The 53290-nt window shown below is 70.7% G+C and carries 45 protein-coding genes; 15 read left to right on the top strand and 30 right to left on the bottom strand.

Going from position 1 to position 53290, the window contains the following annotated elements:
• Positions 1 to 45: 45 nt before the first annotated feature.
• The 6 genes from hflX to miaA form a co-directional block, all read right to left on the bottom strand.
• Positions 46 to 1566 carry a GTPase HflX gene (gene hflX / locus GA0115234_RS03535; RefSeq protein WP_093539352.1) on the bottom strand — a complete coding sequence of 507 codons (1521 nt, stop codon included), beginning with the start codon at positions 1564 to 1566 and terminating at the stop codon, positions 46 to 48.
• Between the two features lie 143 nt (positions 1567 to 1709).
• Positions 1710 to 3164 carry a M1 family metallopeptidase gene (locus GA0115234_RS03540; RefSeq protein WP_093539353.1) on the bottom strand — a complete coding sequence of 485 codons (1455 nt, stop codon included), beginning with the start codon at positions 3162 to 3164 and terminating at the stop codon, positions 1710 to 1712.
• 129 nt (positions 3165 to 3293) lie between these two features.
• Entirely contained in the window at positions 3294 to 5474 is a 2181-nt protein-coding gene (locus GA0115234_RS03545) for a RelA/SpoT family protein (protein ID WP_093539354.1), read from the bottom strand.
• 175 nt (positions 5475 to 5649) lie between these two features.
• Positions 5650 to 6522: a diaminopimelate epimerase gene (gene dapF / locus GA0115234_RS03550; RefSeq protein ID WP_093539355.1), complete on the bottom strand. Its 873-nt coding sequence runs from the start codon at positions 6520 to 6522 to the stop codon at positions 5650 to 5652.
• Positions 6523 to 6658: 136 nt separating this feature from the next.
• Positions 6659 to 7096 (bottom strand): hypothetical protein, encoded by a 438-nt coding sequence (locus GA0115234_RS03555; protein WP_093539356.1) that lies wholly within the window; start codon positions 7094 to 7096, stop codon positions 6659 to 6661.
• Between the two features lie 107 nt (positions 7097 to 7203).
• Positions 7204 to 8142, bottom strand: a complete 939-nt coding sequence (gene miaA, locus GA0115234_RS03560; protein ID WP_093539389.1) for a tRNA (adenosine(37)-N6)-dimethylallyltransferase MiaA — start codon at positions 8140 to 8142, stop codon at positions 7204 to 7206.
• A gap of 212 nt (positions 8143 to 8354) precedes the next feature.
• Here miaA and GA0115234_RS03565 point away from each other — a divergent pair, with 212 nt between their 5' ends.
• Positions 8355 to 8612: an antitoxin gene (locus GA0115234_RS03565; protein ID WP_093539357.1), complete on the top strand. Its 258-nt coding sequence runs from the start codon at positions 8355 to 8357 to the stop codon at positions 8610 to 8612.
• 89 nt (positions 8613 to 8701) lie between these two features.
• Here GA0115234_RS03565 and GA0115234_RS03570 read toward each other — a convergent pair whose 3' ends face one another.
• Entirely contained in the window at positions 8702 to 9415 is a 714-nt protein-coding gene (locus tag GA0115234_RS03570; RefSeq protein ID WP_093539358.1) for a class III extradiol dioxygenase subunit B-like domain-containing protein, read from the bottom strand.
• 119 nt (positions 9416 to 9534) lie between these two features.
• Positions 9535 to 11028, bottom strand: a complete 1494-nt coding sequence (gene miaB, locus GA0115234_RS03575; protein ID WP_093539359.1) for a tRNA (N6-isopentenyl adenosine(37)-C2)-methylthiotransferase MiaB — start codon at positions 11026 to 11028, stop codon at positions 9535 to 9537.
• A gap of 130 nt (positions 11029 to 11158) precedes the next feature.
• Here miaB and GA0115234_RS03580 point away from each other — a divergent pair, with 130 nt between their 5' ends.
• On the top strand, positions 11159 to 12157 hold the full coding sequence (locus GA0115234_RS03580) for a TAXI family TRAP transporter solute-binding subunit (protein WP_093539360.1): 999 nt from the start codon (positions 11159 to 11161) through the stop codon (positions 12155 to 12157).
• 28 nt (positions 12158 to 12185) lie between these two features.
• Here the strand turns inward: GA0115234_RS03580 and GA0115234_RS03585 are convergent, their stop codons facing one another.
• Positions 12186 to 13580, bottom strand: coding sequence for a sensor histidine kinase (locus GA0115234_RS03585; RefSeq protein ID WP_093539361.1), 1395 nt, complete (start codon positions 13578 to 13580; stop codon positions 12186 to 12188).
• 15 nt (positions 13581 to 13595) lie between these two features.
• A complete protein-coding gene (locus GA0115234_RS03590; RefSeq protein ID WP_093539362.1) occupies positions 13596 to 14288 on the bottom strand; it encodes a response regulator transcription factor in 693 nt (230 codons plus the stop codon).
• A 354-nt stretch (positions 14289 to 14642) separates the two neighbouring features.
• Between GA0115234_RS03590 and GA0115234_RS03595 the strand changes: the two genes are divergently transcribed.
• The 8 genes from GA0115234_RS03595 (at position 14643) to GA0115234_RS03625 (ending at position 21007) form a co-directional block, all read left to right on the top strand.
• Complete coding sequence (locus GA0115234_RS03595) at positions 14643 to 15428, top strand: amino acid ABC transporter ATP-binding protein (RefSeq protein ID WP_093539390.1); 786 nt, start codon at positions 14643 to 14645, stop codon at positions 15426 to 15428.
• Positions 15429 to 15497: 69 nt separating this feature from the next.
• Positions 15498 to 16343, top strand: a complete 846-nt coding sequence (locus GA0115234_RS03600; RefSeq protein WP_093539363.1) for a glutamate ABC transporter substrate-binding protein — start codon at positions 15498 to 15500, stop codon at positions 16341 to 16343.
• Positions 16344 to 16418: 75 nt separating this feature from the next.
• Positions 16419 to 17084: an amino acid ABC transporter permease gene (locus GA0115234_RS03605; protein WP_093539364.1), complete on the top strand. Its 666-nt coding sequence runs from the start codon at positions 16419 to 16421 to the stop codon at positions 17082 to 17084.
• The gene (locus GA0115234_RS03610; protein WP_093539365.1) at positions 17081 to 17980 is read left to right on the top strand and encodes an amino acid ABC transporter permease; all 900 of its coding nucleotides are present in this window, start codon (positions 17081 to 17083) and stop codon (positions 17978 to 17980) included. The genes GA0115234_RS03605 and GA0115234_RS03610 overlap by 4 nt, the downstream gene beginning before the upstream one ends.
• 226 nt (positions 17981 to 18206) lie before the next feature.
• Positions 18207 to 19820 carry an FAD-dependent monooxygenase gene (locus GA0115234_RS03615; protein WP_093539366.1) on the top strand — a complete coding sequence of 538 codons (1614 nt, stop codon included), beginning with the start codon at positions 18207 to 18209 and terminating at the stop codon, positions 19818 to 19820.
• 47 nt (positions 19821 to 19867) lie between these two features.
• The gene (locus GA0115234_RS44260; RefSeq protein WP_309544753.1) at positions 19868 to 19939 is read left to right on the top strand and encodes a putative leader peptide; all 72 of its coding nucleotides are present in this window, start codon (positions 19868 to 19870) and stop codon (positions 19937 to 19939) included.
• A gap of 73 nt (positions 19940 to 20012) precedes the next feature.
• On the top strand, positions 20013 to 20582 hold the full coding sequence (locus GA0115234_RS03620) for a cysteine dioxygenase (protein ID WP_093539367.1): 570 nt from the start codon (positions 20013 to 20015) through the stop codon (positions 20580 to 20582).
• Entirely contained in the window at positions 20579 to 21007 is a 429-nt protein-coding gene (locus GA0115234_RS03625; RefSeq protein ID WP_093539368.1) for a rhodanese-like domain-containing protein, read from the top strand. Before GA0115234_RS03620 ends, GA0115234_RS03625 begins: the two co-directional genes overlap by 4 nt.
• Before the next feature lie 166 nt (positions 21008 to 21173).
• Here the strand turns inward: GA0115234_RS03625 and GA0115234_RS03630 are convergent, their stop codons facing one another.
• Positions 21174 to 23855 carry an FtsX-like permease family protein gene (locus GA0115234_RS03630; RefSeq protein WP_237541064.1) on the bottom strand — a complete coding sequence of 894 codons (2682 nt, stop codon included), beginning with the start codon at positions 23853 to 23855 and terminating at the stop codon, positions 21174 to 21176.
• Positions 23856 to 24158: 303 nt separating this feature from the next.
• Here GA0115234_RS03630 and GA0115234_RS03635 point away from each other — a divergent pair, with 303 nt between their 5' ends.
• Positions 24159 to 24854, top strand: coding sequence for a DUF6197 family protein (locus GA0115234_RS03635; protein ID WP_093539369.1), 696 nt, complete (start codon positions 24159 to 24161; stop codon positions 24852 to 24854).
• 293 nt (positions 24855 to 25147) lie between these two features.
• Here GA0115234_RS03635 and recX read toward each other — a convergent pair whose 3' ends face one another.
• The 6 genes from recX to GA0115234_RS03665 all read right to left on the bottom strand — a co-directional run bounded on the left by recX (position 25148) and on the right by GA0115234_RS03665 (position 30295).
• Entirely contained in the window at positions 25148 to 25879 is a 732-nt protein-coding gene (gene recX / locus GA0115234_RS03640) for a recombination regulator RecX (RefSeq protein WP_370803766.1), read from the bottom strand.
• Positions 25880 to 25882: 3 nt separating this feature from the next.
• The gene (gene recA, locus GA0115234_RS03645; RefSeq protein ID WP_093539371.1) at positions 25883 to 27010 is read right to left on the bottom strand and encodes a recombinase RecA; all 1128 of its coding nucleotides are present in this window, start codon (positions 27008 to 27010) and stop codon (positions 25883 to 25885) included.
• A 46-nt stretch (positions 27011 to 27056) separates the two neighbouring features.
• Positions 27057 to 27698: an Imm21 family immunity protein gene (locus tag GA0115234_RS43190; protein ID WP_237541065.1), complete on the bottom strand. Its 642-nt coding sequence runs from the start codon at positions 27696 to 27698 to the stop codon at positions 27057 to 27059.
• Positions 27699 to 27836: 138 nt separating this feature from the next.
• A complete protein-coding gene (locus GA0115234_RS03655; protein ID WP_093539372.1) occupies positions 27837 to 28616 on the bottom strand; it encodes a hypothetical protein in 780 nt (259 codons plus the stop codon).
• 91 nt (positions 28617 to 28707) lie between these two features.
• On the bottom strand, positions 28708 to 29838 hold the full coding sequence (locus GA0115234_RS03660; protein WP_093539373.1) for an AI-2E family transporter: 1131 nt from the start codon (positions 29836 to 29838) through the stop codon (positions 28708 to 28710).
• Positions 29839 to 30100: 262 nt separating this feature from the next.
• Positions 30101 to 30295, bottom strand: a complete 195-nt coding sequence (locus tag GA0115234_RS03665) for a DUF3046 domain-containing protein (protein ID WP_093539374.1) — start codon at positions 30293 to 30295, stop codon at positions 30101 to 30103.
• A 79-nt stretch (positions 30296 to 30374) separates the two neighbouring features.
• Between GA0115234_RS03665 and GA0115234_RS03670 the strand changes: the two genes are divergently transcribed.
• Positions 30375 to 31289, top strand: a complete 915-nt coding sequence (locus GA0115234_RS03670) for a hypothetical protein (protein ID WP_093539375.1) — start codon at positions 30375 to 30377, stop codon at positions 31287 to 31289.
• Between the two features lie 122 nt (positions 31290 to 31411).
• On the opposite strand, the gene GA0115234_RS03675 is transcribed toward GA0115234_RS03670, so the two are convergent.
• The 3 genes from GA0115234_RS03675 to GA0115234_RS03685 are packed head-to-tail and all read right to left on the bottom strand — an operon-like array spanning position 31412 to position 33526.
• Positions 31412 to 31717 (bottom strand): AzlD domain-containing protein, encoded by a 306-nt coding sequence (locus tag GA0115234_RS03675; RefSeq protein ID WP_093539376.1) that lies wholly within the window; start codon positions 31715 to 31717, stop codon positions 31412 to 31414.
• Positions 31714 to 32646, bottom strand: coding sequence for an AzlC family ABC transporter permease (locus tag GA0115234_RS03680; protein ID WP_370803767.1), 933 nt, complete (start codon positions 32644 to 32646; stop codon positions 31714 to 31716). Before GA0115234_RS03680 ends, GA0115234_RS03675 begins: the two co-directional genes overlap by 4 nt.
• 10 nt (positions 32647 to 32656) lie before the next feature.
• Positions 32657 to 33526 carry an AraC family transcriptional regulator gene (locus GA0115234_RS03685; protein ID WP_093539377.1) on the bottom strand — a complete coding sequence of 290 codons (870 nt, stop codon included), beginning with the start codon at positions 33524 to 33526 and terminating at the stop codon, positions 32657 to 32659.
• An 81-nt stretch (positions 33527 to 33607) separates the two neighbouring features.
• On the opposite strand from GA0115234_RS03685, the gene GA0115234_RS03690 reads away from it, so the two are divergent.
• The 3 genes from GA0115234_RS03690 to GA0115234_RS03700 all read left to right on the top strand — a co-directional run bounded on the left by GA0115234_RS03690 (position 33608) and on the right by GA0115234_RS03700 (position 40068).
• Complete coding sequence (locus tag GA0115234_RS03690) at positions 33608 to 38275, top strand: Lhr family ATP-dependent helicase (protein WP_093539378.1); 4668 nt, start codon at positions 33608 to 33610, stop codon at positions 38273 to 38275.
• 171 nt (positions 38276 to 38446) lie between these two features.
• Positions 38447 to 39247 (top strand): DNA-formamidopyrimidine glycosylase family protein, encoded by an 801-nt coding sequence (locus tag GA0115234_RS03695; RefSeq protein WP_093539379.1) that lies wholly within the window; start codon positions 38447 to 38449, stop codon positions 39245 to 39247.
• 56 nt (positions 39248 to 39303) lie between these two features.
• Positions 39304 to 40068 (top strand): SDR family NAD(P)-dependent oxidoreductase, encoded by a 765-nt coding sequence (locus tag GA0115234_RS03700; protein ID WP_093539380.1) that lies wholly within the window; start codon positions 39304 to 39306, stop codon positions 40066 to 40068.
• On the opposite strand, the gene GA0115234_RS43195 is transcribed toward GA0115234_RS03700, so the two are convergent.
• The 10 genes from GA0115234_RS43195 to GA0115234_RS03750 form a co-directional block, all read right to left on the bottom strand.
• Positions 40016 to 40357, bottom strand: a complete 342-nt coding sequence (locus GA0115234_RS43195) for a hypothetical protein (protein WP_093539381.1) — start codon at positions 40355 to 40357, stop codon at positions 40016 to 40018. The genes GA0115234_RS03700 and GA0115234_RS43195 overlap by 53 nt on opposite strands.
• Positions 40358 to 40676: 319 nt before the next feature.
• Positions 40677 to 40868: a CsbD family protein gene (locus GA0115234_RS03710; RefSeq protein WP_093539382.1), complete on the bottom strand. Its 192-nt coding sequence runs from the start codon at positions 40866 to 40868 to the stop codon at positions 40677 to 40679.
• Between the two features lie 291 nt (positions 40869 to 41159).
• The gene (locus tag GA0115234_RS03715; protein ID WP_093539383.1) at positions 41160 to 41543 is read right to left on the bottom strand and encodes a helix-turn-helix domain-containing protein; all 384 of its coding nucleotides are present in this window, start codon (positions 41541 to 41543) and stop codon (positions 41160 to 41162) included.
• A gap of 109 nt (positions 41544 to 41652) precedes the next feature.
• Positions 41653 to 42162, bottom strand: a complete 510-nt coding sequence (locus tag GA0115234_RS03720; protein WP_093539384.1) for a CinA family protein — start codon at positions 42160 to 42162, stop codon at positions 41653 to 41655.
• The gene (gene pgsA, locus GA0115234_RS03725) at positions 42159 to 42860 is read right to left on the bottom strand and encodes a CDP-diacylglycerol--glycerol-3-phosphate 3-phosphatidyltransferase (protein WP_093539385.1); all 702 of its coding nucleotides are present in this window, start codon (positions 42858 to 42860) and stop codon (positions 42159 to 42161) included. Before pgsA ends, GA0115234_RS03720 begins: the two co-directional genes overlap by 4 nt.
• On the bottom strand, positions 42857 to 44326 hold the full coding sequence (gene rimO / locus GA0115234_RS03730; RefSeq protein WP_093539386.1) for a 30S ribosomal protein S12 methylthiotransferase RimO: 1470 nt from the start codon (positions 44324 to 44326) through the stop codon (positions 42857 to 42859). The genes pgsA and rimO overlap by 4 nt, the downstream gene beginning before the upstream one ends.
• Positions 44327 to 44473: 147 nt before the next feature.
• Positions 44474 to 45274 (bottom strand): helix-turn-helix domain-containing protein, encoded by an 801-nt coding sequence (locus GA0115234_RS03735; protein WP_093539387.1) that lies wholly within the window; start codon positions 45272 to 45274, stop codon positions 44474 to 44476.
• 204 nt (positions 45275 to 45478) lie between these two features.
• Positions 45479 to 48229: a DNA translocase FtsK gene (locus GA0115234_RS03740; protein ID WP_202553322.1), complete on the bottom strand. Its 2751-nt coding sequence runs from the start codon at positions 48227 to 48229 to the stop codon at positions 45479 to 45481.
• 240 nt (positions 48230 to 48469) lie between these two features.
• Entirely contained in the window at positions 48470 to 49144 is a 675-nt protein-coding gene (locus tag GA0115234_RS03745; protein WP_093539388.1) for a response regulator, read from the bottom strand.
• A gap of 245 nt (positions 49145 to 49389) precedes the next feature.
• A partial coding sequence (locus tag GA0115234_RS03750; protein ID WP_093539393.1) for a HAMP domain-containing protein occupies positions 49390 to 53290 on the bottom strand: 3901 nt, incomplete at its 5' end.

Raw genomic sequence — 53290 nt, forward strand, 5'->3', positions numbered from 1 at the left:
CAGGGGGCGGGCCTTCGGGCCTCGCTGAGCGGTGTCGTACCGCGGTCAGTGCGCCACGGGGACGAACGAGGAGAGCTCGGCGGCCAATTCCTCGTGCACCCGCGCCTTGAGCAGGGTGCCCTCCGACGTGTGCTCCTCGGAGATCACCTCGCCCTCGGCGTGCACCCGGGAGACGACTCCGCCCTGGATGTACGGCACGAGTGCCTCGATCTCGACCGACGGCCTCGGCAGTTCGGTGTCGATGAGCGCGAGCAGTTCCTCGATACCGGCACCGGTGCGCGCCGAGACGGCGATCGCGTGCTTCTCGATGCGCAGCAGCCGCTGGAGCACCAGCGGATCGGCCGCGTCCGCCTTGTTGATCACCACGATCTCGGGCACGTCCACCGCACCCACGTCGCGGATCACCTCGCGCACCGCGGCGAGCTGCTCCTCCGGCACCGGGTGGGAGCCGTCCACCACATGCAGGATCAGATCGGAATCGCCGACCTCCTCCATGGTGGAGCGGAACGCCTCGACGAGGTGGTGCGGCAGATGCCGTACGAACCCGACGGTGTCGGCCAGGGTGTAGAGTCGGCCGCTCGGCGTCTCGGCCCGGCGCACGGTCGGGTCCAGGGTGGCGAACAGGGCGTTCTCCACCAGGACGCCCGCACCGGTGAGCCGGTTGAGCAGCGAGGACTTGCCCGCGTTGGTGTAACCGGCGATGGCGACCGACGGCACCTTGTTGCGCTTGCGCTCCTGGCGCTTGATCTCGCGGCCCGTCTTCATCTCCGCGATCTCCCGGCGCATCTTCGCCATCTTCTCGCGGATCCGACGCCGGTCCGTCTCGATCTTGGTCTCACCGGGACCACGGGTGGCCATGCCGCCGCCACTGCTGGATCCGCCGCCGCCCATCTGACGGGAGAGCGACTGACCCCAGCCGCGCAGCCGGGGCAGCATGTACTGCATCTGGGCCAGCGAGACCTGCGCCTTGCCCTCTCGGGACTTGGCGTGCTGGGCGAAGATGTCGAGGATCAGGGCGGTCCGGTCGACCACCTTGACCTTGACGACGTCTTCCAGATGGATCAGCTGGCCGGGGCTGAGCTCACCGTCGCAGACGACGGTGTCGGCCCCTGATTCGAGGACGATGTCGCGCAGCTCCAGCGCCTTGCCCGAACCGATGTACGTGGCCGCGTCCGGCTTGTCGCGCCGCTGGAAGACGGCATCGAGGACCTGGGCACCCGCCGTCTCCGCCAGGGCCGCCAGCTCCGCGAGGGAATTCTCCGCGTCACGCACGGTCCCCGACGTCCAGACACCGACCAGCACCACGCGTTCCAGGCGGAGCTGTCGGTACTCGACCTCGGTGACGTCTTCTAGCTCGGTGGAGAGCCCGGCCACACGCCGCAGCGCGGCGCGCTCGGAGCGGTCGAGCTGGTCGCCGTCCCGCTCTCCGTCGATCTTGTGGCTCCAGGCGACGTCCTCTTCCATCAGGGCGTCGGCCCGAAGGCTCTCGGTGAGGCTTTCGGTCACGTTGTCCGTAGCACTCTGCGCATTCTGCGCGTCCTGGGGAAGGGAAGAAGAGGAGGTCATTGGATCCTTACGTCGATGGAAGTCCGTTACGTCAGTCACAACGCGTGACCCCTTCCGATGATTCCCTCGGTCGGGAATTTCCGGTCCGGCCCGCTGCGGCGACTCGTCGATAGTGGCATGGTCCGCCTCACCGGTCACCCGCTTTATCGCTGTCCGGCGGGCGCGGCGGCGTGCCAGTCCGGGTGCCCCGGCATCGGCGGGGTCTTCTTCCCGTACAGCCAGCCGTCGAGGAAGGAGGTCAGGTCGCGGCCCGCGGTCCGGGACGCCAGCCGGACGAAGTCCCCGGTGGTGGCGTTGGAGTCGCGGTGCGCCCGCACCCAGCTCCGCTCCAGCCGGTCGAACGCGCTCTCGCCGATCTCCTGGCGCAGCGCGTAGAGGACCAGTGCGCTGCCGTCGTACACCACCGGCCGGAACAGGCTGACCTTCTGTCCGGGTTCCGGGGCGTCGGGCCGGGCCGGCGGGCCGCCCTCGGCGCGCCAGCCGTCGGACATGGCGTAGGCCTCGCGCATCCGGAGTCCAAGCTTCTTGCCGCCGTGCTCCTCGGCGTAGCGGGCCTCGTACCAGGTGGCGTGTCCTTCGTTGAGCCACAGGTCGGACCAGTCCTGCGGGGAGACGCTGTCGCCGAACCACTGGTGGGCGAGCTCGTGCACCATGATCGAGTCGAGGTACCACTCGGGGTAGCCGGACTCGGTGAACAGGGACCGCTCGAAGAGCGAGAGCGTCTGGGTCTCCAGCTCGAAACCGGTCTCGGTGGCGGCGACGAGCAGTCCGTACGTCTCGAAGGGGTAGCGGCCGACCTGCTTCTCCATCCACTCCATCTGGGCGGGGGTCCTGCCGAGCCGGGGTTCGAGGCGCTCGCGGTCCGCCGCGGGCACCACGTCGCGTACCGGCAGTCCGTGCGGGCCGGTCCGGTGCAGGACGGCGGAGCGCCCGATCGAGACCTGGGCCAGTTCGGTGGCCATGGGGTGTTCGGTCCGGTAGGTCCAGGTGGTGTCGGCGCCGTGCCGGGCCGTACCGGCGGGCAGCCCGTTGGCGACCGCGGTGAGGTCCTTGGGCGCGGTGATCCGGAAGGTGAAGTACGCCTTGTCGGCGGGGTGGTCGTTGCTCGGGAAGACCCGGTGCGCGGCGTCGGCCTGATTGGCCATCGCCAGCCCGTCGGTGGTGCGCAGCCAGCCGCCGCTGTCCCGGTCGCCGGTGGGGTCGCTGGTGTGCCGGACGGTGATGTGCAGCGGTACCCCGGCGGGAAGCCGGCCCAGTGGCTGGATGACGAGGTCCTCGTCCGCGACGGCGAAGTCGGCGCGCAGACCGTTGACTTCGACCGAGTGGACGGTGCCCCGGGTGAAGTCGAGGTTGATCCGGTCGAGCGGTTCGGTGGTCCGCGCGTCGATCCTGGTGACGGCTTCCAGCGGCTTGCTGTTGTCGCCGTGGTAGGTCAGTCCGATGTCGTAGGCGCGGACGTCGTAGCCGGGGTTGCCGAGATGAGGGAAGAGCGGATCGCCGATGCCGAGCGGCACGGGTGAGGGGGAGGCGGCTGCGACGAGGGTGGCTGATGCGGTGGCCAGCAGAGCGGCCCGCAGACGGCGGGAGATGAACGGCATGGACTACCGCTACCAGCGACGTCCCGCTCGGCAGGCGCGGCGCGCGCCGTGCCACTCGAATGAGATCGCTGTGGCGGATGGACCCCGGAGGCCGGCCCGTGGTCCCCGACGGGCGTGCGACGACGACTCTCAGGCAACGGTCACGGGGCGCCGGGCGCGGCTCACGTCGTAGACCCCGGGCACATCGCGCATGGCGCGCATCAGGGCCGGGAGGGCGGCCGGGTCGGGGAGTTGCAGGGTGTAGGTGTGCCGGACGCGCTGCTCGCTGGGCGGTTCGACGGTGGCGGAGATGATCGCCACGTCGGCCGTGGCGATCGCCTCGGTGAGATCGGCGAGCAGGCGGGGGCGTCCGAAGGACTCGGCGACCAGTGTGACCCGGCACTCGATGTCGTCCCCCCAGCTCACCCCCACCGGCATCCGGCCGACGGACCGCATCCGGGTGACGGCGGCGCATTCCAGCCGGTGCACGGTGACGGCGCCGCCGCGCACGACGAATCCGGTGACGGCGTCGGGTGGTGCGGGGGTGCAGCAGCCCGCGAGCCGTACGGTGGCGTCCGGCCGGTCCACCACGGCGTTCGCGGCACCGTCCGGGGTCGCGGCGGGCCCGGCGAGGGGCTCCGGCGGCCGTGGTCCGGGCCTGCTGTGACCCTGCGGCGGCTGCTCGGGCCCGGCCTGCGCGGGGCGGCCGCCGTGCGGGCTCCGGGCGTCCTCGGGGTGGGTGTCCAGCCAGCCGGTGATGGCGATGCGGGCGGCGGGCGTCCGGGCGTGGTCGAGCCAGTCGGGCGAGGGGCCCGAGGCGGCGTCCTCGGCGAGCAGCAGCTGTACGGTGTCGCCGTCGCTGAGCACGGTGCCGAGGGTGGCCAGCCGGCCGTTGACCCGGGCGCCGATACAGGTGTGCGCCTCGACCCCGTACTGCGCGTAGGCGGCGTCGACGCAGCTGGCTCCGGCGGGCAGCCCGAGCGTGCCGCCGTCGGTCCGGAAGACCGTGACCTCCCGGTCCTGGGCCAGGTCGGCGCGGAGCGTGGTCCAGAAGGTGTCGGGGTCCGGGGCGGACTGCTGCCAGGCGAGGAGCCGGGAGAGCCAGCCGGGCCGGGTGGGGTCGGCGCGCTCCCCGTCCGCGGGTTCGGCGGTCTGGGGTCCGGCGCCGCCGTCCGCGGCGTACGGATTGCCGAGGGCGATGACCCCGGCCTCGGCGACCTTGTGCATCCGGTGGGTCCGGATGAGGACTTCGGCGACCGCCCCGTCCTCGCCCACGACGGCGGTGTGCAGCGACTGGTACAGGTTGAACTTGGGGGCGGCGATGAAGTCCTTGAACTCGGAGATCACCGGGGTGAAGCAGGTGTGCAGTTCACCGAGCACGGCGTAGCAGTCGGCGTCCTCGCCGACGAGCACCAGCAGCCTGCCGAAGTCGGTGCCGCGCAGTTCGCCGCGTTTGACGCCGACCCGGTGCACGGAGACGAAGTGGCGTGGCCTGATGAGGACTTCGGCGGGGATGCCTGCCTCTCGCAGCACCGTCGTGACGTTCTCCGCGATGACGGCGAGCGGGTCCTGGGGGGTGGCGCCGGAGCCGTCCGTCCGCGCCGTCGCGGCGGCGATCAGCGCGCGGGTGCGGTCGTACTCCTCGGGGTGGAGGATCGCGAAGACGAGGTCCTCCAGCTCGGTCTTGAGGGCCTGCACGCCGAGCCGTTCGGCCAGCGGGATCAGTACGTCGCGGGTGACCTTGGCGATCCTGGCCTGTTTCTCGGGCCGCATCACACCGAGGGTGCGCATGTTGTGCAGCCGGTCGGCGAGCTTGATCGACATGACCCGGACGTCGTCCCCGGTGGCGACCAGCATCTTGCGGAAGGTCTCCGGCTCGGCGGCCGCTCCGTAGTCGACCTTTTCGAGTTTGGTGACGCCGTCGACGAGATAGCAGACCTCTTTGCCGAACTGCTCCCGCACCTGATCGAGGGTCACATCGGTGTCCTCGACGGTGTCGTGGAGCAGGGACGCGGTGAGCGTCGTCGTCTCGGCGCCGAGCTGGGCGAGGATCAGCGTGACCGCGAGCGGATGCGTGATGTACGGCTCGCCGCTCTTGCGCATCTGGCCGCGGTGCGAGGACTCCGCGAGTACGTAGGCCCGGTGCAGGATCGAGAGGTCGGCATCCGGATGGTGGGCCCGGTGGGCCTCGGCGACATGACCGATGGCGTCGGGCAGTCGGTCGCGGGAGACGGGGCCGAGCAGCGCGACGCGGCCGAGCCTGCGCAGATCGATCCGGGGACGGCCCCGCCTGCGGATGGGGGCACCTGGGCTGGTGGCCTCTGCACTCATGGGCACCTCCGGCGACGTCGACCGGCGGTGGGAGGGCGCGGTCGCGCCTCCGGGCCGGTGCTTGATGCTACCGAGCCCACCACGTGGCGGTGTCCAGCTCTCGCCCAGCGTGAAAGGGATCACCCATTCGAGCGAAGCTTCAGGGGATGTTCCGCCGCCCCCGGCGGGGCATTCCTCAGCCCAGCACCGTGTCGAGCCAGGCGGCGTCGAGCAGGCCTTCGGCGACGATCACCGCAGGTCCGGTCATCTCGATCTCGCCGTCCGGCCGCTCGGTGATCACGAGGGTGCCGCCGGGCAGATCGACCGTGTACGTGACGGGGGTGCCGGTCCGTGCGGGGTCCGCTCCGTCGCGGCGGGCCGCGGCCACGGCCACGGCGCAGGCGCCCGTGCCGCAGGAGCGGGTCTCGCCGGAACCGCGCTCATGGACCCGCATGGCCACATGGCGCGGTCCGCGGTCCACGACGAACTCGATGTTGACGCCGTCGGGGTAGACGGCCGCGGGGCTGTAGGGCGGCACGGAGAGCAGATCGCCGACGTGTGCCAGGTCGTCGACGAAGGCGACCGCGTGGGGGTTGCCCATGTTCACGTTGCGGGCGGCCCAGCTCCGGCCGCCGAGGCTGACCGTGACGCCGTCCCCGGGCAGGAGCGCGCGGCCCATGGAGACCGTGATGGAGCCGTCCTTGGCGATGTGGACCTTCTTCACGCCGCCCCGGGTCGCGACGGCGAGGTCACCTTCCTCGACGTGTCCGGCGCGCTGGAGGTACCCGGCGAAGACCCGTACCCCGTTGCCGCACATCTCGGCGATCGAACCGTCCGCGTTGCGGTAGTCCATGAACCACTCGGCCTCGCCCGCCATGGCCTGCGCCTCGGGGTGCGCGGCGGACCGTACGACGTGCAGCAGCCCGTCGCCGCCGATACCCGCGCGGCGGTCGCAGAGCCGGGCCACGGCGGACGCGGGCAGGTCGATGGCGTTGTCCGGGTCGGGAACGATCACGAAGTCGTTCTCGGTGCCGTGACCCTTGAGGAAGGCGATCTGCGAGGTGCTCACGGAGCAACTGTACGAAACGGCGCCGACAACCGGCGGCCCCGGGCCGCCGCACGGGCTCCGGTGTGACGACGGGACCAGCGGGAAGGGCCCGCTCCGGCGCGACGGCGGAACCTGCGCGAAGGGCCCGCTCCGGCGCTCAGCGGAGCCGTGCCACGCGCCAGACGGCCAGGGCGACCAGGGTGCCGCAGACGGCGACGTACAGGGCGATCACCCGCCAGTCGGACCGCTCGCCCGAGCCCCGCTGCGGCAGTCCGGGCCAGGTGTACCCCACCCGGCGGGCGGCCATCATGCCCCAGCCCGCGGCGCAGCAGCTGATCAGCAGGCCGAGCATGGCCACGACCGCGCCGCCGTCGCCGAACTCGAAGGCCAGCGGGAAGGCGAACATCAGCGATCCCACCGCGGCGAGCATGACGATCGGTGCCAGCTGCCAGATACGCAGCTTGCGCGCGGGCCGCAGCTCGACCTCGACCTCGGGGGTCGCTTCGAGCTCGTCCGGCCCGTCGGGGCTCAGACCGGCTGCTCCGTGCAGCGCGTCCGGTGCGTCTTGTTCAGTGTCGCGAGGGCCGGCCTCCATCGCCACGCGCCCTCCCAACTCGGACTCCACTGGTCGATCGATGCTCGATGATGGCACGCTCCAGGTCGCCGAAATGACGGGCAGGGCTTCCCGATGCCATCACGTGATCAGGCTGTAACCGCCCGTTCGACCAACGCCAGCGCCTGGCCCGGGAGTTCCCCGCGGTGCTCCGCTCCACCGCTCAGCCAGTGGACGCGCGGGTCGCGGCGGAACCACGAGTCCTGACGGCGGGCGAATCGCTTGGTGGCGCGAACGGTCTCGGCCCGCGCCTCGTCCTCGGTGCACTCCTGGGCCAGCGCGGCGAGCACCTGCTGGTAGCCGAGCGCCCGGGACGCGGTCCGTCCCTCGCGCAGGCCCTGTGCCTCCAGGGCGCGCACCTCGTCCACGAGCCCGGCCGCCCACATCCGGTCGACCCTCAGGGTGATGCGTTCGTCGAGTTCGGGACGGGCCACGTCGACGCCGATCTGGACGGTGTCGTACACCGCATCGTTACCCGGGAGGTTGGCGGTGAAGGGCTTGCCGGTGATCTCGATGACTTCGAGGGCCCTGACGATCCGGCGGCCGTTGCCGGGCAGGATGGCCCGGCCCGCCTCGGGGTCGGCGGCGGCCAGCCGGGCGTGCAGCGCGCCGGAGCCGTGCTCGGCCAGTTCCGCCTCCAGCGCGGCCCGTACGTCGGGGTCCGTGCCGGGAAACTCCAGGGCGTCGATGGCGCCCTTCACATAGAGCCCGGAGCCGCCGACCAGGACGGGGGTGCGGCCGGCGGCGAGCAAGCGGTCGATCTCGGCGCGGGCCAGCCGCTGGTACTCGGCGACGCTGGCGGTCTCCGTGACGTCCCAGATGTCCAGCAGGTGGTGCGGGACGGATCCGCGTTCGGCGAGCGTCAGCTTCGCGGTGCCGATGTCCATGCCCCGGTAGAGCTGCATGGAGTCGGCATTGACCACCTCGCCGTCGAGCTGCTGAGCAAGGAATACCCCCAGATCGGACTTTCCGGCCGCAGTGGGGCCGACGACGGTGATGACCCGCGGTGCGGGAGCAGAGCTTCTCACCGCCACAGTCTCGCAAACCTCCGCACCACTTCCCGAACGAATGAGCCTGCCCCGTCCGATCAGGGGCAAACCGAGGGCCGTGCCACACCGTCCACGACCGCCCGGACGGCGCGCATCGTCTCGTACGCCAGTAGAATTCCCATTGAATATGGGCGTTTTTTCATGGTTTGAAGAAGCGCCCGACCGCAGTCCCCCAGCAGGGAAGGTGCCCGATGGGCTTCCTGGACAATTTGAAGGCCAAGCTGAGCCCCGCCAAGGAAAAGGTCGGCGAACTCGCGCATCAGCACGGGGACAAGATCGACCAGGGGCTCGACAAGGCCGCACGGACGGTCGACCAAAAGACCAAGGGCAAGTACAGCGACAAGATCGAGTCCGGCGCGAGGAAGGCCAAGGACGCGGTCGAGCGCCTGTCCCACAAGGACGAGGGCGGTACGCCCAGGAACGAGGGTGGTACGCCACCCGCTTCCTGAAAAAAACATGAACTGATCAAGCCCGACGGACGGCCGTGGAGCGACGACGCCGCACGGCCGTCGTCGGCATGCCCTGGGCCGCAGCGGGCTCAGGCCCAGGCGGCGACCAGGTAGCCCACGCCGTACGGAGCGCCCTCGTACAGCAGCCGCCCGGCCAGGCCCGCCCCTTGCGCGGCGCCCGCGAGCACCTGCCAGGGCGCCCGGCCCGCCGCCTTCAGTTCGTACGCCAGCGGCGCGTCCAGCGCGATCAGCGCGTCCGGGTCCGCCGTGCCGAGCGCACGGGCGGCCGCCGCGTCGAACGCCTCGGCGCGCTCGTCCAGATAGCCCGGGGCCTTGAGCGTGCGGCAGGCGCTGCCGTCGCCCATCACGAGCAGCGCGACGCGGTCCGCCCCGGCGACCAGGTCGCGTCCGGCGCCGGTGCAGCGGCCGGTTTCGAGCGGCTCGCCCACGCCCAGCCCCTCGACCGGCGCACCGGCCCATTCCGCACGGGCCAGCAGCCAGGCGCCGACGGAGAGGGACGGCGGAAGCGAGTCCTCCGCCACCGGTCCGCGGTCACGCCCCAGCCGTACGCCGAGGTCGACGCCGAAGCCCTTGAAGGTGCCGGTGGCCCCTTCGGGATGCGGGCCACGCCCCGGCCGGTCCGCGGGACCGACCACGATCAGCCGATCGGGGCGCGCGGCCGCGAGCACACCGAGGGCCTCGGCGCAGGCGTCCCGTACGGCGTCGAGCTCGGGCGCGGCACCGGCGGCGAGCTCGGGTACCAGCAGCGGTGGGCAGGGACAGACGGCGGCGGCGACAAGCATGGTGGGCAGCGTACTGCGTGGCCCCGGCCCGCCCGTCGCCCGCTGCCGGACCCCCGCCGCCGGGCGACCCGCTCTCGGACTCCTCGCCGCCGGACTTCCCGCCGCCCGGCTTCCCCGCGTCAGTCGCAGCCACAGCCGGGGGCCGCTGCGGCAGGCAGCGGCGCGGGGGCACCGATGCCCGGCAGCCCCAGCATCACACCGGCCGGCTGGGCGGCCTCGGCGGCATTGCGCTTCTCCCAGGCGTCACCGGCCCGGGTCCGCCGCACGGCCGCCGGTGCGCCCTCGGCAAGCAGGTGGTGCGGGGCCGCGTAGGTGATCTCGACGGTCACCACGTCGCCCGGCCGTACGTCCTCGTCCGGCTTGGTGAAGTGGACCAGGCGGTTGTCGGGGGCGCGGCCGGAGAGGCGGTGGGTGGCGCCGTCCTTGCGGCCCTCACCCTCCGCGACCATGATCTCCAGCGTCCGGCCGACCTGCTTCTTGTTCTCCTCCCAGGAGATCTCCTCCTGGAGGGCCGACAGACGCATGTACCTCTCCTGGACGACCTCCTTGGGGATCTGCCCCTCCATCTCGGCGGCGGGGGTCCCGGGGCGCTTGGAGTACTGGAAGGTGAAGGCGTTGGCGAAGCGCGCCTCACGGACCGCGTGCATGGTCTGCTCGAAGTCCTCCTCGGTCTCGCCGGGGAAGCCCACGATGATGTCGGTGGAGATGGCGGCGTCCGGCATCGCGGCGCGCACCTTCTCGATGATGCCGAGGAAGCGTTCCTGTCGGTACGAGCGCCGCATCGCCTTGAGGATCGTGTCGGATCCGGACTGCATCGGCATGTGGAGCTGGGGCATCACGTTGGGCGTCTCGGCCATCGCCGCGATCACGTCGTCCGTGAAGTCGCGGGGGTGCGGGGAGGTGAAGCGGACCCGCTCCAGCCCCTCGATCCGCCCGCAGGCGCGCAGCAGCTTGGAGAAGGCCTCGCGGTCGCCGATGTCGGAGCCGTAGGCGTTCACGTTCTGGCCGAGCAGGGTGATCTCCGAGACGCCCTCGGCGACCAGGGCCTCGATCTCGGCGAGGATGTCGCCGGTGCGGCGGTCCTTCTCCTTGCCGCGCAGGGCCGGGACGATGCAGAAGGTGCAGGTGTTGTTGCAGCCGACGGAGATGGAGACCCAGGCGGCGTAGGCGGACTCGCGCCGGGTGGGGAGCGTGGAGGGGAAGGCTTCCAGGGATTCGGCGATCTCGATCTGCGCCTCCTCCTGGATGCGGGCGCGCTCCAGCAGCACGGGCAGCTTGCCGATGTTGTGCGTACCGAAGACGACGTCGACCCAGGGGGCCCGCTGGACGATGGTGTCGCGGTCCTTCTGGGCGAGGCAGCCGCCGACGGCGATCTGCATCCCGGGGCGCTTGGTCTTCATCGGGGCGAGCCGGCCGAGGTTGCCGTAGAGCTTGTTGTCGGCGTTCTCCCGCACCGCGCAGGTGTTGAAGACGACGACATCGGCGTCGCCGTCGGAGCCCTCGGCGGCACGTACGTAACCCGCGCCCTCCAGCAGTCCCGACAGCCGCTCGGAGTCGTGGACGTTCATCTGGCACCCGTAGGTGCGCACCTCGTACGTTTTCAAACCGTCCACTACTCCACCAGCCACGTCGTTGCCGCTCACCCGTCCAGGGTAAGGGCTCCGGCCGGGCCCCGATGATGAACGGCCGCCCGTCGGGGAGCGGCCCTGGTCATCGCCGGGGCGGGCTGGCAGGATCGCCGCCATGCTCCAGGCACTCTCCCGTATCGGCGGGCGGCGCGTTCTCCAGGCGTGCGCCGCCGTCGCCGTCGTGCTCGGGCTGCTGCTGTGGTGGCTGCTGCCGCTCGGGCAGCCGGCCCCGACCGGCACACTGACCTTCAGCACCGGCGTGCGCAGCGGGGTCTACCAGCGCTACGGCGAGCGCCTCAAGGGGGATCTGGCCAGAGATCTGCCCAAGGTGTCGATACGGCTGCGGACCAGCGAGGGTTCGCAGCAGAACATCGAGCGGGTGGCGACCGGCAAGGCGGACTTCACCATCGCCACCGCCGATGCCCTCGCCACCTATCTGAACGACGGCAAGCCCGGCGCCGACCGGCTGCGGGGCTGTGTGCGGCTCTACGACGACTACATCCAGCTGGTCGTGGCACGCGGCTCGGACGTGCGGAAGGTCTCGGACCTGCGCGGCAAGCGGGTCGGCGTGGGGCAGCGCGGTTCGGGGGTGCGGCTGGTCGCCGACCGGCTGATGGCGGCCGCGGGTCTCGATCCCGCGCACGACGTGACACCGGTGTCGGCCGGTATCGACACCATGCCGGAGCAGTTGGAGAACGACCGGCTCGATGCCTTCTTCTGGTCCGGCGGACTGCCCACGTCCGCCGTGCAGGAGCTGTCGGACCGGTTCGCGATCCGGCTGGTGCCGCTGGAGGCCCCGCTGATCAAGCAGCTCCAGGCGGCGGGCGGGTCCGCCCGCTACTACCGTTCGGCGACCATGCCCGCCGACGCCTACCGCAACGCGCAGCAGGACCAGGCGGTGCCGACGGTCGCGGTCGCCAATGTGCTGGTGACCACGGAGCGTTCGGACGCGGCGATGACGGAGGCCTTCACCCGGACCGTGATCGACAGCCGGGACCGGATCGGGCGCGAGGTGCACGCGGCCCAGCTGGTGGATCTGCGTACGGCGATCTACACCGATCCGCTGCCGCTGCACGAGGGGGCCAGCCGCTACTACCGCTCGGTCAAGCCCTGACCCGCTCCACCCTGTGGGCCGTTGCGCGTCAGCCCTGCGGACCGTTGCGCGGCACCGAGACCGTCACCCGCAGCCCGTGCGGCTCATGGGCCGCGAAGCTCAGGGAGCCGCCGCCGGCCGCCAGGAGCGCCTGCGAGATGGAGAGCCCGAGGCCGGAGCCCCGGATGTTCTGGTGCTGGGTGCTGCGCCAGAAGCGGTCGCCGATGCGTTCCCGCTCCGCCGCCGTGAGGCCCGGTCCGCGGTCGGCGACGACGACCGTGACGTGGTCGCGGCCTGAGGCGACCGTGACGACGACCTCTTCCCCGGCGGGGGTGAATTTCAGGGCGTTGTCGATGATCGCGTCCAGGGCGCTCGACAGCGCGATGGGGTCCGCCCAGGCGGTCACCGCAAAGGCGCCGTCCGCCCGGAGCCGTACCCCCTTCTCCTCGGCGACCGGCCGCCAGGACGCGACCCGCTCCGCGGTGAGCGCGCCGATGTCCTTGAGCTGGAGATCGGCCGCGGCGTGTTCGGCCAGCGCCAGGTCGAGCAGGTCGTCGAGGACCTGTGCGAGGCGCTTGCCCTCCGTGCGCACGGAGGCGATCTCCTCGTTGCCCTCGGGGAGTTCGAGCGCGAGGAGCTCGATCCTCAGCAGCAGCGCGGCAAGGGGGTTGCGCAGCTGGTGCGAGGCGTCGGCGACGAAGGCGCGCTGCTGCTCCAGCACGTCCTCGACGTTGTCGGCCATCTCGTTGAACGACCGGGCCAGGCGCCTGAGTTCCGGCGGTCCGCCGGAAGCCGCGACCCGCGACCTCATCCGCCCGCTGGCGATGTCGTGGGTGGCCGCGTCCAGGGTCCGTACGGGCAGCAGCACCCAGCCGGTGAGGCGGATCGCGGCGCCGACCGCCACCAGCATCGCGACCGCCTCGCCGGCCGCGATCAGCAGCCAGCCGCGCAGTGTGCGCGAGCGCATCTCCTCGGTGGGCGAGTCGAGGACCACCACGGCGACGACATCGCCGTCCCGCACGACGGGCGAGGCGACGACGACCCTGCCGTTCTGCCACGGCCAGACCTGCGGCGGATCGTGGCTGCGCCGTCCCAGCAGGGCCTCCTTGAACGCCCGGCGTCCCTCCCCCTCGATCGGGAGCTGCCACACGGCGGGGGCCTTCGCCATGGCGCTGTCGTCGCGGTAGAAGACACCGGCGCGGATGCCGTACACCGATGCGTAGGTGCCGAGTTCGCTTCGCAGCGTGCGCCGGCGCTCGTCGTAACCGTCGCCGCGCTCGGTGATGAACTGCGCCAGTGCGGCGAAGCGCGTCGTGTCGTCGATGCGGTCGATGACGACGCGTTGCTGCTGGGCCGCCGCCACGCTGACGGCCAGCGGGAAGCCGAGGGCGAGCAGCACACCGGCCATGAGCACGATGAGCAGGGGAAGCAGCCGGGTACGCACCTGGGACGTGCGCCTCTACGCGGGCGGGGCGACGAGGCGGTAGCCGACCCCGCGCACCGTCTCGATCAGTGCGGGCAGCCGCAGCTTGGAACGCAGGGACGCGACATGCACTTCGAGTGTGCGCCCCGTGCCCTCCCAGCTCGTGCGCCACACCTCGCTGATGATCTGCTCCCGGCGGAACACCACTCCGGGGCGCTGGGCGAGCAGCGCGAGCAGGTCGAACTCCTTGCGGGTGAGCTGGACTTCCGCCCCGTCGACGCTGACCCGGCGGGTCGGCAGCTCGATGTGGACGTGGCCGAGGCGCAGTGCGGCGACGGGCGTGGGCACGGTGTCCTCGCCGCTCGTGTTGCGCCGGCTCACGGCGTGGATACGGGCGAGGAGTTCGCCGGTGTCGTACGGCTTGACCACGTAGTCGTCGGCGCCGAGGTTGAGGCCGTGGATCCGCGAGCGGACGTCGGCGCGCGCGGTCACCATGATCACGGGGGTGGAGGTGCGCTTGCGGATCTTCCCGCACACCTCGTAGCCGTCCTGGTCGGGCAGGCCGAGGTCGAGGAGCACGACGCCGAACGGCTCCGTGTCCGCGGGCAGCAGGGCCTGCAGGGCCTCCTCGCCGCTGCGCGCGTGCACGACCCGGAAGCCGTGCCGGGCGAGGATGGCGGAGAGCGCGGCCGCGACATGGTTGTCGTCCTCGACGAGCAGCAGTCTCATGGCCTCCCCCTCCGGTTCTCCGATGGTCTCGATCGTGCGGTGCCGTACGCGTCGGCAGATGTCGGTGCGGTCTCCCGTACGCTTCCGGTCACTTCCCCGTACCCAGACGTTTCACGTCATGGCGTACCAGGGCATCCACTCCGATGAGAGGCAGGTCAGTCAAGGCCCGCCCGCCTCATCCGGCCATCTGTTATCCACCCGGTACGCCACGTGCGTCACACCCCGCACCGCGTTCACACGGAGTGTCCGGTTGCCGCCGGATCGTTATCCTCAATTTCCGCTCAGATGTAATGACGCTGGTAGCACCGCGTCACTAGGGTCCTTCCCAACCGAGGAGGACGGAGCATGAAGCCGATGAGCGGAGTTTCAGTGACCAAGGGTGCCGAAGACGCCGCGCCCGCGGCGGACGACCTCGTCGTACTGAGCAACGTCAACAAGCACTTCGGCGCGCTGCATGTGCTCCAGGACATCGACCTGACCATCGCCCGTGGCGAGGTCGTGGTCGTCATCGGGCCCTCCGGGTCCGGGAAGTCCACGCTGTGCCGCACGATCAACCGCTTGGAGACGATCGATTCGGGCGCCATCGCGATCGACGGCAAGCCGCTGCCCCAGGAGGGCAAGGAGCTGGCCAGGCTGCGTGCCGACGTCGGCATGGTCTTCCAGTCGTTCAATCTCTTCGCGCACAAGACGGTGCTCGAAAACGTGATGCTGGGCCAGATCAAGGTCCGCAGGACGGACAAGAAGGCGGCCGAGGACAAGGCCCGTTCGCTGCTCGACCGGGTGGGTGTGGCGACGCAGGCCGACAAGTACCCGGCCCAGCTCTCCGGCGGGCAGCAGCAACGCGTGGCCATCGCACGGGCGTTGGCGATGGACCCGAAGGTGATCCTCTTCGACGAGCCGACATCGGCACTCGACCCGGAGATGATCAACGAGGTGCTGGAGGTCATGCAGCAGCTCGCCCGGGACGGCATGACGATGGTCGTCGTCACCCATGAGATGGGCTTCGCGCGCTCGGCCGCGAACCGGGTCGTCTTCATGGCCGACGGAAAGATCGTCGAAGAGGCCACGCCCGACCAGTTCTTCAGCAACCCGCGCAGTGACCGGGCCAAGGACTTCCTGTCGAAGATCCTTCACCACTGATGGAGCCTTCACCACCGGTTCCCGCACCGGCTGATCACTCACATCGCGTCAACTCTAGGGAAAACCACCATGCAGCTTCGTAAGGTCACCGCCGCCTCGGCCGCCGTGCTCGCTCTCGCCCTCTCCGCCACCGCCTGTGGATCCGACAACAAGGACGGCAGCTCGGGCAGTTCGGGTAACGGCAAGAAGATCACGATCGGCATCAAGATCGACCAGCCGGGCATCGGCCTGAAGACCCCGGACGGCAAGTACACCGGCTTCGACGTCGATGTCGCCACGTACGTGGCCAAGGAACTCGGCTACGACGCCAAGGACATCGTCTTCAAGGAGACCAAGAGCGCCGACCGCGAGACGGCGATCGAGCGCGGTGACGTGAAGTTCATCGCCGCCTCCTACTCGATCAACGACGAGCGGCTGCAGAAGGTCGACTTCGCGGGTCCGTACCTGCTGGCGCACCAGGACATCCTCGTCCGCGCCGACGACGACTCGATCAAGTCCCCGGCCGACCTGAACAACAAGAAGCTGTGTTCGGTCGCCGGCTCGACCTCGGCGAAGAACGTCAAGGACAAGCTGGCTCCGAAGGCCGACCTCCAGACGTACGGCGGCTACTCGGAGTGCCTGACCGGCCTGGAGAACAAGGTCATCGACGCGCTGACCACCGATGACAGCATCCTGGCGGGCTACGCCTCGCAGCAGAACTTCCAGGGCAAGTTCAAGCTGGCCGGCTTCAAGATGACCAACGAGAACTACGGCATCGGCCTGAAGAAGGGCGACGCCGACCTCAAGAAGAAGATCAACGACGCGCTCACCAAGATGGTCTCGGACGGTGCCTGGGACAAGGCCGTGAAGGACAACTTCGGCCCGGCGAACTACAAGAACGACCCCGCCCCGAAGATCGGCAACATCGTCAAGTGAAGCAGGGCTGACCGGGCGCGCCGTCCGTGAACGGCGGCGCGCCGTGCCCTCCTACACGCGGAAGCGCGGGAGATCGTGTTCGACTTTCTTGAAGGTTACGACCTGCTGGGGGCCTTCTGGGTGACGGTGCAGCTCACCGTCTACTCCGCCCTCGGCTCCCTCATATGGGGAACGCTGCTGGCCGGCATGAAGGTCAGCCCGGTCCCCCTGATGCGCGGCTTCGCCACCGCGTACGTGAACGTGGTCCGGAACATTCCGCTGACCGTGATCATGGTGTTCTCGTCGCTGGGTCTGTACCAGACGCTGGGCATCGCGCTCGGTGCCGATGCCACCGAAGACATCAACTTCCGGCTGGCCGTGCTCGCCCTGGCCGCCTACACGGCCGCCTTCGTCTGCGAAGCGCTGCGCTCCGGCATCAACACGGTGCCGGTCGGCCAGGCCGAGGCAGCGCGCGCACTCGGGCTGAGCTTCACGCAGGTACTGCGGCTGATCATCCTTCCTCAGGCGTTCCGCGCGGTGGTCAACCCGTTGTCCAACGTGCTGATCGCACTGACGAAGAACACCACGGTCGCCTCCGCGATCGGCGTCGTCGAGGCCTCCTACCTGATGAAGGACATGATCGAGGCCGAGGCCCAGCTGATCCTGATCGCGCTGGTCTTCGCGTTCGGCTTCATCGTCCTGACCCTCCCGACCGGCCTGATCCTCGGCTGGGTGAGCAAGAAGGTGGCGGTGAAGCGATGAGTTCCGTCCTCTACGACGCCCAGGGCCCCCGCGCCAAGCAGCGCAACATCCTCTACACGGTGCTGTTCGTGCTGTGCGCGGCTGCCGTGGTGTGGTGGGTTTACAACGGTCTGGCCGAGAAGGGCCAGCTCGACTGGATCAAGTGGAAGCCCTTCTTCACCAGCCCCCAGCCGTGGCAGACGTACATCTGGCCGGGCCTCCAGAACACGCTCAAGGCGGCGTTCTTCGCCCTGATCATCGCGCTGCCGCTGGGCGCCCTGTTCGGGATCGGCAGGCTCTCGGACCACCGCTGGGTACGCATGCCGGCCGGCTTCGTCGTGGAGCTCTTCCGCGCCGTCCCGGTGCTGATCCTCATGATCACCGCGAACGCGGTGTACGCGGAGTACACCACCATCGACACCGATGTGCGTCCGCTGTACGCCGTGGTGACCGGACTCGTGCTGTACAACTTCTCGGTCCTCGCCGAGATCGTGCGGGCCGGGATCGAGACCCTGCCGAAGGGCCAGGCGGAGGCCGCCAAGGCACTCGGCATGCGCAAGAACCAGATCATGCTGTCGGTGCTGCTGCCGCAGGCGGTGACGGCCATGCTGCCGGCGATCGTCAGCCAGCTCGTCGTCATCGTCAAGGACACCGCGCTCGGCGGCGCCATGATGACGTTCCCCGAGCTGCTGGCATCGGTCCGTCCGATGAGCGCGAACTACGGCGCGAACACGATCGCCTGCTTCACGATCATCGCCCTGATCTACATTGCCTTGAACTTCGCGCTCACGTCCTTCGCCAGCTGGCTGGAGCGGTGGCTCCGGCGCAACAAGAAGGAGAAGGGCACCGCGCCCGGGGGCGCACCCGAGACCGTCGGTACGCCGTCGCTCGTCATCGATGACGGGCACGGCGTCTGACGGCTCGTCGCACGGTGTTCCGAGGGGCGGTGGCGGATGAGCCACCGCCCCTCGCCGCCGTCCGGTGTCGCTTGACGCGGGCACCGGCAGTAGGTTGCATACGTTCTGTGATCGCGCCCCCTGCCCCCGCCGCCACACTCCCTCCGCCGCCCAGCCCCGTTCCGAGTCGCGCGCTCGTCCCGTCCGCGTCCTCGGCGCCGTCCGTACGGATTCGAGGTGCTGCCCCGTGGACCCGGTGATCGTCGTCGGCGCCGGGCCCGTCGGTCTGGCGCTGTCGCTCGCCCTCGCGGCGCAGGGTGTGCCCTCCGTCCTCCTCGACGAGGATCCGGGCAAGGAGGAGACGCGCCCCGCCCGCACCGTCGTGCTGCGCGAGGACACCGCGGCCCTGGTCGAGCGGCTGGGCTGCAAGGCGCTCCGGCACGAAGGGGTGCGGTGGTCCGGGTGGCGGTCGATGCGGCGCAAGCAACTGGTGCGTGAGCTGTCGCTCGGCGAGGAGTCCCCCGAAGGCGATCCGCTGCCCGCCCCCGTTCATCTGCCGCAGCACGTCCTGACGCGCGGGCTGCGGGACGCGGTGGCCGCGCAGGAGCTGGTGCAGGTGGCCCCGTACAGCCGGATCGACACGCTGGAGCAGGACCCGGCCGGCGTCACGGTGCACACCAGGGAACCGAACGCGACCTGGTGGCGCGGGAGTTATGTGGTGGGCTGCGACGGCGCCAGGTCCACCGTGCGCAAGCTGCTCGACATCCGGTTCCCCGGGCGTACTGCGGTGGAGCGACATGCCGTCGCGGCGTTGCGCACCGATCTTCCCTGGCCGGGACAGGCCGTGCTGCACCGGCTGCCGCCGTGGCGCACCGGCGGCGCCGAGGTCACGGCGCGGCCGCTGCCGGACGGCGTCTGGCGGCTGGACTGGCTGCTGCCGCCGCGTGGCGAACTCGTCACCCCGGACGCCCTGATCACCCGGGTCCGGGACACCCTGGCGGGCTGGTGCGGCGAGACACCGCCGTACGAGCTGCTGGACACGGGCGTGTACACGCTGCACCACCGGCTGGCCCTGCGCTGGCGGGCCGACCGGGCCTTCCTGGCCGGGGACGCCGCCCATCTGCTGGGCGCGCTGGGCACCCAGGGGCTCGACGAGGGGCTGCGGGACGCCGAGAACCTGGCCTGGAAGCTGGCCCAGGCCTGGCACCACGGCGCCGCCGACGTACTGCTCGACAGCTACCAGGCCGAGCGGCGAGCCGCGGTCGCCTCCCGGCTGCGCGCCGCGGACCAGTCGCTGCCGATACTGCGTGGCGGCGGAGGGCTGCGGACGCTGGTCCCGGGGAGCGCACGGGGGCACGATTCCCTGCTCACCGACGGACATCTGGGATGCGGCCCCCTCGGTGCGCCCCCCTCGTACTCGCATTCGCCCCTTGCGCCCCCACGCGCCGAGGCGCACGACTCTGTGGGTACGCCCCCCGGTGCGCCGGTGACCGATGTGCGGGTGACGGCGCCCGACGGCACGACCGTGCGGCTGCGGGAGCGGCTGGGGCAGGGGCATCTGCTGGTGGTTCTGGTGGCGCCCGGCACGGGGGTGTGGGACCGGCGTCACTGGATGACCGCCGGCGTCATGCCGCGCCTCGCCGCGGCCGTCGACGCGCTGCCGATGAAGGGTGAGCTGCTGGTGACCGAGAGCTACCCGGGGGCGTCGGCCCACACCGTGCTCCTGATCAGGCCGGACGGTCATCTCGTGGCGTCGTTCGGCGGGGTGCGGCCCCGGGATCTCCTGGCGGCGGCGGACACGGTGCGGGGCGGTTCGGGACACGCCTCCGTACGCTCTGACCAGACTGCGGGCATCAATTGACCGCTGCGGACGTACATGGTGTACTCCGAACCGTGACCGACACCGATGTGCGCCTGTGGCGGAGGGTCCATATGGACCTCGTCCGCTATGCGGGCTGCGTGTGTCGGCCGTCCTGCTGAATCGCCTTTCCCTGCCCCGCCCTGCGCGCTGCCGTGCGGGCGGGCATCCGCGCGAACCCTCAGGACGGTCTCCGTGTCTGCCCCTGCCTCACCCTCCGTACCCACGCCTGCTCCCGTATCCGCACACCTGTCCGCCTCTCCCGGTGGTTCCGGGCCGACGGAGGCGGAACTGCTCGATTTCGTCCGCCGTGTCGCCACCGACGCCGAGGCCGTCGCCTCGCTCCCCCTCGATCCCGAGGGGCGCACCTGGGTCCAGCTCGAAGGCCCCGGCGGCAGCGAGGCCTGGCTGATCGGCTGGCCGCCGGGGACCGGCACCGGCTGGCACGACCACGCCGACTCGATCGGCGCCTTCACCACCGCGGCGGGCACCCTCAAGGAACTGTCGCTGGCCGCCCGGCTGCCCACCGACGGCTGGAAGACCCTCGAACTCACCGAAGGCATCGACCGGAGCCGGGAGTTGGCCACCGGACAGGGCCGGGCCTTCGGCCGCCACCACGTCCACGAGGTGCTGAACGAGTCCACCACGGAGCACGCCGTCTCCGTCCACGCGTACTACCCGCCGCTGCCGCGGATCCGGCGTTACAGCCGCACGGGCGACCTGCTCCGCCTCGAACAGGTCGAGCGGCCGGAGGACTGGCAGTGAGCGACGGCCCCCGGGACGGCGCGGAGCCGGTCGGGATCGACGAGCTGCCGACGGGAATCGACGAGCTGCTGGAGCGGGTCCGGGCCGGGTTCGTCAGGGTCGGCCCGCAGGAGGCGGCCACCGCCGCCGCGGACGGGGCGCTGCTCGTGGACATCCGGTACGCGGAACTGCGGGAACGGGACGGGCTGATTCCGGGAGCTCTGGTCGTCGAGCGCAACGAACTGGAGTGGCGGCTCGACCCGCGGGGCAGCCATCGGGCCCCGCAGGCGGTGAGCCACGATCTCCGGATCGTGGTGGTCTGCAACGAGGGATACGCGTCGAGCCTCGCCGTCGCGTCCCTGCGGCAGCTGGGGCTGCACCGGGCGACGGATCTGATCGGCGGGTTCCAGGCGTGGCGTGCGGCGGGGCTGCCGGTCGAGGTGTGACGTGCGGGGCGTGGTGGGGAGGGCTGGGTGTGACTGGGCGGGGTCCTGTCGAGGCCTGACCACCGGGTTCCTTCGGTGGTCACTGGCTGGATCCGGTGCGGGGCCCTGCCGAAGCCCCGCACCGGGTTCCGGGTTCCGGGTTCCGGGTTCCGGGTTCCTACGATGGTCACTGCCTGGACATGGCCGTCTCCACCGGCCGCGCCCTGAGCGCGAGTCGGCCGGGCAGCGCGGTGGCAGCCAGTGCCAGCAGTGCGGCGGCGCCCACCACCGTCGCGTACAGCAGGGGCAGAACGCTGGGCGCCGCGCTGCCGGTCATGCCGATGCTGAAGGCGGTCAGCACGGCCAGGGCGATACCGCTGCCGAGGGCCGTGGAGATCAGCAGCACCGACAGGGCCTCGGCGCGGAGCATCCTCAGGACCTGACGCCGGGTCGCGCCGGCCAGCCTGAGCATGGCGAACTCCCTGATGCGCTCGGACACGGACATGGCAAGAGTGTTGACGACCGCGATGGCGGTGAAGGCCAGGATCAGGCCCATGGCGAGGTAGTTGACCGCCGCGTTCTCCTGCTGGCGGTCCGCCTGGACCTGGTCGGCGGTCTCCGATGACAGCACGGAGACGCCGGGGAACCGCTGGAGCGCGGCGGCGAGTTCGTCACGGCTGCCGTGCCCGGCGACCAGAACGGTGGCGGCGAGCGGGTTGTCCATATGACGGGCGAGCAGGTCATGAGGCAGCGTCAGATCGCCGAAGCCCAGCCCGCGACGGTAGACGGCGGCGACGGTGAGGCTGGCGGGGGTGCCGTCGCCGAGGTGGAGTCTCAGCGCACTGCCGGGGCGGAGGCCGAGCTGGTCGGCGGCGAGTTCGCTGATCGCGGCGGTGTCATGCCCGTGGGTGAACGCGGTGAGCGATCCGCTCGTGACGTCCGGGTCCCAGGTGCGGGCGAGTCCGGCCTGGGTGACGCCCTGGGCCTGGTACTTGTCGAGACCGACGCGCACCGTGGTCCGCACGACCTCCGTGGCGGCCGTGACACCCGGCGCCCCGCGGACCGCCCCGGCGGCCTCGGACGGGACACCCGGCCCTTGCGCGGCCAGTACCCAGGTGGCGCGGACGCCGTCGCGGGCCTGGGCGCGGGCGGCGTCCCCGAGGGTCGGCTGAACGAAGAGAACCGTGCAGGTCATCCCAATGAGCAGGGTGAGCGGGGTGACGACGGACGCCATCCGGGCAGAGTTCCCCCGGATGTTCGCGGTCGCCAGGGATCCTCCTGCGCCTGCCGCCCGGAGCGGTCCCGCGAGCAGTACGGCCGCGAACCTCACCAGGTACGGCCCCAGCAGTGACACGGCCGTGGCCGACACGACGACGGCGAGGAATGTGACGGGGGTCGCGGCGGCCTCGGTGCGCAGCACGCTCAGTACGCCGACGAGAGTGGCTCCGCCCACGAGCAGCACCAGACCCGCCACGATCCGGCCCCGCGCCGGGCCGCGCTCGACGGCGGACTCGGCCATGGCCTCGGCGGGCCGGATGCGGGCGATACGGCGGCCGGAGATCCTCGCCGCGGCCCAGGCGCCGACCAGGGTGACGACGAGCGCCGCGCAGGCCGGGAAGACGCCCGCGGTGCGTTCCAGGGTGACCGGAATCGCACCCATGTCGATGAATCGACCGTGCAGCCAGTCGGCGAGGGGCAGTCCGGCGAGCACGCCGAGAACTCCGGCCGCGGCGCCGACGACGAGGGCCTCACGGCCGAGGAGACGGCGGATCTGGCCCGGGGTGGCGGCGATGGCGCGGAGCAGGGCCAGTTCGCGGTGGCGCTGCTGGATGGAGAGCGCGAAGGTTCCGACCACGACGAGGATCGCGACCAGGAGGGACGTGCCGCCCATGGCGCCTCCCATGGAAACCAGCTTGATACGGGCTCCGGCGGCATCCAGGAATTCGACGGGGCCCCGGTCCTCGCCGGTGGCTACCTGGGCGGAGGTGCCCTTGAGCGCCTGCTCGACCCGCTGCTTCAGCCGCGTGAGGTCGGTGCCGGGCGCGGGGGTCACGCCGAGAGCGGTGATCCGGCCGGGGCGGGCGGCCAGGCGCTCCGCCTCGGCCGGCGAGAAGAAGAGTGAGGTCTGCTGCCGGAGGTCGCGCTGCCCGGCCGGGGCCGCGATGCCACTGATGCGGTACGGGCGGGGAGCGCGAGTGGACTGGACGATGAGCTGGTCCCCGGGCTTCAGGCCGTTCTGTCCGGCGAGGACGCGGTCGATCACCACGTCGTCATCGGCGGAAGGGGCACGGCCCGCGACGAGGCGGAAGGGAGTGAGCGGGGCGGAGGCCCAGGAATGGCCGTACGAGGGGCGCGCGGAGAGGTGGGCCAGGGGGCGGGGCTCGGACCGGGCCCCGCCCTTGCTCGCGGACTGGCCACTCATGGCCTGGCTGCTCGCGGACCGGCCGCTCGTGGGACGGCTGCTCGCGGGACGGCTGCTCGCGGACTGACCGCTCATGGGCAGGCTGCTCATGGGCTGGGCCATGAAGGTCAGTTCGGGGACGGCCCCGCCCACGCCGTCCAGGGCGCTGACCCGGTCGAGGACATCGGCGGGGAGCCAGGCACGCTCGGCGACCGGCTTCGCCTTGTGCTTGACCTTGGTCTTTCCGTTGCCCTTGTGCTTGACCGTGGTGCGGTGGACGTTCTGGTCTGCGGAGACCACGAGCGGCGCGGCGGCATAACGCTCGGTGGCGATCCTTCCGCGCAGGCCGGTCTCCAGCAGCGTGCCGCAGGCGGTGATCAGAGCGGCGGCGCACATGAGGGCCAGGAAGGCGCCGAGAAACCCGCCCTTGCGGTCCCGGATCGTCTGTAAGGCATAGCGCAGCATCATCGTGCGTCCGTCTCTCGTCTGTTGTCGTGCTCCGGGGTCAGGGTCGGCGGCGGCGCCGGGGTCCCGGCCGGCGCCGGGATGTGCGGCTGCTCCGTCATGCGTCACACCCTGCTCCGTCGGTGCATGCCCGCGCACTGGAGCGTGCCCGTGTGTTCGTGCGGGGGGCTACCCCCATATGCCGTCGGCGGTTCCCCCTCGACTCGCCGAGACACACCCGAACGCCACGCTCCGGTGGAGCGGTCCCCGTACCCGACGGACATTCACCTCAGTACCAAGGACCGACGGGACGGAGACCTCGCACCCATGCCGACCCCTACGCTCACCCCCGATCAACTGGACGCCCAGGCCGCTCGCCTCCACGACACCGAGGCGTGGCAGCAGATCGTCACCGGCTGGGAAGTCACGGCCCCCGACCCCGTACAGCCGCCCACCCCTGCCCCTGCCCCTGTACGACAGGGGTCCCCGCCCCGCCCTGTACGGCTGTCCGCCCCCGGCGCCACGGAGTCACTGCCGGGCCGCCGGCCGGGCGACTGGCGCGACCTGCTGTCCGTGCCGGTCGATCAGCTCATCGCCGATTCCGCCCGCGCCCTGCCCGCGACCGCGCCGCGCGAGCGGCCGCTCCCCGGGCGTCTGGGCGCGATCCTCCCGGACCGGCTCCACTCCTGGCGCCGCATCGGCCAGCCCGAGGTGCGGCCCTCCACCCATCTCGCCTATGCGCGGCAGATCCTGACCGAATGGGGCTGGCAGAACACCCCGTACCGGCTCCGCAACGCCCGCGGCGCACGGTGCATCTGCGGTGCCCTCCTCACCGCGCACCGCCTGGGCTACGGCTCCCTCGACACCGTGGACCGGGCCGGTGCCTGGCTCGTCGCCGAGCTCCGCTCGCAGGGCTGGACCGGGCTGATCGGGCCCTGGAACCGCTGCCCCGGCCGCACCGCCGCAGACGCGCTCGCCCTGATCGACGCCACCATCACCCGCGCCGCCCACGCCGGGCAGTGATCACCCACGCCTCCCCCACGCCTCCCCCACGGCCCACCTGACGCACAGCGGCGATACCCAGGCGCTCCCCCTCGCCCCCGCCCGCACGGCTACCCCGTCCCCCGGTGCCTCACCGCCCGATACCACCGCCCCGTACCACCAACCCCATGCCGCTGCTCCGTGCCGCTGGCCACGCGTCACCAATCCCGTACCGCCGATCACCGACCGGCGCTTCCTCCGCCGCCCGTCGTGCCCGCCGTGCCCGACGCCCGTGGTGCCCGCCGTGCGGTCGCCGTCCGGTACGACGACCCCGGTCAGAAGGGCTCGTCCAGACCTTCCGTGTCCTCGCCCTCTTCCTCCAGTGCCTGCCGCACCACGCGCAGGGCCATGCCCTCCCCGTACCCCTTGCGCGCGAGCATGCCCGCAAGGCGGCGCAGCCGCTTGTCTCGGTCCAGGCCGCGAGTGGAGCGCAACTTACGCGCGACCAGCTCGCGGGCAGTCGCCTCCTCCTGTTCGGAGTCGAGCTGCCCGACCGCCTCGTCGATGACGGCGGAGTCCACCCCCTTGGTGCGCAGCTCACGGACAAGAGCACGGCGGGCCAGTCCGCGTCCGTGATGCCGGGACTCCACCCAGGCGTCCGCGAACGCCGCGTCGTCGATCAACCCGACATCCTCGAAGCGCGAAAGCACTTCTTCGGCCACCTCGTCCGGGATCTCTCGTTTGCGCAGCGCGTCGGCAAGCTGCTTCCGAGTACGCGGCGTCCCGGTGAGCAGCCGCAGGCAGATGTTGCGCGCCTGCTCGACCGGGTCTCGCGGCTCCCCCTTCTCGGCCCTCGACGAGGAAGGGGAGCCGCTGCTCCTGGTGCGGGAGCGGGCACGACGGCCCGCCCCCTCGCCGAATCCGGCGCCCGAGCCCGTGTCGTGACCGGGACCGGCCTCCGGCTCGTACACATCCGCGGACTCGGCCATGTGTCCGGCGGCGGATTCGCGGCCGGGACCGGTGTGATGGTCAGTGGCGCTGACCGGCCACTCCGTACGACGCGTCACGGTCTAGCTCTTGGCCGCCGCGGTCTTGGCCGGCTTGGTCTTGCCGGCCGGAGCGGGCACCGACTTCGCGCTGTCGGCCGGAGCCGTGGCACCGCTTGCCGCGTCCGCACCGGACTGGGCGGCGCCGTCGTCGGGCCTGACTCCGATGCCCAGCTTCTCAAGGATCTTCTTCTCGATCTCATTGGCGAGATCGGGGTTGTCCTTGAGGAAATTACGGGCGTTCTCCTTGCCCTGGCCGAGCTGGTCGCCTTCGTAGGTGTACCAGGCGCCCGCCTTGCGGACGAAGCCGTGCTCCACGCCCATGTCGATCAGACCGCCCTCGCGGCTGATGCCCTGGCCGTAGAGGATGTCGAACTCGGCCTGCTTGAAGGGCGGCGCGACCTTGTTCTTGACGACCTTCACGCGGGTGCGGTTGCCGACGGCGTCGGTGCCGTCCTTCAGCGTCTCGATCCGGCGGATGTCGAGGCGCACCGAGGCGTAGAACTTGAGCGCCCGGCCACCGGTCGTGGTCTCCGGCGAGCCGAACATCACGCCGATCTTCTCGCGGAGCTGGTTGATGAAGATCGCGGTGGTCTTGGACTGGTTGAGCGCACTGGTGATCTTGCGGAGCGCCTGGCTCATCAGGCGGGCCTGCAGACCCACGTGCGAGTCGCCCATCTCGCCCTCGATCTCCGCGCGCGGCACGAGCGCCGCGACGGAGTCGATGACGATCAGGTCGAGGGCACCGGAGCGGACCAGCATGTCCACGATCTCAAGGGCCTGCTCACCGTTGTCCGGCTGGGACAGGATGAGGCTGTCGATGTCGACGCCGAGCTTCTTCGCGTACTCGGGGTCGAGGGCGTGCTCCGCGTCGATGAAGGCGACGGAGCCGCCGAGCTTCTGCGCGTTCGCCACCGCGTGCAGCGTCAGCGTCGTCTTACCGGAGGATTCCGGTCCGTACACCTCCACCACACGGCCGCGCGGCAGGCCGCCGACGCCGAGAGCCACGTCGAGGGCGGTGGACCCGGTGGGGATCACTTCGATGGGCTCGTTCGGCCGCTCACCGAGGCGCATCACCGCGCCCTTGCCGAATTGCCGTTCAATCTGTGCGAGTGCGGCGTCCAGCGCCTTCTCGCGGTCGGTTCCTGCCATGGGTTCCACCCGATTTGCTTGAGTCGATCGCTTCACGTCAAAGACGCTAACCCCTGCCACTGACAATGGGCCTCGACGTCCTCCCGGCCTGTGGATAACTCCACGGTCGGGCCCGGGAAAACCCGGCCGGAATCCCATGAGAATGGATGTTCGATTTTAGTGTCAAGCGCACCACGCCGGGCCGGTCCGCTCCTGGATGAGGCGGTGTGGCCGCCCTGTGCCATGTCCGTGCGGCCGACCCTGCCGAGGAGACGGCCAGGGAGGCTTTCGCTGCGACGGAACAGGCCCTGCCGTGCAGTGTGGAACCTGCCCCACTCAGTTGAATTCCCCACACGAGTCGGCCGTTGCGCTGCCGACCGGGCCGCCCTCGGGGGACTAGCTGCACCACGCCCACCCAGGGGAACTCTTCTGCCCGATGGACCGCACGCACCCTCCACCGGCCTGCCGGGAGCTGCGCCGGAGCCTGCCCCGGCCGGCCCCCATCGGGATACTCCACTCCCAGATCGGCGCCGGCTTCGGCCGAATCCATCAATACCGCCGGGCCATCGGTGACCCACAGCCCGCCGTCCTCCCACGCGGTGTCCGGATCGAGCAGGACCGCCTCGACTGCCGTGAACAACTCGTCCTCCGACGGAACCCAGACCGGTCCAGCACGGTCACAGCGATTGCTGTCGTGAGAAATACCCATGCACGCAGTCTGCGGACCTCCACCGACACCGCCTGGAGATCCGCAGGCCGCCGACGGTCGGTCGGCCAGCCGTCCGTCCGGCTCACGCGCTCAGGGTTCGATGCCGCAGAACAGTGGCCGAGCGCCGTGGTGGGCGGGTCAGGAGGCAGGCAGTTCCATGAGGTGCGCGTCGCGGGAGTCTCCACGTATGGAGCATGCAAGCTCGGAGACGTGTCGCGCCTGGGCGGCAGACAGACGCCGCCCCGCCCACAGCAGTGCTGCGGCATCCACGGCCTCCGAGGACGGAGGCGGTGGCACCTCACGCAGAATGACGCCCGTCAGCGCGGCCAGGTCGCGGGCGTCGATTCCCAGCACGGCAGCGAAGTCCGCCACCAAGCGCGGGGTCAGCTCCTTGCGACCAGAGCCGATCACACCGTACGTGGCTGCCGACAGGTACGTGGGCGTCACGGACGCAAGCGTCATCGCCATTCCCGACCAGTTCAGGTTGCGGTACTGGAGCATGCGGACGACCCGAGCGCCCGGACCGCCCGCGAGGGGCAGGAGCGGCTTCGGGACGAAGCCGGTACGCCGTTCCTCCTGCGGCAGTGAGCGGATCACCTGCAGGAGTTCACGGCGTCCCGCTGCGGGGAGACGCACCGCATCCACCACCGTGTTCTTCATCCACACCGCGGCCGCGGTGTCCAACGGCGCCATGTCATCCGGGACCGCCAGCCCTGCGAGGATGAACAGATCGACAGCATGAAAACCCAGTGCGGGCGCAAGCCGTCGGAGCAGTTCATCGCCGGGGCCGTCCCCTGCGAGCACTGCGCGGACCTCGTCCTCGTTCAGCCCAGCACGGCCGGCCAATTTCCGCCCGCCGAGCTCTCTCCGGTCCAGCAACCACGCCAGCATCGCGCCGAACCCGGGGTACTCCGTCATGGCCGCAGACTAGCCAGAAGCACGAGCGGGACACCCAGCCGTCATCGAAGCAGCACGGACAGACCAGGCCAACTGGGACAATATCCAGCTTCTAGGCTTCGCCCTCTGCGCTTCCGGGGGCTCGCCAGGAGCGGCGCAGCCGAGTGAGCACCGACTCGCCGCGCCGTGCGCTCCGGCCGTGCATCCGGGGGTCGTCCGTCACGTCGTACCGCTTCACATACGCGCCGAGGAACGCCTGGAGCGTGGCGACGGCCGGGATCGCGATCAGCGCGCCCACGGCGCCCATCAGGGCCGTGCCCGCGATGACCGATCCGAAGGCGACCGCCGGGTGGATGTCGACCGTCCTGGAGGTCAGCTTGGGCTGCAGGGCGTAGTTCTCGAACTGCTGGTAGACCACGACGAAGCCGAGCACCCACACCGCGTACCAGGGGTCGACGGTGAACGCGATGAGCATCGGCAGGGCCCCCGCCAGATACGTGCCGATCGTGGGGATGAACTGGGATACCAGCCCGACCCAGACGGCCAGCGCGGGTGCGTAGGGGACCCCGAGGATCACCAGCAGGATGTAGTGCGCGATCCCGGAGATCAGGGCCATCAGACCGCGCGAGTAGAGGTAGCCGCCGGTCTTGTCGACCGCGATCTCCCAGGCCCGCAGGACCTCTGCCTGCCTGGCGGGCGGCAGCACGGAGCACAGGGCGCGCCGCAGCCTGGGGCCGTCGGCCGCGAAGTAGAACGAGAACAGGGAGATCGTCAGCAGCCGGAACAGTCCGCCGAGCACGGTGGTGGAGATGTCGAGCACTCCGGTCGCGCTGTTCTGGACGTACTTCTGCAGCCAGTCGGAGTGGAGCAGGCTGTCCTGGACCTCGACCCGGGAGAGGTCGGTGCGGAACGTCTGGTTGACCCAGTTGATCACCGAGTCCAGATACTTCGGGAACTCCTCGACCATGTCGACGATCTGGCCCGCGAGCATCGAGCCGAGCAGTACGACGAAGCCCACCGCGGCGATCAGCACCGCGAGGAAGACCAGGAAAGTGGCGAGGCCGCGACGCATGCCGCGCGCCGCCATCCGGCTCACCGCCGGCTCGATGGCAAGCGCCAGGAAGAACGCGATCAGAACGTTGATCAGCAACCCGATGAGCTGGTCGAACGCCCAGCTGCCGAGCCGGAAGCAGGCGTAGAGCGCCAGAGCGAGCACCATGGCGCGCGGCAGCCACGCGGGCATGCGTACCGACCCGATCCCGGCGGACGCGGCGGGTGGCGCGGCCGGCGGGACGGGCGGGGTGGAGGGCGGCTGGGTCTGTGCTGTCTCGTCTGTCGGTGCCACGGTTCCAGTCTCGCCTACGGCCGTGACAAGTAACCGCCCACCCCGGACAACAGCACAGGTCCGGCTGCCGACGGGCCGGGAATCAGTGCGGGCCCGGCCGCTGACGGCCCGGGAGTCGGTGCGGGTCCGACGTCGGCGAACCGGCGGTGCGAATCCGGGGTCAGCGCTTGTCGGCGGGAATGCCGACCGCCGTGCAGACACCGCGCCAGACGTCCTTGGTTTCCCATCCCGCGGCCAGCGCCTGGTGCACGGTCTGCCCGTCGAGCTCGGACATCACATGATCGCGCGCGAAGGAGTCGGCGTACCCCGCGCCGAAGTGGTCCGCCATCCGTTCCCAGAAAATCGTCAACCGCATGACCTCAGTATCCCGCTCCTGAGAGTGCAGCCGGGCCGCTACGTCTTGCCGAGAGCGCTTACCGGCCTACGGTCGGTCCATGGCTGGAACCGGAACAAGTCCCCTCAATCGCGCCGAGCAGTTCATCTGGCTCACGGCCCGCGTCCTGGAACAGCGGCGGTTCGCTCATCACTTCCTGCAAGGAAGTGCGGACGCCGTGGAAACCGCACTCGCCGCCTATCTGAACGAGGACGGCGGCTATGGGAACGCGCTCGAACCCGATCTGCGCGGCCCCGTCAGTCAGCCACTGCACACCGCACACGCACTGAACGTGCTGGACTCCATCGGACGCTGCGACGGGCTGCGGGTGGAGCGGATCTGCCGCTTCCTCACCGGGGTATCGACCAAGGAGGGCGCGCTGCCCGCTCTCCTGCCGACGCAGCGCGGCTATCCCGCCGCGCCGTTCATCCCGATCGTCGACGATCCTCCGGCGGAGCTGCTGGCCACCGGGCCCGTGGTCGGACTGCTGCACCGCAACGCGGTGTGGCACGCCTGGCTGTTCCGGGCCACCGACTTCTGCTGGGCCGCGGTGGACGCCCTGGACCGGTCCCATCCGTACGAGATCGAGGCGGCGCTCGCCTTCCTGGACGGCGCTCCGGACCGGGCACGGGCCGAGGCGGCGGCCGACCGGCTCGGGCGGCTGGTGCGGGATCAGCGGCTCGCGGTACTGGATCCGGAGCGGCGTGCCGAGTACCCCGTCGCGGCCGGATACGCACCGGGAGAGCAACACTTTCCGTACGACTACGCCCGTACGCCCGAGTCGCTCGCCCGTCGCTGGTTCACCGACGAGGAGCTGTCCCGCTCGCTCGACCACCTCGCGGCCGAACAGCAGGAGGACGGCGGCTGGCCGGTCAACTGGCGGCAGTGGGCACCGGGCACGGCGCTGGAGGGGCGGCCCCTCGTGACGCTCAAGGCGCTTCTGACGCTGCATGCGCACGGGCGCAGCCTCGACTGAGACCCGGCAGCCGGATGGGGACCGGTACGGTGACCGGCGCTTGGGACTGGTACGGATGCGAGGGGCTCGGGGCCGACGTCCGGGCCTCTCGCCGCACTCGGGCCTTTCCTGTACGGGTCGGCCTAACCGAGGGCACGTACTCCTGCGGTGACGACCACGGCGGAGCCCACGACCACGAGGAAGGGCGCGCGCAGGACCAGCGCCAGCGCCGCCGCGGCGAGCCCGGCCCCCCGTGCGTCCAGCGCCAGGTGCTGCCCGTCGCCGAAGGTCTGCTGCGCGGTGAGGGCCGCCAGCAACGCCACGGGCAGGAGCGCGGCGAGACGCTGGGCGAGCGGGCGCTCCAGCACGCCGGCGGGCACCAGCAGGCCAAGCAGCTTGGCGAGGTAGCAGCCGACGGCGGTCAGCGCGATGGCGATCCAGACGTTCATCGGCTCTCCTCCGTGGTGACCGTTCCCCGGTTCTCCCTTGCGGGGTCCGCTCCCTGGTTCTCCTTGATGGAGGCCGTTTCCCGGCTCTTCTCGGCAGGATCCGTTTTCCGGCTCTTCTTCATAGGAACCGTTTCCCGGCCCGTGCCCTTGCGGCGTCCGCTCAGGAAGAGGACGGCGGGTGCGGCGAGCGCGGACAGCAGGACGGGGACACCTGCGGGCAGTACGGGGAGCAGGCCGAGCGCGAGCAGGACCGCGATCGCGGCGGTGGCGCGTTCGGTGGTGCTCTTCAGCATCGGCGCGAGCAGGGCGAGGAAGACCGCCGGTGATGCCGCGTCCAGCCCCCAGGCGTCGGTGTCGCCCAGCGCCTCGGCGCCGAGGGCTCCCAGCAGCGTGGTCAGGTTCCACAGGACGTACATGGTCAGCCCGGTGACGGCGAAGCCGATCCGGGCCGTCCGCCGGGTCGGCTGCGCCAGCGTCACGGCGGTCGTCTCGTCGATGACCCACTGGGCGGCGAAGGGGCGCAGCCCCCGGGGGAGCGCCAGCAGCTGCGACAGCCGCAGGCTGTAGAACGAATTGCGCACGCCGAGGAAGAAGGCCCCGGCAGCAGCGGTGTACGGGTTGCCGCCCGCGGCAAGGGCACCGACGAGGGCGAACTGCGAGGCGCCGGTGAAGACGGCGAGGCTGAGCGCACAGGTCTGGAGCAGGCTCAGTCCGGAGCCGGCCGAGGTCACACCGAAGGCGAAGCCGGAGAGCCCGACGGCTATGCCGACACCGAGCGCATCGCGCACGACGGCCGCGTCCGGCTTCATCGCGGCCGCATCCTGCTTCGTCCCGGCCGCATCCGGCTGCGCACCGGAGCCGCTCGTGTTGCCGTGGGGTGCGCCGGCCGATGCGTCGGCGCCCTCTGAGAGTGTTGTCTGTTCTGCCACGACCGGAACGCTACGTGGGCAGATCGAGACCGGTCTTGTACGTTCTTGCACGTTCACGCTGGTACGCGCCGGGTGGCACCCCCACGATCCGGGTGAAGTGACGGTTGAGATGCGGCTGATCGGTGAAGCCGACCTCGGCGGCCGCCTCCGCGGGTGCCGCCCCCGCGTCGAGCATCCGCCGCGCCGCCCGCACCCGGGCATCGGTGAGCCAGGCGTGGGGCGGCATCCCGTACTGCTTCTTGAAGGCCCTCAGCAGCGCGAACGGGCTGGTGCCGAGCTCCGCCGCCAGCGCCTCCAGGGTGGGCGGCGTCGCCATCCTGCCCTCCAGCACCGCACGTGCCCGCGCCGCGTCGCGCGCGCCCGCCGAGCGGGGTGCGCGGGCGTGCAGCGTGCTGCCGTGCCGGCTGAGCAGCCGCGTGACCATGATCCGCAGCAGGGTGTCGGCGGCGAGTGCGTTGCCCTCCTCGGCCGCCCGGTGGACCTCGTCGATCAGCCGGGCCGCGTACGGGTCCACGACGCTGGTCTCGGCGAATCCGACCGTGCCGCGCAGGCTCGTCGTCTCGGCCGCGATGTCGTTGACCACCTGCGAGGACGGGTACAGCGTGGCGTACACCCACCCCTCGGGCACACCCGCGCGGGCCGTGTGCGGAACCTCCGGGTTGATCATGACGACGGTGCCGGGGCCGGCGTGGACAGTGCCGCCCGGCAGCCCGACATCCTCCACCCCGCGGCTGATGGTGCCGAAGACGTAGCCCTCGTGGCTGTGGCGCGGGAAGGTGTGACGCACATACCGGGCACGGAGCAGATCGAGGTCGGGCAGTTCCGCGTACTGCCAGTACCTCGCCCACTCCCTCGATCCCGACTCCGGTATCGCCCCCATGGATAAATTCTCGCAGCTCCGGGGCGGGTCCGCCGACGGCCGTCGGGGCCGTTGTCAGTGGCGGGGTGCACGATGGGGGACATGGCCGGCTCTGCGCTCGATTCGTTCTCACCCGCGACCCGCGGCTGGTTCGCGGGTGCCTTCAGCGCGCCCACCGCCGCGCAGGAGGGTGCCTGGCGCGCGATCGGCGAGGGCTCGGACGTGCTGGTCGTCGCACCGACCGGTTCCGGCAAGACCCTGGCCGCCTTCCTCGCCGCGCTGGACGCCCTGGCGTCCGTACCGCCGCCCGCCGAGGCCAGGAAGCGCTGCCGGGTGCTCTACGTGTCGCCCCTGAAGGCGCTCGCGGTCGATGTCGAGCGCAACCTCCGGTCTCCGCTGACCGGCATCCGCCAGGAGTCGGTGCGTCTGGGGCTGCCCGAGCCCGAGGTCCGGGTGGGGATCCGCTCCGGCGACACCCCGCCCGCCGAGCGCCGCTCGATGGCGACCCGGCCCCCGGACATCCTGATCACCACGCCCGAATCACTGTTCCTGATGCTGACCTCCTCCGCCCGGGAGGCACTGTCCGGTGTCGAGACGGTGATCCTCGACGAGGTGCACGCCGTGGCGGGAACGAAGCGGGGCGCCCACCTCGCCCTGTCGCTGGAGCGCCTCGACGAGCTGCTGCCGCGTCCCGCACGGCGGATCGGCCTGTCGGCGACGGTCCGTCCGGTCGACGAGGTGGCGCGCTTCCTCTCGCCCCGGCGCAAGGTGGAGATCGTCCAGCCGCCGTCCACCAAGCGGTTCGACCTGTCGGTGGTGGTGCCGGTCGAGGATCTGGGCGAGCTCGGCGGTTCCCCCGCCACCGACCCCGACCAGGCGGGACAGGCGGACAAGCCGTCGATCTGGCCCCATGTCGAGGAACGGATCGTCGATCTCGTCCAGCGACACCGCTCCACCATCGTCTTCGCCAATTCCCGCCGCCTCGCCGAACGGCTGTGCAACCGCCTCAACGAGATCGCGTACGAGCGGCTCACCGGCGAGACGCTCACCGAGTCCCACTCCCCCGCCGAGATCATGGCCGAGTCCGGTGCGGCGAAAGGCGCCCCCGCACTGCTCGCCCGCGCCCACCACGGGTCGGTCTCCAAGGAACAGCGCGCCCAGGTCGAGGAGGACCTCAAGGCGGGCCGGCTGCCGGCCGTCGTCGCCACCTCCAGTCTGGAGCTGGGCATCGACATGGGGGCGGTCGACCTCGTGATCCAGGTGGAGTCACCGCCCTCGGTCGCCTCCGGCCTGCAACGGGTCGGCCGGGCCGGACACCAGGTCGGTGCGGTCTCCACCGGCGTGGTCTTCCCGAAGTACCGGGGCGATCTGGTGCAGGCGGCCGTGGTCACCGAGCGGATGCGCGAGGGCTCCATCGAGGCGCTCCGGGTCCCGTCCAACCCGCTGGACGTCCTGGCCCAGCAGCTGGTCGCCATGGTCGCGCTGGACAGCTGGCAGGTGGACGACCTGCTGGCGACGGTCCGCCGCGCCGCCCCCTTCGCCTCGCTGCCCGAGTCCGCGTTCACCGCCGTGCTGGACATGCTCGCCGGCCGCTACCCCTCCGACGCCTTCGCCGAGCTGCGCCCACGCGTGGTCTGGGACCGGGTGGCCGGTACGGTCACGGGCCGCCCGGGTGCGCAGCGGCTCGCCGTCACCTCCGGGGGCACGATCCCCGACCGGGGGCTCTTCGGGGTCTTCCTCGCGGGCGCCGACCCCAAGAAGGGCGGCGGCCGGGTCGGCGAGCTCGACGAGGAGATGGTCTACGAGTCCCGGGTCGGCGACGTCTTCACGCTCGGCACCACGTCCTGGCGGATCGAGGACATCACCCGCGACCGGGTCCTGGTGTCGCCCGCCCCAGGCATTCCCGGCCGGCTGCCGTTCTGGAAGGGCGACCAGCTGGGCCGCCCGCTGGAGCTGGGGCGTGCGCTGGGGGCGTTCCTCCGCGAGATCGGCGGACTGTCGCCCGACGACGCCCGGGAACGCCTGCTCGCCGCCGGTCTCGACACCTGGGCCGCCGACAACACTCTGTCGTACATCGACGAACAGCGCCGTGCCTGCGGCCATGTGCCGGACGACCGGACCATCCTCGTCGAGCGTTTCCGTGACGAGCTGGGCGACTGGCGGGTCGTGGTCCATTCCCCGTTCGGCGCGCAGGTGCACGCACCGTGGGCGCTGGCGCTCAGCGCCCGCCTCGCCGAACGGTACGGCATGGACGCCCAGGTGATGCATGCCGACGACGGCATCGTGCTGCGGCTCCCCGACGCCGACCTGATGGGCCTGGACCTCCTGGATTTCGATCCCGCGCAGGACCTCGCCCAGGGGCCGGCCCAGGATCCGTCGCCGCTGCCGGGCCTCTCGTACGACGCCGATCAACCCCCCGTCGGCGCCGCGGACGTGACGTTCGATCAGGGCGAGATCGGCCAGATCGTCACCGACCAGGTCGGCGGTTCGGCGCTGTTCGCCTCCCGGTTCCGCGAGTGCGCGGCCCGCGCCCTGCTGCTGCCGCGCCGCAGCCCCGGCAAGCGCACCCCGCTCTGGCAGCAGCGCCAGCGCGCCGCGCAACTGCTCCAGGTCGCATCGGAGTTCGGCTCCTTCCCGATCGTCCTGGAGGCGGTCCGCGAATGCCTCCAGGACGTCTTCGACGTCCCCGGGCTCACGGAACTCATGGGCGACCTCGAAGCACGCCGCATCCGGCTCGTCGAGGTGACCACCCCGGAGCCCTCACCCTTCGCGCGCTCGCTCCTGTTCGGCTACGTCGCCCAGTTTCTGTACGAGGGCGACTCGCCCCTCGCCGAGCGGCGCGCCGCCGCCCTCTCTCTCGACTCCCATCTCCTGGCAGAGCTCCTCGGCCGGGCGGAGCTCCGCGAGTTGCTCGACGCGGACGTCCTGACCGAGCTGGAGCAGGAGCTCCAGTGGCTGACCGAGGACCGCCGGATCAAGGATGTCGAAGGCGTCGCCGACCTCCTGCGGGTCCTCGGCCCGCTCACCGACGAGGAGTTGGCGGAGCGCGGCGCCGACTCGTCGTGGGCGGCGGAGCTGTCCGCGGCCCGCCGTGCCATCCGGGTCCGGATCGGCGGCGCGGACCACTGGGCCGCGATCGAGGACGCGGGCCGTCTGCGCGACGCGCTGGGCACCGCCCTCCCGGTCGGTGTCCCCGAGGCGTTCACCGAGCCGGTGAAGGACCCCCTGGGCGATCTCCTCGGCCGATACGCCCGAACGCACGGCCCGTTCACCTCCACCGGGGCCGCCACCCGCTTCGGCCTCGGCACCGCTGTCACGGACGGGGCACTGCAACGGCTCTCCGCCTCCGGCCGGATCGTGCAGGGCGAATTCCATCCCGCCGGAATCGGCCAGGAGTGGTGCGACGCCACCGTGTTGCGCCGGTTGCGCCGCCGTTCGCTCGCCGCGCTCCGCCACGAGCTGGAGCCGGTCCCTCCCGCCGCGCTGGCCGGCTTCCTCCCTCAGTGGCAGCACCTCGGCAGCAACAGCCTGCGCGGAATCGACGGACTGGCCCGCGCCATCGAGCAGTTGCAGGGCGCGCCCGTCCCGGCTTCGGCGCTGGAGAAGCTGATCCTGCCGGGCCGGGTCACGGACTACACCCCCGCGCTGCTCGACGAGCTGACGACCACCGGCGAGGTCGTCTGGGCCGGCGCCGGCGCGCTCCCGGGCAAGGACGGCTGGCTGTCGCTCTACCTGTCCGACAGCGCGCCCCTGCTCCTCCCGCCCCCGCACCCGCTGGAGCTCAGCGCCTTGCACCAATCCGTCCTGACGGCCCTGAGCGGCGGATACGGACTGTTCTTCCGGCAGATCGCCGATCAGGTCCGCGCCACCACGCATCCGGACTGCACCGATCCGCAACTGGCCGACGCCGTGTGGGAGCTGGCCTGGTCGGGCCGGCTCACCAATGACACGCTCGCCCCGCTGCGTTCGCTCCTCGGCTCCGGCCGCACGGCGGGGTCGACCGCCCACCGCGCCAGACGCAGCGTCCCGCGCGGGCGCTACGGCTCACTGACCGCCGCCGCCCGCCCCGCGTCCCGCACCGGCCCGCCCACCGTCTCCGGCCGCTGGTCCCTGCTGCCCGCCACCGAGCCCGACCCCACACACCGCGCCCATGCCCTGGCCCGCACGCTGCTCGACCGCCATGGGGTGGTGACCCGCGGCGCGGTCCAGGCCGAGGGCGTCGAAGGCGGCTTCTCCGCGACATACCGCGTCCTGTCCGCCTTCGAGGACAACGGACAGGCCCGGCGGGGCTACGTAGTCGAAGGGCTGGGCGCGGCACAGTTCGCGATGGACGGCGCGGTGGACCGGCTGCGTGCCACGTCCACCGCCCGCGACCGTACGGAGCCGGGCACCGCGCCCCGCGCCCTGGTCCTCGCAGCGGCGGACCCTGCCAACGCCTACGGCGCGGCCCTGCCCTGGCCCGAGCCGCCGGACGGCGCCGGGCACAAGCCGGGCCGCAAGGCGGGCGCCCTGGTCGTGCTGGTCGACGGCGAGCTGGCGATGTACATGGAGCGCGGCGGCAAGACACTGCTCGCCTGGCCCACCGACCCGGACGACCCGGCCCTCCTCGCCGCGGCCGGGGCGCTGGCGGCGGCCGCCCGCGCGGGGGCGCTCGGCACGGTCACGGTGGAACGCACCAACGGCGCCCCCTCACTGACCTCCCCGCTCGGCCGCACGCTGGAGGCGGCCGGCTTCCTCGCCACCCCGAGGGGGCTCCGGCTACGCGCCTGAACCCCCGGCACACCCTCCACGTACGCCGCACCCCACCACGCGCACCCACACACCACCCCATCTCACGCACCCACCCCCAACGCACACCTCCACCCCGCACCCCCACCCACCGCACGCGCCACCCCACCCGCACCCACTCCCCTACACCGCCCCACCCCGCATCATGGAGGCATGCCCGAAGGAGACACCGTCCTGCAGACGGCCGGACGTCTGCGCACCGCGCTCGCCGGTCAGGTCCTCACCCGCTCCGACCTGCGGGTGCCCCGCTTCGCCACCGCCGACCTCACCGGACGGACGGTTCTGGACGTCGTCCCGCGCGGCAAGCATCTCCTCACCCGCGTCGAGGGCGGCCTCACCCTGCACAGCCATCTCCGGATGGACGGCGCCTGGCGCGTCTACGCCCCCGGCGAGCGCTGGCGCGGCGGCCCCGCCCACCAGATCCGCGCCGTCCTCGCCAACGCGGAGCACACCGCGGTCGGCTACCGACTGCCCGTGCTCGAACTCCTCCGCACCCGGGACGAGGCGAAGGCGGTCGGCCATCTCGGCCCCGACCTGCTGGGCCCGGACTGGGACCCCGACACCGCGCTGCGCAATCTGCTCGCCGTCCCCGGCCGCCCCCTCGGCGAAGCCCTGCTGGACCAGCGGAACCTGGCCGGAATCGGCAATGTCTACAAGTCCGAGCTCTGCTTCCTGGCCCGCGCCACCCCCTGGCTCACCGTCGGCGACCTGGCCGCCCTCACCGCCACCCGCCTGGTCACGACGGCCAAGCAGCTGCTCGAAGCCAACCGCGACCGCCCCCTGCGGACGACCACGAGCACGGCCCCGCGCGGCCCCGCCCCGAAGGAACGGCTCTGGGTCTACGGCAGGAGAGGCCGCCCCTGTCTGCGCTGCGGCACCCCCATCCGCACCGCCGACCAGGACTCCCGCCCCACCTACTGGTGTCCGCGCTGCCAGTCGGGCCCCACGCACTGAGTGCCGAGCCGCCACGACAGTTGACGCTTCGTCAGATCCAGTCGTACCGTCCGGTCATGTCCCTCACCGCGTACGACCTCACCGGCCGCTCCGCGTTCGTCACCGGCGCGGCAGGCGGCATCGGCCGAGCCTGCGCCGCCCTGCTCGCGACCGCGGGCGCCACCGTGCACTGCGCGGATCTCGACGAGGAGGGCCTGCTGGAAACCCGGCGACTGATCACCGAGGCGGGTGGCGCATCCCACGTCCACCTCCTCGATGTCACCGACCGCAGCCGGGTTGGCGCCGCGGTGAGCGAGGCGGGCGACCTCGACATCCTGGCCGCCGTCGCCGGAATCATGCATACGAGCAGCGTCCTGGAGACCTCGGACGAGGATCTCGACCGCGTCCTCGCGGTCAATTTCAAGGGTGTGCTGTACACCTGCCAGGAGGTGGCCCGCTCCATGATCGCGCGCGGCGCCCCCGGCTCACTGATCACCATGGCCTCGGGAGCCGTCGACTCCGCCGGGCCGGGGCTGCTCTGCTACAGCGCGGCCAAGGCGGCGGTCGTCCAGCTGACGAAGACACTGGCGACCGAACTGGGGCCGCATGCGATCCGCGTCAACGCCGTCGCCCCGGGCTGGATCCGTACGCCCATGACCGCCCGCCACGACGCGGACCGGCAGCAGCGGGTGGAGGCGACGATGGCGCGGATCTCCCCGCTCGGGCGGGTGGGCGAGCCCGAGGACGTGGCCCACACCGTGCTCCATCTCGCTTCCGACGCTTCGGCCTTCATGACCGGCCAGATCCTCCGCCCGAACGGCGGCGTAGCCATGCCTTGGTAGCCCGTCGCCCCCGCTCCGCACATCGGGACCCGGCGGCCACCCAAGGACCCGCCCAACGGCCCGCCCACCGCATCCCGGCCGCGGACCACCGGGCCGCACCCACGCCCCCGCCGCCCGCCGCCGACCCGGCAGTCGCGGCCGCATGCACGGGCAGCAGGCTCAGCCCCCACCCACCTGCCGCCACCGCACCCTCGACAAACCCCGCATGGGCCGGTTCCAGCACGAGCCGCAGCACGGCCCACCACCACACCCCGCCGAGAACGAGCGCCGGCACCCATCGCCGTACCATGGCTGCCTCCTCCGGCCGAACCTAGTGCGGCGCGCTCGCCCGGCGGGAGGGCGCATCGGCGCACCACCGGCGCGATAGGCGCGGCCACAGACCATCGCACGCTCACCCGGGGCTCCCGGGCACACCGCGCCGGATCGTGAACCGGCTCCAGCGGGGAGCTCTCCGGCGCAGGACCGGACACGCGATCGCGCCGCGATCCCACCGGCCGGCATTCCGCTCTCCGCAGTCTCGCCCGGCATCACCCGGTCCGCATCCAGAACGAGCGGCGCCACGGCGCCACCGGGCCCCCACGTTTCGCGTGGGGGCCCGGTGAACGCGGTCAGTGCTCGTCGCGGCGCAGCGAGTCCTTCATGCCCTTCGTGCGCTCCTCGGCGCTGCCCATGGCTTCCTTGGCCTGGCCCTTGGCCTGGTCCGTCTTGCCTTCGGCCTGCTTGCGCCGGTCGCCGGTCATCTTGCCCATGGCTTCCTTGGCCTTGCCCTTGAGCTTGTCCTTGGCGCCTTCGTCAACCATTGCGACTCCTTCGGGTAGGGGAACGTTCCTGACGTTCAGCACGAACCACGATGGCACAAATAGAACAAAACAGTCATCCGGGAGTCACCTGATCCGATGATCCGAGCGGACCGCCGAAACGTGCGAACCCTCGAAACCTACGGGCCGCCGCAGCATGCGGACCGTCGAAACATGCAGGCCGCCGAAAGCATCCGGCCCCAGCCACTCCCCTCCCCACCGGGCGCACGAAAAAGCCCCGGCCGTCCCCTCAAGGGGACGACCGGGGCTCCACTGCCCACCGGACCGCAAGGGTCAGGCGGCGACGACATCCACCGCTTCCGTGGGCGCCTTGATGGTCACCCGACCCGACGGCACACCTGCCACCGACGTCACGGAGACGGAATTGAGCATCGGGCGCACCGGCACAGGCACCGGATCGCTGGCTGCTGCCGACTCGGCCAGTTCGGCCAGCGACAGCTCATCGCTCACTTCACGCATGAGCTCGGACATCCGTACGTCAAGCGCGTCGCAAATGGCGGAGAGCAGCTCGGAGGATGCCTCCTTCTGCCCCCGCTCCACCTCGGAGAGATAGCCGAGCGAGACTCGGGCGGACGAGGAGACTTCGCGCAGAGTACGGCCTTGGCGCTGGCGCTGCCGACGCAGCACGTCACCAAGCAGGCGACGGAGCAGAATCATCGGTGGCTCCCTCCTCGGACCGCGTAGCCGCATCCTTCACGCCCCACCGTACCGCCTCGCGCCGCGGCCGTGCGGGGAGCGATGTCGTGTTCACTCAGGGCTGCAAACATCAATTCCCCCCGTTCTGCTCCGTATCCTGTGCCCTTGCGTTCCTGCCGAGTTCGGCGGAGAGCAGCTCGAGCACGCTCCGTACGCTCTCTCTACGGATGTCCGCCCGTCCACCGTTCAACCTCAGCCGGGCCATATTCTCCACGCCGTCCGGCCCGGCCACCGCCACGTAGACCGTGCCCACGGCCTTGCCGTCCTGCGGCTCGGGGCCCGCGACACCCGTGGTGGCCATGCCCCAGTCCGCCCCGAGAACGCGGCGCACACCGGCTGCCATCTGCCGCGCCACCTCCGGGTCGACCGCACCGCGCTCCGCCAGCAGAACGCCGTCCACACCCAGGACGTCCCGCTTCAGGGGCGTCGCGTACGCCGTCACGGAGCCCCGGAAGGACTGCGAGGCACCCGGCACGGACGTCAGCTCCGCCGCGACCAGACCGCCGGTCAGCGACTCGGCGACGGCAAGGGTCTCCCCCCGCCCCACGAGCAGCTCCAGCACCCTGGCCGCGGCGGTCACCGCTCGGCCTCCGCCGCATCGCGGCTTCCCGCGGCTCCCGCGGCCGCCGCGGCACGCTCGGCCGCGAGCCCCTTGCGACGCAGCACGACGGCCTGGCGCACATAGTCGAGGCCGGTGACGACCGTCAGCACGACGGCCACCGCCATCACCCAGAAGCGCAGGGTGGCGAGCGGACCGGTCAGCGCGAGGACGTACATCCCGACGGCCGTCCCCTGCGCCAGGGTCTTCATCTTGCCGCCGCGACTGGCCGGAATCACCGCATGCCGTATCACCCAGAAGCGCATCAGCGTGATGCCGATCTCCCGGAAGAGGATCACGCCCGTGACCCACCAGGGCAGATCACCGAGATACGAGAGACAGATCAGCGCCGCGCCCATGATCGCCTTGTCCGCGATCGGGTCGGCGATCTTCCCGAAGTCGGTGACCAGGTTGTAGGTGCGCGCCAGATGCCCGTCGAACAGGTCGGTGATCATGGCGACGGCGAAGGCCGCCCAGGCGAACGACCGCCAGGCCGGGTCGTACCCGCCGTTGTGCAGCAGCAGCAGCACGAAACCGGGCACCAGCACCAGCCGCAGCATGGTGAGCAGATTGGCGATGTTCCACAGGCTGGCCTGATTGACGGCCGCAGTGCCCAGCTTGCCGCCGCGGACCGGCTTCGCGCCGGTGCCGCCTGCCGCGGATGCCGGGGCTCCCGTCATCTGGCTGCCTCCACGAGCTCGGAACACTCGGCCACCAGATCCACTCCTTCGGTGCCCACGACCTTTGCCTCGACCATAAGGCCGGGTACGAGGCCCTCGCGTGTGGTGAAGAGCACCTGGCCGTCCGTCTCGGGTGCCTGGTGCGCCGCACGCCCCACCGCGCCGTCCTCGTCGTCCACGGACTCGACGAGGACCTGGAGCGTCTCGCCCAGGCGCTCCTCGGCGCGCTGCGAGGTCAGCTCCTCGGCCAGCTGCGAGATGTGCGCGAGCCGCTCGGCGATGACGTCGGCGTCCAGCTTGTTCTCGTAGCCGACCGCCTCGGTGCCCTCCTCGTCGGAGTAGCCGAAGACGCCGATGGCATCGAGCCGGGCGCCGGTGAGGAAGCGTTCCAGCTCCGCCAGATCGGCCTCGGTCTCGCCGGGGAAGCCCACGATGAAGTTGGAGCGGGCACCGGCCTGCGGCGCCTTGTTCCGGATGGTGTCCAGCAGCTCCAGGAACCGGTCGGTGTCGCCGAAGCGGCGCATCGCCCGCAGCACACCGGGGGCCGAGTGCTGGAAGGACAGGTCGAAGTACGGCGCGACCTTCGGCGTCGAGGTCAGCACGTCGATCAGGCCGGGCCGCATTTCGGCCGGCTGGAGGTAGCTGACCCTGATCCGCTCGATGCCCTCGACGTCGGCGAGCTCCGGCAGCAGCGTCTCCAGCAGCCGGATGTCACCGAGGTCCTTGCCGTACGAGGTGTTGTTCTCGGAGACCAGCATGACCTCCTTGACGCCCTGCTCGGCCAGCCAGCGGGTCTCCTGCAGCACGTCCGAGGGGCGCCGCGAGATGAAGGACCCGCGGAAGGACGGGATGGCACAGAAGGAGCAGCGGCGGTCGCAGCCGGAGGCGAGTTTCACCGAGGCGACGGGGCTGGTGCCCAGCCGGCGGCGCAGGGGTGCCCGCGGGCCGGAGACCGGGGCGACGCCCTCGGGAAGATCCTCGGGGGCCGGAGCGGCCTCCTGCGCGTGGCCCGGCAGGGCCACGGCCGCGTCCTGCCGCTCGGCCGGGCTGATCGGCAGCAGCTTGCGGCGGTCGCGCGGGGTGTGCGAGGCGTGGATGCCGCCGTTGAGGATGGTCTGGAGGCGGTCGGAGATGTCGGCGTAGTCGTCGAAGCCGAGGACGCCGTCCGCCTCGGGCAGGGCCTCGGCGAGGTCCTTGCCGTAGCGCTCGGCCATGCAGCCGACGGCGACCACGGCCTGGGTCCTGCCGTGGTCCTTCAGATCATTGGCTTCGAGCAGGGCGTCGACGGAGTCCTTCTTGGCGGCCTCGACGAATCCACAGGTGTTGACGACGGCGACATCCGCGTCGGAGGCGTCCTGGACGAGCTCCCAGCCGTCCGCTGCCAAGCGGCCTGCGAGCTCCTCCGAGTCCACCTCGTTACGGGCGCAGCCAAGAGTGACAAGGGCGACGGTACGGCGTTCGGGCATGGGCTCAAGACTACTTTGTCCCGGCACTCGCCCTGCCGCGCAGGGTTCCACCGTTACACCGAGTAATAAATACGGCGAGCGCCCGGCGGATTCGCCGGGCGCTCGCCATGTCGTCCATGCCGCAGAAGGAAACGGTGCGTGTACGGGTCAGCCGACCGCCGGGTCGCCCTTCGTGTACGAGAGCCGCTCGACCTGGCCGGGCTGGAACTTGTCCTCGACCTTCTTTCCGTTCACGAAGAGCTCGATCGAACCGGCGTCCCCGAGGACGAGGTCGACGCGCTCCTGGTCCTGGAAGGTCTTCGTCTGGCCCTGCTGCAGCAGACCGTCGAAGAGCAGCCGCCCGTTGTGGTCCTTGGCGGAGATCCAGCTCTTGCCCTGGTTGGCGTTGAGCCGGACCGTCACCTTGTCCCTGGGGGCTGCGGCGATGGCGCTGTCGGAGGGCGCCGGCTTGGGGTCGACGGGCTTGTCGGACTTCGGTGCGGCACTCTTCTTGTGCGGTGCGGGGCCCTCCGCGACCTGGGTGGCCGCGGGGCTGTCGTCGCCGCCCTTGAGGAACGTGAAGCCGACGAAACCGACGACGGCGACGATCGCCGCGACCATGGCCGCCGTCCAGTTGGGCCGACGGGGTTCGGAACGGATTCTCTCGGCCTCGAACAGCGGCGCCGCAGGCGTGGGTGCGGGACGGCCGCCGTGGTCCGCGTCGTACTGCGAAATCAACGGCTCCGGATCAAGCGCGACGGCGCGCGCCAGCGTACGGATATGGCCGCGCGCGTACACGTCGCCGCCGCAGCGGGAGAAGTCGTCCTCTTCGATCGCGTGCACGATGGGGATGCGCACCCGGGTGGACGAACTGATCTCTTCGACCGTGAGACCTGCGGCGATACGAGCCTGCTGGAGCACTCGACCGATCGAAGGCCGGTCGTCTTCGGGGGAGTTGCCGATGGACACGGGGGCGCCTTTCGAGCGTGAGCCACCTGCTGGGTGTTCAGTCTAGGGGTGGTACGAAAGGGTGGGGCAACCGGGAGGAAGGACTTTGCCCTCCATCGGAATCGAACACCGTCCGATTCTCCGGACCGTCCCGGGAAGGACAATTCTGCCGCCCTTCCTCCCAAGTTGACGTACGACCCGGCGAAACGGTTGCCCCTACTTCACCTACGGGGCGGATTCCCCGCGGATCAGTGCCAACACGCCGTCCAGCTCGTCGGGTTTCACCATGACGTCGCGGGCCTTGGATCCCTCACTGGGACCGACGATGTTCCTCGACTCCATCAGGTCCATCAGCCGGCCGGCCTTGGCGAAGCCGACCCGCAGCTTGCGCTGGAGCATCGAGGTGGACCCGAACTGGGTGGAGACGACCAGTTCAGCGGCCTGGCAGAGCAGATCCAGGTCGTCGCCGATGTCCTCGTCGATCTCCTTCTTCTTGGCGGTGCCGACCACCACGTCCTCGCGGAAGACCGGTGCCATCTGGTCCTTGCAGTGCTGGACGACGGCCGCGACCTCGTCCTCGGTGACGAAGGCCCCCTGCATACGGGTGGGCTTGTTCGCCCCCATCGGCAGGAACAGTCCGTCACCCTTTCCGATGAGCTTCTCGGCACCGGGCTGGTCGAGGATGACCCGGCTGTCGGCCAGCGACGAGGTAGCGAAGGCCAGCCGGGAGGGCACGTTCGCCTTGATCAGACCGGTGACCACGTCCACCGAGGGCCGCTGGGTCGCGAGCACCAGATGGATACCGGCGGCACGGGCCAGTTGGGTGATCCGGACGATGGCGTCCTCCACATCGCGCGGAGCGACCATCATCAGGTCGGCGAGCTCGTCGACGATCACCAGCAGGTACGGATAGGGCGAGAGCTCGCGCTCGCTGCCCTCCGGCGGCTTGACCTTGCCCTTGCGGACGGCCTGGTTGAAGTCGTCGATGTGCCGGTATCCGAACGCGGCGAGGTCGTCGTACCGCAGGTCCATCTCCCGCACGACCCACTGGAGTGCCTCGGCGGCGCGCTTCGGGTTGGTGATGATCGGCGTGATCAGGTGCGGGATGCCCTCGTACGCGGTCAGCTCGACGCGCTTCGGGTCGACCAGCACCATCCGTACGTCGTCCGGGGTCGCCCGCACCATGACCGAGGTGATCAGGCAGTTGATGCAGGACGACTTGCCGGAACCGGTCGCACCGGCCACCAGCACGTGCGGCATCTTCGCCAGGTTGGCCATCACATAGCCGCCCTCGACGTCCTTGCCGAGCGCGACCAGCATCGGGTGGTCGTCCTCGGCGGCGTCCGCCAGGCGCAGCACATCGCCGAGGTTGACCATCTCCCGGTCGGTGTTGGGGATCTCGATGCCGACCGCGGACTTGCCCGGGATCGGGGAGATGATCCGGACGTCGGGGCTGGCGACGGCGTAGGCGATGTTCTTGGCGAGGGCGGTGATCCGCTCGACCTTCACGGCGGGGCCGAGCTCCACCTCGTACCGCGTGACCGTCGGTCCGCGGGTGAAGCCGGTGACGGCGGCGTCGACCTTGAATTCGGTGAAGACGTTCGTCAGCGCGGCGACGATGGCGTCGTTGGCGGCGCTGCGGGTCTTGCCGGGGCCACCGCGCTCCAGCAGGTCCAGCGAGGGCAGCGAGTAGGTGATGTCGCCGGACAGCTGGAGCTGTTCGGCGCGGGCCGGCAGCGGCTGCGACTGCGAGTCGGGCACGGGCTTCGTCAGATCGGGTACGCCGCCCGAGGGCGCGGGCTGCTTCCCTCCTGTGGAGGCTCCGCCCTCCCGGGCACCCGGCACCGGCGTGCCCTGGCGTTCGCGCTCGACGGAGACGCCCTGGGTGAGGTCGGCGACGATCGGCGAGGGCGGCATGCCGTTGAGCACGGCCCCGTCGAGGGCGGCGGCCGCGGCGGCCGCCACGTCCACCGCGTCCATGGTGCGGTTCATCGCGGGCTGCACGGAGGGCCTGCGCGGCCGGCGGCGCTTGGAGAGCGCCTCGACCTCGGCCTGGTCGGGGTCGTACTCGTCGGGCACTTCGGAGCGGCGTGCCGAGGAGCGGCGGGAGCGGGCGGGGAGCTGCTCGCGCCACTGCTCCTCGTAGCGCTCGTCGTCGTTCTCCTCGTCCGCCTCGGGGTCGTACTCCGGGTGGAGCAGGCCCAGCCTGGTGCCGAGCAGCCGGAGCCGTTGCGGGATGGCGTTCACCGGGGTGGCGGTGACGACCAGCAGCCCGAAGACGGTGAGCAGCAGCAGCAGCGGTACGGCGAGGACCTCGCCCATCGTGTAGACCAGCGGCTTGGAGGCCGCCCAGCCGATGAGCCCGCCCGCGTTCTGCATCGCCGTGGTGCCGTCCTCGCGGCCGGGCGATCCGCACGCGATGTGGACCTGTCCGAGCACCCCGATGACGAGGGCGGAGAGCCCGATGACGATGCGGCCGTTGGCCTCGGGCTTCTCCGGGTAGCGGATCAGCCGCACGGCGATGGCGCCGAGCAGTATCGGTACGAGGAGGTCGAGCCGGCCGAAGGCCCCGGTGACGAGCATCTCCACGAGGTCGCCTACGGGCCCGCGCAGATTCGACCAGGTGCCCGCGGCGACGATCAGCGCGAGGCCGAGCAGCAGCAGCGCGACGCCGTCCTTGCGGTGGGCGGGGTCGAGCCCCTTGGCACCACGGCCTATGCCGCGGAACGTGGCTCCGACGGCGTGGGCCGTGCCGAGCCAGACGGCGCGCGCCAGGCGGTAGACACCGCTGGTGGGCGACGGGGCGGGCTTGAGCGGGGCCGCCTTCTTCGCCGCCGCCTTCTTGGCGGGGGCCTTCTTCGCGGGCGCGGTCTTCTTCGCGGGCGCGGCTTTCTTGGCCGGCCCCGCGGTACGGCCGACGCGCTTCGCGGTGCCCGCCGTGCCCTGGGAACCCTTGCCGGACGTACGTGAGGCCATGGTGCCGAGGTTACCGGTGTCGACGGCTGTGAACACGTGCGCCTGCCGCTTCACCCGTCCGTGTCGCTGTACAGAGGCGGCGAACTGACGCGACCTCACGGCCGGGCGCAGCTCACGCGGGTCGCCGAGCGGCCGGGCGGAAGGGGCAGTTGGGCCTGGGCTCCGGGCAACCACCCGTCCCCGGCCGGACATCGCACCGCCCGACCGCCACCGAGGCGTGGCGAGGGCACGGCCGCGACGTTACGAGGGCAGGGTGGCCGGACCGCTTCCGGTGCCGGGCTCCAGGGCGTCGAGCGCCCGGCGCAGCCCGGTCAGCTTGCGCTCCAGATGGGCGGCGGTGGCCACCGCCGCGGCGTCCGCCGACTCGTCGTCGAGCTGCTTGGAGAGTGCCTCGGCCTGCTCCTCGACGGCCGCGAGCCGCGCCGAGAGCTCGGCCAGCAGCCCGGCGGGCTCCTTGTCGTGGTCCGGGCCGCTTCCGTCGCCCTCCAGCTGGAGCCGCAGCAGCGCCGCCTGCTCACGCAGTTTGCAGTTCTTCATGTACAGCTCGACGAAGACCGAGACCTTGGCCCGCAGCACCCACGGGTCGAACGGCTTCGAGATGTAGTCCACCGCGCCCGCCGCATAACCCCGGAAGGTGTGATGCGGACCGTGATTGATCGCGGTGAGGAAGATGATCGGGATGTCCCGGGTCCGTTCCCGCCGCTTGATGTGCGCGGCGGTTTCGAAACCGTCCATGCCTGGCATCTGGACGTCCAGCAGAATGACCGCAAAGTCGTCCGTGAGCAGCGCTTTGAGCGCTTCCTCCCCTGACGATGCCCGGACCAGTGTCTGATCGAGCGCAGAGAGGATGGCCTCCAGCGCCAGCAGATTCTCCGGCCGGTCATCGACCAGGAGGATCTTGGCCTTCTGCACCATGGCCCGTCCTCCTCGCCCCGGAATTGCACCGGTCGCCGCCCCAGGGGACGACTCCCTTACGCCGTCCGTCCTTGTGCCGGTCATCGTAGCCGCACCCCGCCCGTCGACACACCCTGTCACCGCGATGTCACTGTGCACACAGCAGAAACGCGGCGGGAGACCAGAAGGTTCCCCGTATGGCGCCCTCTCACACCCGGGTGAGCACAGTCGATCAGCAACTCATCGCGACTCTCTCGACCAAATGATCATTCTCCGCGCATCCACTGTTCCATCACGGAAAGAAGATGATCAGGGTCGACAGGCTTGGTGACATAGTCGGAAGCACCGGATTCGATCGCCTTCTCCCGGTCGCCCTTCATCGCCTTCGCCGTCAACGCGACGATCGGCAGCCCGGCGAACTGCGGCATCCTGCGGATCGCCGCCGTCGTGGCATAGCCGTCCATCTCCGGCATCATGATGTCCATCAGCACGACCGTCACATCGTCGTGCTGTTCCAGGACTTCGATGCCCACGCGCCCGTTCTCCGCGTACAGCACCGACAGCCCGTGCTGCTCCAGCACGCTGGTGAGCGCGAAGACATTGCGGATGTCGTCGTCGACGATGAGCACCTTCTCGCCGCGGAACCGGAACGTCCTGCGGACTTCCGGTTCCTCCTGTCCGGCGAGCGCCCACGGCTCCTGCGGAGCGGACGGCGCGGCGCTCCGGGGCGGCAGCGCGGGCCGCCGCTCCGCGCTCTCCAGGCTCTTGCGGCGCCGCCGCATCAGACCTGACGCACCGGCCGACCCCGACCCCGCCTCCGCCGGATCGACACCCGCACCGCCCTCCGGCAGCCGCCCTTCCTCGACCGTGGCGCCATGGGCCTCGATCGGCCCGGGACCGATCTGCGGGTATCCCTGCGGCGGCAACTCGCTCGGGTGCAGCGGCAGATACAGCGTGAACGTCGAGCCGCGGCCCGGCTCGCTGGCCGCGTGGATCTCGCCGCCCAGCAGCCGGGCGATCTCCCGGCTGATGGACAGCCCGAGCCCCGTACCGCCGTACTTGCGACTGGTCGTGCCGTCCGCCTGCTTGAACGCCTCGAAGATCACCAGCATCTTGCTGGACGCGATCCCGATACCGGTGTCGGTGACCGAGAACGCGATCAGGTCGGCATCCGCGTCCCGCAGCGAGCCGGCCTCCAGGAGCTGTTCCCGGATGGCGTTCGGCACATCCTCGTTGGCGTGCCGGATCACCAGCTCGACCGCCCCGCTGTCGGTGAACTTCACCGCGTTGGAGAGCAGATTACGCAGCACCTGCAACAGCCGCTGCTCGTCCGTGTGCAGCGTCGCGGGCAGTTCCGGCGAGACCCGTACGGAGAAATCGAGCCCCTTCTCCGCGGTGAGCGGGCGGAATGTCGCCTCCACATAGTCCACCAGCTGGACCAGCGCGATCCGGGTCGGACTGACGTCCATCTTACCCGCCTCGACCTTCGTCAGATCGAGAATGTCATTGATCAGCTGAAGAAGATCGGAACCGGCCCCGTGGATCGTCTCGGCGAACTCCACCTGCTTCGGCGAGAGATTGCCCTCGGCATTGTCCGCGAGCAGCTTGGCCAGAATGAGCAGCGAGTTGAGCGGTGTACGCAACTCGTGCGACATGTTCGCCAGGAACTCGGACTTGTAGCGCATCGAGACCGCGAGCTGTTCGGCACGCTCCTCCAGAACCTGCCGGGCCTCCTCGATCTCGGTGTTCTTGACCTCGATATCGCGGTTCTGCCGGGCCAGCAGTTCGGCCTTCTCCTCCAGCTCGGCATTGGACGCCTGGAGCGCCTTCTGCCGGTTCTCCAACTCCTGTGAACGGTCCCGGAGTTGCGCCGCCAGCTCCTGCGACTGTTCGAGGAGTTTCTCGGTCTTCGTATTGACGCTGATGGTGTTGACGCTCGTCGCGATCATTTCGGCGAGCTGGTTGAGGAAGTCCCGCTGGATATGGGTGAACGGCTGGAACGACGCCAGCTCGATCACACCGAGGACCTTGCCCTCGAAAAGCACCGGCAGCACGATCACGTGCGCGGGCGGCGCCTCCCCGAGCCCGGAGGAGATCTTCAGATATCCCGGCGGAACGTTGTCCACCTGAATGGTCCGCTTCTCCTCGGCGGCCGTGCCGATGAGCGTCTCGCCCGGCCGGAAGGACGTCGGCATGGAGCCCGCCGAGTATCCGTAACTGCCCCTCATGCAGAGCTCGTACGAACCGTCCTTGTCACTGTCCGAGCCCACCGCGGCGGTGTCCCCGATCGGCATGGCCAGGAAGAACGCACCGTGCTGCGCGGACACGACCGGCGTCAGCTCGCTCATGATCAGTGAGGCCACGTCGTCCAGGTCGCGGCGTCCCTGCATCAGACCGGAGATCCGGGCGAGGTTGCCCTTGAGCCAGTCCTGTTCCTTGTTGGTCGCCGTGGTGTCGCGCAGGTTGGCGATCATGGTGTTGATGTTGTCCTGGAGGGCCTGGATCTCGCCGGCCGAGTCCACATCGATCTTCAGATTGAGATCGCCACGGGTCACCGCGGTGGCCACGGCCGCGATGGCCCGCACCTGACGGGTGAGGTTCCCGGCCATCTCGTTCACCGACTCGGTGAGGTCGCGCCAGGTGCCGTCGACGTCCCGGACCCGGGCCTGACCGCCCAGCTGCCCCTCCGTACCCACCTCGCGGGCCACCCGGGTCACCTGCTCCGCGAAGGAGGACAGCTGGTCGACCATCGTGTTGATGGTGTTCTTCAGCTCCAGGATCTCGCCACGCGCATCGATGTCGATCTTCTTGGTGAGGTCGCCCTTGGCGATGGCGGTGGTGACCGCGGCGATCTGGCGCACCTGACCGGTCAGATTGGACGCCATCGAGTTCACCGACTCGGTGAGGTCCTTCCACGTACCGGAGACCCCGGGCACCCGCGCCTGGCCGCCCAGCTCGCCCTCCGTGCCCACCTCTCGGGCGACCCGCGTCACCTCGTCGGCGAACGAGGACAGCGTCGTCACCATCGTGTTGACGGTGTCCGCGAGCTCCGCGACCTCGCCGCGCGCCTCGACGGTCACCTTCTTCCGCAGATCGCCGTTGGCGACCGCCGACGAGACCCGGGAGATGTTCCGCACCTGACTGGTCAGGTTGTTGGCCATCAGGTTGACGTTGTCGCTGAGGTCCTTCCAGATGCCGGTCGCCCCCGGCACCCGGGCCTGGCCGCCGAGGATGCCCTCGGTACCCACCTCACGGGCGACCCGCGTCACCTCGTCGGCGAAGTTGAGCAGTTGGTCGACCATCGTGTTGACGGTCGTGACCAGTTCGAGGATCTCGCCCCTGGCATCGACGGTGATCTTCTTGGAGAGATCGCCGTTGGCGACCGCGGTGGTGACCTCGGCGATGTTGCGGACCTGCAGGGTCAGGTTGTTCGCCATGCCGTTGACGGACTGGGTGAGGTCCTTCCACGTACCGGACACCCCCTGCACCTCGGCCTGACCGCCGAGGATGCCCTCCGTACCCACTTCGCGGGCGACCCTGGTCACCTGCTCGGCGAAGTTCGAGAGCTGGTCGACCATGGTGTTGATGGTGTTCTTGAGCTCCAGGATCTCGCCACGCGCATCCACGTCGATCTTCTGGGACAGATCACCGCGCGCCACCGCCGTGGCGACCTGCGCGATGTTACGGACCTGAGCGGTGAGGTTGCCCGCCATGCCGTTCACCGAATCGGTCAGATCACGCCACACCCCGGCCACGCCGGGCACCTGCGCCTGCCCGCCGAGCCGCCCGTCGGTGCCGACCTCACGGGCGACCCTGGTCACCTGTTCCGCGAAGGCGGAGAGCTGGTCGACCATGGTGTTGATGGTGTTCTTGAGCTCCAGGATCTCGCCACGCGCATCCACGTCGATCTTCTGGGACAGATCACCGCGCGCCACCGCCGTGGTCACCTGGGCGATCTGCCGCACCTGCGAAGTCAGGTTCCCGGCCATGAAGTTGACGGAATCGGTGAGCTCCTTCCAGGTACCGGAGACGCCGTCCACCCGGGCCTGGCCGCCGAGGCGGCCCTCCGTACCCACGTCACGCGCCATCCCCGTCACCTGGTCGGCGAAGCTGGAGAGCTGCGCCACCATCGTGTTGACGGTGTTCTTCAGCTCCAGCATCTCGCCC

Origin of the sequence: Streptomyces sp. DvalAA-43 (genome assembly GCF_900091725.1) — a bacterium.
Classification (GTDB): Bacteria; Actinomycetota; Actinomycetes; order Streptomycetales; family Streptomycetaceae; genus Streptomyces; species Streptomyces pulveraceus.

What these genes read in the sequence shown, in the direction of transcription:
- GA0115234_RS03685 (WP_093539377.1), bottom strand. Translation starts at nt 33,526, where the DNA reads ATGGGGGCGATACCGGAGTCGGGATCGAGGGAGTGGGCGAGGTACTGG.
- GA0115234_RS03665 (WP_093539374.1), bottom strand. Translation starts at nt 30,295, where the DNA reads ATGCGGTTGACGATTTTCTGGGAACGGATGGCGGACCACTTCGGCGCG.
- GA0115234_RS03675 (WP_093539376.1), bottom strand. Translation starts at nt 31,717, where the DNA reads ATGAACGTCTGGATCGCCATCGCGCTGACCGCCGTCGGCTGCTACCTC.
- GA0115234_RS03545 (WP_093539354.1), bottom strand. Translation starts at nt 5,474, where the DNA reads ATGAGTGCAGAGGCCACCAGCCCAGGTGCCCCCATCCGCAGGCGGGGC.
- GA0115234_RS03655 (WP_093539372.1), bottom strand. Translation starts at nt 28,616, where the DNA reads ATGACGGAGTACCCCGGGTTCGGCGCGATGCTGGCGTGGTTGCTGGAC.
- GA0115234_RS03610 (WP_093539365.1), top strand. Translation starts at nt 17,081, where the DNA reads ATGAGTTCCGTCCTCTACGACGCCCAGGGCCCCCGCGCCAAGCAGCGC.
- GA0115234_RS03690 (WP_093539378.1), top strand. Translation starts at nt 33,608, where the DNA reads ATGGCCGGCTCTGCGCTCGATTCGTTCTCACCCGCGACCCGCGGCTGG.
- pgsA (WP_093539385.1), bottom strand. Translation starts at nt 42,860, where the DNA reads ATGACGGGAGCCCCGGCATCCGCGGCAGGCGGCACCGGCGCGAAGCCG.
- GA0115234_RS03695 (WP_093539379.1), top strand. Translation starts at nt 38,447, where the DNA reads ATGCCCGAAGGAGACACCGTCCTGCAGACGGCCGGACGTCTGCGCACC.
- GA0115234_RS03595 (WP_093539390.1), top strand. Translation starts at nt 14,643, where the DNA reads ATGAGCGGAGTTTCAGTGACCAAGGGTGCCGAAGACGCCGCGCCCGCG.
- GA0115234_RS03635 (WP_093539369.1), top strand. Translation starts at nt 24,159, where the DNA reads ATGCCGACCCCTACGCTCACCCCCGATCAACTGGACGCCCAGGCCGCT.
- GA0115234_RS43195 (WP_093539381.1), bottom strand. Translation starts at nt 40,357, where the DNA reads ATGGTACGGCGATGGGTGCCGGCGCTCGTTCTCGGCGGGGTGTGGTGG.
- GA0115234_RS03740 (WP_202553322.1), bottom strand. Translation starts at nt 48,229, where the DNA reads ATGGCCTCACGTACGTCCGGCAAGGGTTCCCAGGGCACGGCGGGCACC.
- rimO (WP_093539386.1), bottom strand. Translation starts at nt 44,326, where the DNA reads ATGCCCGAACGCCGTACCGTCGCCCTTGTCACTCTTGGCTGCGCCCGT.
- GA0115234_RS03745 (WP_093539388.1), bottom strand. Translation starts at nt 49,144, where the DNA reads ATGGTGCAGAAGGCCAAGATCCTCCTGGTCGATGACCGGCCGGAGAAT.
- GA0115234_RS03630 (WP_237541064.1), bottom strand. Translation starts at nt 23,855, where the DNA reads ATGATGCTGCGCTATGCCTTACAGACGATCCGGGACCGCAAGGGCGGG.
- hflX (WP_093539352.1), bottom strand. Translation starts at nt 1,566, where the DNA reads ATGACCTCCTCTTCTTCCCTTCCCCAGGACGCGCAGAATGCGCAGAGT.
- GA0115234_RS03570 (WP_093539358.1), bottom strand. Translation starts at nt 9,415, where the DNA reads ATGCTTGTCGCCGCCGCCGTCTGTCCCTGCCCACCGCTGCTGGTACCC.
- GA0115234_RS03715 (WP_093539383.1), bottom strand. Translation starts at nt 41,543, where the DNA reads ATGATTCTGCTCCGTCGCCTGCTTGGTGACGTGCTGCGTCGGCAGCGC.
- GA0115234_RS03660 (WP_093539373.1), bottom strand. Translation starts at nt 29,838, where the DNA reads ATGCCCGCGTGGCTGCCGCGCGCCATGGTGCTCGCTCTGGCGCTCTAC.
- GA0115234_RS03710 (WP_093539382.1), bottom strand. Translation starts at nt 40,868, where the DNA reads ATGGTTGACGAAGGCGCCAAGGACAAGCTCAAGGGCAAGGCCAAGGAA.
- GA0115234_RS03565 (WP_093539357.1), top strand. Translation starts at nt 8,355, where the DNA reads ATGGGCTTCCTGGACAATTTGAAGGCCAAGCTGAGCCCCGCCAAGGAA.
- GA0115234_RS03580 (WP_093539360.1), top strand. Translation starts at nt 11,159, where the DNA reads ATGCTCCAGGCACTCTCCCGTATCGGCGGGCGGCGCGTTCTCCAGGCG.
- GA0115234_RS03600 (WP_093539363.1), top strand. Translation starts at nt 15,498, where the DNA reads ATGCAGCTTCGTAAGGTCACCGCCGCCTCGGCCGCCGTGCTCGCTCTC.
- GA0115234_RS03670 (WP_093539375.1), top strand. Translation starts at nt 30,375, where the DNA reads ATGGCTGGAACCGGAACAAGTCCCCTCAATCGCGCCGAGCAGTTCATC.
- GA0115234_RS03700 (WP_093539380.1), top strand. Translation starts at nt 39,304, where the DNA reads ATGTCCCTCACCGCGTACGACCTCACCGGCCGCTCCGCGTTCGTCACC.
- GA0115234_RS43190 (WP_237541065.1), bottom strand. Translation starts at nt 27,698, where the DNA reads ATGGGTATTTCTCACGACAGCAATCGCTGTGACCGTGCTGGACCGGTC.
- recA (WP_093539371.1), bottom strand. Translation starts at nt 27,010, where the DNA reads ATGGCAGGAACCGACCGCGAGAAGGCGCTGGACGCCGCACTCGCACAG.
- GA0115234_RS03590 (WP_093539362.1), bottom strand. Translation starts at nt 14,288, where the DNA reads ATGAGACTGCTGCTCGTCGAGGACGACAACCATGTCGCGGCCGCGCTC.
- GA0115234_RS03540 (WP_093539353.1), bottom strand. Translation starts at nt 3,164, where the DNA reads ATGCCGTTCATCTCCCGCCGTCTGCGGGCCGCTCTGCTGGCCACCGCA.
- GA0115234_RS03555 (WP_093539356.1), bottom strand. Translation starts at nt 7,096, where the DNA reads ATGGAGGCCGGCCCTCGCGACACTGAACAAGACGCACCGGACGCGCTG.